This window comes from Rhabdaerophilum sp. SD176, from assembly GCF_030143245.1.
Taxonomy (GTDB): Bacteria; Pseudomonadota; Alphaproteobacteria; order Rhizobiales; family Beijerinckiaceae; genus Rhabdaerophilum.
The window spans coordinates 341267-396319 of record NZ_JARJNS010000003.1 but is presented as its reverse complement, the minus strand read 5'-3'; the positions used below and the strand labels follow the sequence as shown (position 1 = coordinate 396319).

Here is a 55053-nt window from a genome sequence, read left to right as displayed (position 1 = left end):
ACGGGAGAGAATCGTGGCCTCGTCCAGGCTATCCACATGGCCGGGGGGTGTCTCGCTCATGGCCGGGCTTGAACCTCGCTGCTTCCGGTTTAGGACGTATACGCAGAAACCGGGCGCAAGGCATCATGGCCGACGAAATTCCCCAATGGTCCGCCTGGCGCAAGGCCGGGCTGACGCGGATTGCCGGCATAGACGAGGTCGGGCGTGGGCCGTTGGCAGGGCCGGTGGTGGCCGCCGCCGTGATCCTTCCTGCAGCGGGCATTCCGCCCGGGCTGGCCGATTCCAAGGCGCTTGCTTCCACGCGCCGGGACGCACTTGCCGAGGCGGTGTTTGCCTGCGCCGAGATCGGACTCGCCACCGTGCTGCCGGCGGAAATCGACCGGCTCAACATCCATGGCGCAACCTTGCTCGCCATGGCACGGGCGCTGGCCGCCCTGCCCCGCCCCGCTGAAGCCGCGTTGGTCGATGGCAAGTTCACGCCACCGGGGCTCGCCATTCCCGCTGCTGCGGTCATCGGCGGGGATGCGCGCGTGGCAGCGATCTCTGCGGCCTCGATCATCGCCAAGGTCACGCGGGATGCGATGATGCAGGAAGCGGAGAGGCGCTATCCCGGTTACGGGTTTGACCGCCATGCCGGATACCCTGCGCCGGCGCACAAGGCGGCACTTGCGCGGCTCGGCCTCTGCCCGTTGCACCGGCTTTCCTATGCACCCTGCCGCGCCCTGAACGGGGCAAGCTGAGGCGCTGCAGCCATCCCAAAAAGGGACAGGCAGCGTGAATCCCCCGTAAACCTCGTTTTCATCCCCCGTCGCCATAGTCGGCCGCGTCGAAGTTCTTACCGGTGCGGCTGTCATGCGTATCCTCCGCTCGGAAGCGACAAGTCATGGGCCCCGGGGTCAGGTATTGCGTACCCGGGGTCTCGCTTCCTCAGCCGGCTTGTCTTTCCAGGATCAAATTCTCAACGAGGATTGCCTCGAAGCCCTGGCGCGCCTGCCGGAAGCCTCGGTCGATCTCGTTTTCGCCGATCCGCCCTACAACCTGCAGCTCGCCGGCGCGCTGACGCGCCCCGACCAGAGCCTTGTCGATGCGGTGGATGACGAATGGGACCAGTTCTCGAGTTTCGGCGCCTATGATTCCTTCACCCGGGCGTGGCTGGAAGGCGCGCGCCGCGCAATGAAGCCGAATGCGACGTTGTTCGTGATCGGCTCCTATCACAATATCTTCCGCGTCGGCTCGATCCTGCAGGATCTCGGATTCTGGATTCTCAACGACATCATCTGGCGCAAGGCCAACCCGATGCCGAATTTCCGCGGCCGGCGCTTCACCAACGCGCATGAGACGCTGATCTGGGCTGCGCGCGATGCCGGCGCAAAAAAATACACGTTCCATTACGAGGCGCTGAAGGCCGGAAACGAGGATTGCCAGGCCCGCTCGGACTGGTTCCTGCCGCTCTGCACCGGCGCCGAACGCCTCAAGGACGGCCAGGGCGCCAAAGCCCATCCGACGCAGAAGCCCGAAGCCTTGCTGCAGCGTGTGCTGCTGTCGGCCACCAATCCCGGCGATCTCGTGCTCGACCCGTTCTTCGGCACCGGCACGACCGGCGCTGTTGCCAAGAAGCTCGGCCGGCATTTCATCGGCATCGAGCGCGATCCCGGCTATGCCAAGGCCGCCGCCGAACGGATCGCTGCCGTCGAGGCGCTGCCGGCGGAGCTGCTGACCCAGCCACTCGCCAAGCGCGAAGAGCCGCGCGTGGCCTTTGCCAGCCTTGTCGAGACCGGGCGGATCGCGGCCGGCACCGTGCTGACCGACGCAAAAGCCCGGCACGAGGCCATCGTGCGGCCGGATGGCCAGTTGAGCGCCAACGGCATTGTCGGCTCGATCCACAAGATCGGTGCGCTGGTCCAGGGTCTGCCGGCCTGCAATGGCTGGACCTACTGGCATGTCGAGATCGACGGCCGGCGCCAGCCGATCGATGTCCTGCGGGCCGAAATCCGGGCCGCCCAGAAGGCGGCCTGAGAGATCTAGACCGCCTCGATCACCTTGCGAAACAGGGTGGGCAGCGGCTCGCCTGCCAGGTCAGCCTGCGCCACCCAACGCAGGCCGGGCGGTGGCGGCATTTCGCCGGCCAATCGCGCCTCGGCCACGATCAACCGCAATTCAAAATGCGTGAAGACATGGATGACCGGCGCGTTGCGCCGCATCCAGTCAGCCGGGACAGGCGGGGAATCCGGGGGGGCGATCTCGGCCCAGCCGGTATTCGGCACCTCCGCCATGCCGGCCAGAAGACCCTTCGCGGGCCGTGTGCCGAGCAGGATCCGTCCCGCGCCATCGCGGACGAGGTAGGCCGTCCCATGCCGGACAGGCTTGCCCTTCCGGGCGGGTTTGACCGGAAAGGCGGTGGCGCGCCCGTTGGCGGCGGCCTTGCAGTTGCTGCGGAAGGGACAAAGCAGGCAATCCGGGTTGCGAGGCCGGCAGATGCCGGACCCGAGATCCATCAATGCCTGCGCGAAATCGCCGGGCCTGCCGGCGGGAACCATCGGGCGGAGCACGTCGGCGATCTCGGCCTTTGCCCGCGGCAGCGGGGTTTCGATTGCTTCCAGCCTCGTGATGACACGCTCGATGTTGCCGTCGATCACCACGGCCGGCTCATCGAAGGCAATGGCTGCGATGGCGGCTGCCGTGTAGGCGCCGATCCCCGGCAGGGCGCGCAGGCCTTCCTCGGTCTCCGGAAAGGCCGCGCCGGGGCGGGCAGCGACGGCGCGGGCACAGGCAATGAGGTTCCGCGCGCGGGCATAATAGCCGAGGCCGGCCCATGCCGAGAGCACCGCCTGGTCGTCAGCTGCTGCAAGCGCGCGGATATCCGGCCAGAGGGCGAGGAATTTCGCGAAATAGGGTTTTACGGTCTCGACCGTCGTCTGCTGCAGCATGATCTCCGACAGCCAGACATGGTACGGGTCTGGCCGCTGGCCCGGCAGCGCGCGCCAGGGCAGCACACGGCGATGCCGGTCATACCAGTCCAGCAAGGCGAGGCCCCGCGGGTCGGCGGGCTCGTCCGTTCGTGATCGGCGTGGTGCGGTCACGGAAATCTCCCAGACGGGGACCTGCCGGCCCCCTTGGTCTGCCGGAGGGAACCCGCTACGATCCTCCCGGTCTTGTGACGGCTAACGCAGCCGCCAACAAGCCGGCAGAACTGCGCAGCCTGCCGGAGCCCCCAACCGATTGTGGAGAAGATGAGCCAGGACAGCCCGCAGAGGACACCGCGCCGCAAAGGGCCGGCCCGGCTCTCCGACCTGGTGCCGGGCACGATCGAGCCCGCCTTGCGGCAGCGCGGCTTCGCGACTTCGGCGATCCTGACCGAATGGCGCGCGATTGTCGGGCCGCGCCTCGCCGAATGGACCCAGCCGCTGGAAATCCGCTGGCCGCGCCGGACCGAGATCGATGCACCAACGGGAAAGAGTGTCAGCGACAAGGCGGAAAGGGCCCGCCGGGCGACACTGGTCGTCGCCTGCCCCGGCGCCTTCGCGCTCGATGTCCAGATGGCCTCTGCCGGGCTGATCGAGGCCGTGAACCGCCGGCTCGGTTTCGGCTGCATCGGGACCATCGTGGTGCACCAGATGCCGAAGGCGCCGCCGCCCGCGCCGCCTCGCTCACGACAACTTGATCCGGCCCTTGTCGCCCGGGTGGAACAGGGGCTCGGCCGCATCGAGGCCGAGGACCTGCGCCATGCGCTGGCTGTTCTGGGCGCGGGAATCACCCGGAAAGCGGAAGAGATGGCCGGCCATTCGCCCGCAGCGGCCACAGTTCCGGCGCAAAAGCTGCGCTAGAACCGGGCGATCCTGCATGCCATGCGGAGAGGCGGGGCTTGCCTTGCGGCTCGGCTTGGAACAAATGGCGGGCAGGTTTGGAGTTCTCGCGCGGCCGGGTGCCGCGCCTTGCCACGGGATTTTTCATGATGAGCCAGCCCTTCCTTCGTGCCGACCGCCGGACCGTGATGCGCTCTGCCGCGCTGGCCCTTGGCCTTGCCGCCATGCCCGCCGCCGCCCTGGCGCAGGGCAAGACGCCGGAGGCCCTTCTCCAGGCCGGCCCGCTGGGCGACAAGGTGATCGGCCGTGACGATGCGCCGGTCACGATCATCGAATATGCCTCGCTGACCTGCGGGCATTGCGCGAATTTCCACAACCGGACCTTCCCGGCGCTCAAGGAAAAATACATCGATACCGGCAAGGTCCGGCTGATCTTCCGGGAATTCCCGCTCGATCCACTCTCGACCGCTGCCTCGATGATGGCGCGCTGTTCCAGCGAGCAGCGGTATTTCCCGCTGGTCTCGGTTCTGTTCCAGCAATTGCCGAACTGGGCCGGGTCAGACAAGCCACTGGATGCCCTGCTCGCCATTGCACGCCAGGCCGGTTTCACACAGGAAAGCTTCGAGGCCTGCTTGAAAAACCAGTCGGTTTATGACGGCCTGAATGCTGCGAAGAAGCGTGGCGCGGAAGTGCATGGTGTGAATTCCACGCCGACCTTCTTCATCAATGGCCAGATCCGCCGCGGTGACATGAGCATCGAGGAACTGGACAAGGTGCTTGAACCCTTGCTGAAACCATAAGCCGAAGCGGTTTTCCGCCGGCCGGAACGGAAACGGAGGCGGGACAGGGTGAAGTTCGAACGGCTCCGCCTTGCTGGCTTCAAAACCTTCGTCGATCCCACCGACGTGCTGATCGCGCCCGGCCTGACGGGCGTGGTTGGCCCCAATGGCTGCGGCAAGTCGAACCTTGTCGAAGCGTTGCGCTGGGTGATGGGCGAGACGTCCTCCAAATCGCTGCGCGGCGGCGGCATGGACGATGTCATTTTCGCCGGCTCGGGCAACCGGCCCGAACGGAACCATGCCGAGGTTTCGATCCGGCTCAGTGACCCGCCCTCCGACCTGCCGGGCTTCCTCGCCGGGGCCGACCATATCGAGATTTCCCGCAAGATCGTGCGCGAACAGGGTTCGACCTACCGCATGAATGGCCGCGAGGTCCGTGCGCGGGACGTGCAGATCCTCTTCGCGGACGCCGCCAGCGGGGCACGCTCGCCCTCCATGGTGCGGCAGGGCCAGATCGGGGAACTCATCGCCGCAAAGCCGCAGCACCGCCGCCGCATTCTCGAGGATGCCGCCGGCATTGCCGGCTTGCATGCCCGCCGGCACGAGGCCGAATTGCGGCTGCGGCAGGCGGAGGAGAACCTCACCCGTACCGAGGATGTGCTCGGCCAACTCGACCGGCAGATGGCCGATCTCCGCCGGCAGGCCAAGGGGGCGGAGCGCTACCGGCTGCTTTCGGCCGAGATCCGCGAGCTTGAACTGCTGCTGCTTGCGGAAGGCCTGGCGGATGCGGAAGGCGAGGTCAGCCGGCTCAGGCATGGCTATGATGTTTCCGTCCGGGCCATTGCCACGGCCATGACTGCACAGGGCGAGGCCGAGCGGGGCCGGGCCGTGGCGCAGCACGAACTGGAACAGGCCCGCCGCGCGGCCGGGCTCGCCCAGTCGGCGCTTCAACAGGATCTTGTCCAGCGCGAGACGCTGGACAGCGAGATCCGGCAGGTGGAAGCGCGGCTGGCGGAACTGGCGTCACGGCAGCGTGATTCCGAGAAGGATGTCGAGACGGCGCGGAACGTGCTGGCTGACGCTGACGGCGCGCTTGCGAAACTGGCCGCCGAGCAGGACAGCCTTGCCGGGGCCCTTGCCGGCGACGCGGCGATGACGGAGGGTGACCGGCTCCGGCTCGAACAGGCTGCCGCCGCGCGGCTTCAGGCCGAAGCCGATCTGGCGGCGCTGCAACTGGAGCTGGCGGAGGCGCAGGCCAGCCGCCGGGCCGCCGAGCAGCGGCTGCTGGAAGCGCGGCAGGATCTCGCGCGGCTGGACGCCGCCATGGAGCAAGCCCGAACGGCCCTTGCCCTGGCGGAACGGGATTCCGGCGCGCTGGCGGAAGTCGAGCGGCTGCAGGCGGCTTCCGAAGCGGCAGGCATGGCGTTTTCGGCGGCACAGGCCACGCTGGATGAAGCCGAGCGGCAGGCGCATCAGGCACGCGGCGAGGAGCAGGCGGTCCGCCCCCGTCTCGCGGAGGCGGAACGAAATGCCCAGAGGCTTGATACGGAAGCAAGGACGATCCGCAAGCTGGTCGACCAGACCGAGCCCGGCCTCTGGACGCCGGTGATCGATCTCGTGGCGGTGCAGGCGGGCTACGAGACCGCCCTCGCCGCCGCCCTCGGCGAGGATCTCGAGGCCGCGATCGAGACGGGCGCGACGCGCCATTGGGAAGGTGCCACGCGGGATGAAAGCCTCCCGCCACTGCCGGACGGCGTGACGCCGGCCCTGTCGGTGGTCGAGGCCCCGGCGGTGCTGCATCCGCGCCTGTCGCAGATCGGCATCGTCACCCGCGCGGACGGTCATCGCCTGCGTGCCCAGCTGAGGCAGGGTCAGCGCCTCGTCTCGCGCGAGGGTGATCTCTGGCGCTGGGACGGGTTCGTCGCCCGCGCCGAGGCGCCAAGCGCAGCCGCCCGCCGCCTCGCCGAACGCAACCGGCTGGCGGAAGTCGAGGCGCAGGCTGTCGAGGCCCGGACCAGGCGTGATGCGATCCGGGTGGAAATCGACCGCCTCTCGCTGGCGACCCGCAAGGCGCAGGATTCCGAGATGCAGGCCCGCGAGGCGCTGCGCCGCGCCGGGCAGGCGCGCGAACAGACCCAGGCCGAATGGCAGCGCGCCCTCCGGCGGACGGAAGAGGTGCGGATCCGGCTTGAAACAGCGCGGGCGCGGCTGGCCGCGCTCGAGCCGGACCGGCAGGCCGCCAGCGAAAGGCTGGCCGAACGGCAAGCCGCCCGTGAAGCTCTGGGCGACATGCCGGAGGGCGAAGCCCGGCTGGCGCCCGTGCGCGAACGGGTCGAGGCGCTTCGGAACGCCGAGCGTGAGGCAACGCAGGCTCAGGCCGCACGGCAGGCCCGTATCGCCGGTCAGAGGAGCCGGATCGAACAGCTGGAACGAGATCGCGCTGCCTGGGACGAGCGCATCCAGCGGGCGCGGCGGTCCGAGGTCGATCAGGCCGAACGCCTCTCCCGGCTCCGTGCGGAGGCCGAATCGCTGGAAGGCATGCCGGCGACGCTGGCCGCTCGGCGCCGGGGGATCGCGCTCCAGATCGAGGCCCGGGAGGCGGATCTCCGCGCGGCACAGGATGCCCTTGCCCTCGCCGAGACGCGGGACCGTTCCGCCGATGACGCGGCGCGTCAGGCCATGGCGGCTTTGGCCGATGCGCGCGAGGCCAGTGCCCGCCTTCAGGTCCAGCATGAATCCGCCGTCGCCCGCCACCGCCAGATGGTTCAGGCCGTGGAAGAGAAGCTCGATGCGCCGTTGGCCGAGCTTCCCGCCCGGCTGGCGGCGCTCACCGTGGCAAAGCGGGTGGAGCCCGCGCAGATGGAGGCCCGGCTCACCGACCTCCGGCAGGATCGCGACCGGCTCGGCGCGGTCAATCTCCGCGCCGATCTCGAATTGCAGGAAATCGAGGCCGAACGCAGCGGTCTGGCGCGGGAGCGCGAGGATGTGACGGAGGCGATCCGGAAGTTTCGCCGCGCCATCGATGCGCTCAACAGCGAGGGTCGCCAGCGCCTGAGGGCAGCCTTCGACAGTGTCAACGCGCAGTTCCAGAAGCTGTTCGGCCGGCTCTTCGGCGGCGGGACGGCGGAATTGCAGCTGATCGAGGCCGATGACCCGCTGGAAGCGGGGCTCGAGATCATCGCCAAGCCGCCGGGCAAGAAGCCGCAACTGCTCTCGCTCCTGTCGGGCGGCGAACAGGCACTCACCGCCACGGCGCTGATCTTCGCGGTTTTCCTGACCAATCCCGCCCCGATCTGCGTGCTCGACGAGGTCGATGCCCCGCTGGACGATTCGAATGTCGAGCGGCTCTGCGACCTGCTGCATGACATGGCGCGTGACACCGCGACCCGGTTCCTGGTGATTACCCACAATCCGATCTCGATGGCGCGGATGGACCGGCTCTATGGCGTGACCATGGTCGAGCGGGGCGTCAGCCAGCTGGTTTCGGTGGATCTGGCCGAAGCCGAACGTCTGGCCGAGGCGGTTTGACCTGCCGGGCAGGCGAATTTCTGCTGCATTGCGGCAACAGGCTGCCGGGCATGCCATGCTTCGGACAGTCCTGTGACTTTTCAGCCGATCTGGCGGCTTGACACTGGCTTTCGCGCCTGATTAACACCCGGCAACGTAGCGGAACGGGAGATCGTTTTGCTGCGCGGCTGCGTCTTGTCTTTCTCCGGAAAGTCCGGGCGTTTCCCTCAGAGGGTGATGTCGCACCATGGCGGATCCGGAACCTGACGTGCCCAAGCCGGGCTCCAAGGCTTCCTCGCCGGGTGGTGAGATGGAGTCGCTCCGGTCACGGTTGGATGCGCTGAAAGCGCAGCGCGAGGGCGAAAGCACTCGCGGTGGGCTGTTCGGCGGGTCATCGTCGAAGGGGACCGATAACGGCGCGTTCGCCAAGGCGATGCGTGCCACGTCGGAACTCGCGGCAGGCGTGATCGTCGGGGGCGGTATCGGGTATCTGCTCGACCGGCAATTCGGGACCCTGCCGATCTTTCTGATCATCTTCCTGATGGTCGGCATGGCAGCGGGGTTTCTCAATCTCTACAAGCTCGGCATGCGCCGCACCGACGGCACGGACGGGCCCAGGACGTGAATGGAACGCCGATCCCTCGGCAGATGACAAGGACGACGAGACGTGGCGCAACCGGGCACGATTGATCCGATCCATCAGTTCGAAATCCAGAAGCTCGTCCCGATCAACCTGTTCGGGTTCGACATGTCCTTCACCAACTCGGCCCTGTGGATGGTCATTGCCGTTGCCGTAACGACACTCGTCATGGTCTATGGCAGCGCGTCCCGCTCGATTGTTCCCGGGCGCCTGCAGAGCCTGGCCGAGATGGCTTATGAATTCGTCGCCAACACGCTCACCGGCGTGACTGGCCGCGAAGGGATGAAATTCTTCCCGTTCGTATTCTCCCTCTTCATGTTCGTTTTCGCCGCCAATATGCTCGGGATGCTCCCGGGTTCGTTCACAACGACCAGCCACATCATCGTCACCGCCGCCTTCGCGATGCTGGTGATCACCGTGGTTCTGGTTGCCGGCATTGTCGGTCACGGCTCCCATTTCTTTGGCCTGTTCGTGCCGTCTGGCGTGCCCGGCTGGCTGCTGCCCTTCATGGTGCTGATCGAGGTCGTCTCCTTCGTGTCGCGCCCGATCAGCCTTTCGCTCCGTCTGTTCGGCAACATGCTTGCGGGCCATATCGCGCTCAAGGTGTTCGGCGCCTTCGTGGCTGCCCTTCTCGGGGCTGGCGCTGCAGGCATACTTGCACCCCTGCCGCTGCTGCTGGCAGTTGCGCTGACGGCGCTGGAATTCCTCGTGGCCTTCCTGCAGGCCTATGTCTTCACGATCCTTACCTGCGTCTATCTCAACGATGCGCTGCATCCGGGGCACTGACCCGCACACGCATCTTGCTGAAGGCTTTCCGCTTTTACATCCATCCCAACCAGGAGAAATTCGATGGAACTCGCTGCTGCCTCCGCTCTCGCCAAGTTTATCGGCGCCGGCCTCGCCTGCCTTGGCATGGGCCTCGCTGCCATCGGCGTCGGCAACATTTTCGGCAACTTCCTCTCAGGTGCCCTGCGCAACCCGTCGGCCGCTGATGGCCAGTTCGGCCGCGCCTTCATCGGCGCCGCGCTTGCGGAAGGCCTCGGCATCTTCTGCTTCGTCGTCGCGCTGGTTCTGCTCTTCGTCGTCTGAGGGCGTCGGCCGGCCTGCCGGCCACCACGAAACGGGATGGCGAACCCGCCATCCCCGGCCCGGATTGTTCCGGGTCCGCCGTTCCCACCAAAGGAGCGTTCGATGCGCCGATTTCTAGCCTCTGCCCTCTTCCTGTCGTCGGCGCTTCCCGTGCTTGCGGCAGAGTCCAAGGGCGGGTTTCCGCCTTTCAACGCGTCTACCTTTGCCGGCCAGCTGTTCTGGCTCGCGTTGACCTTCGGCACGCTCTATCTGCTGATGAGCCGCGTCGCGCTTCCGCGTGTCGGTGCCATTCTGGCGGAGCGCGAAGCCACGATCGAAACCTCGCTTGCCCAGGCCTCCAAGGCCCAGGCGGCGGCAGAAGCCGAGGCGCAGGGCCTTGAGCAGGCGCTTGCCAAGGCCAAGGCGAATGCCCAGGCCATCGCGCAGGAAGCTCGCTCGAAAAGCGCTCGCGAGATCGATGCCAAGCGCAGCACGGTCGAGAAAGATCTTGCCGCGAAGATGGTCGCCGCCGAGGCGAGCATCAACGAGACCAAGACGAAGGCCATGGGCAATGTCGAGGACATCGCCCGGGAAGCCGTCTCGGCGATCATCGAGCAGCTCAGCGGCAAGGCCCCCACGGCAGCAGCCGTGACCAAGGCCATCAACGCCGCGCGCGGCGAATGAGGAGACGGAGCCATGACCGCTGAATTCTGGGTTGCCGCTTCCTTCTTCATCTTCCTGGGGATCCTCGGCTATTTCGGGGTCCATACCAAGATCCTCGGCGCGCTCGATGCCCGCGGCGCCCGGATCAAGGCGCAGCTCGACGAGGCCGAGAAGCTTCGTAACGAGGCCGCTGCCCTGCTGAAGAGCTATGAAGCCAAGCGCGTGGCGGCCGAACAGGAAGCTGCCGGGATCGTCTCCGCCGCGCAGGACGAGGCGAAGCGCCTCGAGGCCGAAGCGAAGGCCAAGCTCAAGGACTTCGTCAAGCGCCGCACCGAGCAGGCCGAGATGAAGATCCAGCAGGCCGAAAGCCAGGCCATGGCCGAAGTCCGTTCGGCTGCGGTGGATCTCGCCACCAAGGCCGCTGCGCAGATCCTGAGCGCGGCCAAGGGGGATGACGCCTTTGCTGCCGGCCTCGAGGATGTGAAGAAGCGCCTGAACTGAGGCGCCGTCCCCTTCCGAGATATGACAAGGCCGCCCGAAAGGCGGCCTTTTTCTTGTGTTCCGCGCCTCCTTGCGGCACTCTTCCGGACGGGATTGGCGGATTCCAGGAGAACGACCATGCGATCATCCTCGATCGTTGCAACAGCCCTGACCGCAATGACCCTGTCCGCCATGCCGGCCCGCGCAGAGGAATGGGTGTCCATTCCCGGTCGCGGCGGGGTGGCCCTGAAGGCCCTGATGCTCAAGCCGGCGGGTGCGGGCCCTTTCCCCGCCATTGTCGCCCTGCATGGCTGCGGCGGCCTTGGCAGCCCGCGCGAGCCGGTCAGCGCCCGCCATCGCGACTGGGGCGCCCGGTTGCAGGCGGCAGGCTTCCTGGTGGTTTTCCCGGAGAGCTTCGCTTCGCGGGGGCTCGGCTCGCAATGCAACGTCCGCGACCGCGACGTACGCTCGAAAGACCGCGCCTATGACGCCTTTGCGACAGCGGAATGGCTGGCGACGCGGCCTGATGTGCACCGGAACCGGATCGGGCTGCTCGGCTGGTCGAATGGCGGAACAACCGTGCTCAGCGCCGCGCGCGATATCCGCCGGCCCAGGGGCGTGGATTTCCGTACGGCCGTGGCCTTCTACCCCGGCTGCCGGACCATGGCGAAGCAGGATTTCCGGCCGCGCATTCCGGTCACGATCCTGCATGGCCTCGCGGATAACTGGACTCCGGCTGCCCCTTGCCAGTCCCTGCCGGGCGTGACCTTCGTTGGTTATCCCGACGCGCATCACGATTTCGATTATCCGAACATGCCCCTCCGGACGCGGAAGGCAGCCTTCTCGGCTGATGGCAGCGGCGTGGTGACGATCGGCACCAATCCGGCCGCACGTGACGCTGCGATCAGCCGCGCCATGGGAATTTTCCGCGGCATGTGACCGTGGCGGAAGGGAAGGAGCCGGGCTGGCCCGGCTCCTTGTTGCTTATTCCGCCGCCTGCTGGATCGGCTGAGGCGGCGTCCAGCGCAGGATCGGGTTGCGGGCAGCGCGCGTTTCGTCGAGGCGACGCCGCGGCGCATGGAACGGCGCGGCCGAGAAGCGCTCGGTCTCGCCGCGCTTCGCCCGCAGCGCGAGATCCCGCAGGGTCATGATGAACAGGTCGAGCGAGGCGCGGCTTTCGCTTTCGGTCGGCTCGATCAGCATGGCACCATGGACGACGAGCGGGAAATACATCGTCATCGGATGATAGCCCTCGTCGATCATCGCCTTGGCGAAATCGAGCGTGCTGATTCCGGTATCCTTCAGCCAGGTATCGTCGAACAACGCCTCATGCATCGAGGGATGATCCGGGAAGGGCAAGGACATCAGGTCCTCGAGGCCGGCGCGGATGTAGTTGGCGTTGAGCACGGCATCCTCGGAGGCCTGCTTCATGCCATCCGAGCCATGGCTGAGCATGTAGGAGAGCGCCCGCACATACATGCCCATCTGGCCATGGAAAGCGGTGACGCGGCCAAAGGCCTGCACATCGCCAGCCTGATCCGCCGTCTCGACCAGCGCGAAATGGCTGCCATCCCTCCGGATGAAGGGCAGCGGCGCAAAACGGGCAAGGCGATCCGACAGGACAACCGGGCCAGCCCCCGGACCGCCGCCGCCATGCGGGGTGGAAAAGGTCTTGTGGAGGTTGATATGCATCGCATCGATGCCGAGATCGCCCGGCCGGGCCTTGCCGACGATGGCGTTGAAATTCGCACCGTCGCAGTAGAAATAGGCGCCGGCATCGTGCATCGCCTTCGCGATCTCGACGATCTGCGGTTCGAAAATGCCGCAGGTATTCGGGTTGGTCAGCATGATCGCGGCGACATCCGGGCCCAGAAGGGCCTTCACATCCTCGACATGCACCGTGCCGTCATCCTGCGCGGGAACCGGCTTGACCACGAAGCCGATCAGCGCGGCGGTGGCCGGGTTGGTGCCATGGGCCGATTCCGGCACGAGCACGACATTGCGGATCGCGCCCTCGCCCTTGGCATCGATGGCAGCCTTGATCGCCATCATTCCGGCGAGTTCGCCATGGGCGCCCGCCTTGGGCGACATGGCGACCGCCGAAGTGCCGGTCAGGACCATCAGCCAATGGGCCAGCTGGTCGATCAGCTCGAGTGCGCCCTGCACGGTCGATTGCGGCTGGAGCGGGTGGATATCCGAGAAGCCCGGCAGGCGCGCCATCTTCTCGTTGAGGCGCGGATTGTGCTTCATCGTGCAGGAGCCGAGCGGGAAGAGCCCGGTATCGATGCCGTAATTCTTCTGGCTGAGCCGCACGAAGTGCCGCATCGTCTCGGGTTCCGAAAGCCCGACCAGACCGATATCGCCCTTGCGCTCGAGCCCGCCGAGGCGGGGGCTGAAGGAGGCGGGCTCATCAAGATCGACGCCGGTGCAATCGGCCCGGCCGATTTCGAACAGCAGGGCTTCCTCGACCTGCAGGGCCCGGTTGCCGGTGAAGGTGGGATGGGCGGAGCCGGTCGCCTCGCCGGCAGCCGTGGGACGTCCCTGGTTGTTGAGCATCAAAGCACCTCCTTCAGGGCAGCCACAAAGGCCGCGCGGTCATCATCGGAATTCACCTCGGTCGAGGCGACAAGGATCAGGTCATCGAGGCCGGCTTCCGGCGCGAGGCGCGAATAGGGCACACCGCCGAGCACGCCCTTTCCGGCGAGCTTCTCCACTACATCCGCGGCCTTGCCGGGCACGCGGAGGGTGAATTCGTTGAAGAAGGCCTTGTTGAGCACGCTCACGCCCTTCACGCCCGCGAGGGCATCGGCCAGCTTCACGGCATTGGCGTGGTTGATCCGGGCCAGACGCTTCAGGCCGGCCTCGCCCAGCAGCGTCATGTGGATGGTGAAGGCGAGGCAGCACAGGCCGGAATTGGTGCAGATATTCGACGTCGCCTTGTCGCGGCGGATATGCTGCTCGCGGGTGGAAAGGGTGAGCACGAAGCCGCGCTGGCCCTCGGCATCCACCGTCTCGCCGCAGAGGCGGCCCGGCATCTGCCGGACATATTTCTGCTTGGCGGCGAAGAGGCCGACATAGGGCCCGCCGAAATTCAGCGCGTTGCCGATGGACTGGCCCTCGCCCACGACGATATCGGCACCCATGGCGCCGGGGGATTCCACGAGGCCGAGCGAGACGGCCTCGGTGAAGACCGCGATCAGCAGCGCGCCCTTCGCTTGGGCGGCAGCGGCAATCGGGCGGAGATCGCGGATATTGCCAAAGACATCCGGGTTCTGGACGACGACGCAGGAGGTCTCGCCATCGATCAAGCTGATCAGGTCCTCGTCGGCCAACGGGCTGGCCGGCGCCGAAACCACGGAATCGCTCGCCATATGAGAGAGCGTGCGCACGACTTCGGCATAATGCGGATGCAGCCCGCCCGAAAGCACTGCCTTGCGGCGCTTGGTGATGCGATGCGCCATGAGCACGGCCTCGCCTGTGCCGGTCGAGCCGTCATACATCGAGGCATTGGCGACTTCCATGCCGGTCAGCAGCGCGACCTGGGTCTGGAACTCGAACAGATATTGCAGCGTGCCCTGCGCGATTTCCGGCTGGTAGGGCGTATAGCTGGTGAGGAATTCCGAGCGCTGGATCAGGTGATCGACCGTTGCGGGCACATGGTGCTTGTAGGCGCCGGCGCCGACGAAGAATGGCACCGAGGAGGCGGGCACATTCTTCGCCGCGAGGCGGCCGAGCTGACGCTCGACCTCCAGTTCCCCCTTCCGGCGCGGCAGGTCGACCGGCGCTTTCAGCAGCTTGTCGGCGGGAATATCGGCAAAGAGGGCGTCGATATCCGTGACGCCGATCCGGGCCAGCATGGCCGTCCGGTCAGCATCGGAAAGGGGGAGATAGCGCATGATCGGGACTTTCCTGCTCTTTGTTCCTGTTTTCGCAGATTCTTCACGCGGTCCGGATGGCGGTTCGCGTGAAAATGCTCAGGCGTAAATCGGGTCCGTTGGGATCAGTTCGACATCGGCGCGCAGGGAATTGGCGATGTAGCATTCCTCATGCGCACGATGGTGGAGCTTGGCGATGGTTTCCGCATCGGGCTTCTTCTCGCCGGAGAAGGTGATGACGGGCTTCAGCGCGACCTGGCTGATATAGAGCTTGCCGCGCTCGTTCTTCGTCATGGTGCCGATGGCATCATCGATATAGGAATCGACGCGGAAGCCCTTCAGCGCGCAGAAGGCGAGGAAGAACAGCATGTGGCAGCTCGAGACCGAAGCCACGAGCGCCTCTTCCGGATCCACCGCATCCGCCTTCGAATAGAGCGGCACCGACGAGGGCGCCGAGGAACCCGGCACCGAGATGCCGCCGTCGAAGGTCCAGAGATGGCCGCGCGAATATTTGTTGTCGATGAAGGGCTCGTCGCCCCGCGACCAGCTGACTTTGGCAATGTATTCGTGGGCCATTCTGAAAATTCCTTTTTGCAAACAGACCGGAAAAAATCAGGCGCCGATCATCGCCTTGTAAGCCGCCTCATCCATGAGGCCGGCAAGCTCGCCCTTGTCGGCAAGGCGGATCTTCATGAACCAGCCCTGGCCTTCGGGATCCTCGTTGATGGTAGCCGGGCTGTCCGGCAGGCCGTCATTCACGGCGACAACCTCGCCCGAAACCGGGGCATAGACATCCGATGCCGCCTTGACGCTTTCGACGACGGCCGCCTCGCCGCCGGCCTTCACGGCCTTGCCGACTTCCGGCAGCTCCACGAAAACCACGTCGCCGAGCTGGCTCTGCGCATAATCGGTGATGCCGACAATGCCGGTATCGCCTTCGACGCGGACGTATTCGTGATCCTTGGTGTAGTAGGTCGTCATGTTTGTCTCCCCCGGATGCGGTTAGCGGAAATAGCGATGCGGGACGAACGGCATCGGCGCGATGCGGGCCGGCAGTTCCTTGCCCCGGACGATGAGCGTGACCGGCGTGCCGGGCGTGGCAAACGCCGTCTCGACATAGCCCATCGCCACCGGGCCGTTGACGCTGGGGCCGAAGCCGCCGGACGTCACCACGCCGATGCGGCGGCCATTTGCCATGATTTCAGTGCCCTCGCGCGCCGGCTGGCGGCCTTCCGGCAGCAGGCCAACCCGCAGCCGCGACGGCCCCTCGGCCAGTTCGCGCCGGATGCGATCCGCGCCCGGGAAGCCGCCCTGCTCGCGCCGGCGCTTCTGGATCGACCATTTGAGGTCAGCCTCGATCGGCGAGGTGGTGGTGTCGATATCATGGCCATAGAGGCAGAGCCCGGCCTCGAGCCGCAGCGAATCGCGCGCGCCCAGCCCGATCGGGCGGACACGCGGATCCGCCAGCAGGCGATCGCAGAAGGCCAAGACATCCTTCGAGGGGATGGAAATCTCGACGCCATCCTCGCCGGTATAGCCCGAGCGCGAGATATGCAGCCAGATGCCATCCAGCTGGGCGGCGTGATAGGTCATGAAGGGAACGGTGCGGATGGCTGGAACCAGGGTGGCGATGACCTCCACCGCCTCCGGCCCCTGCAGGGCGATCAGGGCGAGATCCGCCTCGACACGCAGCGACACGCCTGCCGGGAGATGCGCGGCGATATGGGCGTAATCCGCATCCTTGCAGCCGGCATTGACGACCAGATAGGCCCAGCCCTCATGCCCTTCATAGGCGGAGCGGGTGATCATCAGGTCATCCAGGATGCCGCCATCGGCGCCGAGCAGTTGGGAATAGCGCTGCTGGCCGGGCTTCAGGTTCAGGATATCGGCCGGGACCAGCGCCTCGAGGGCGGCAGCCGTCTTCTCCCAGTTGTCGGAATGGACGAAGCATTGGCCCATATGGGAAACGTCGAACAGACCGGCATGGGCGCGCGTCCAGAGATGCTCGGTCAGAATGCCATCCCTGTACTGGACGGGCATGGAATACCCCGCGAAGGGGACCATGCGTGCCCCCTGGGCAACATGCCAGGCATCGAGCGGGGTGTGTTTCAGATCGCCAGCAGCGGGTTCAGCCATTTCTCTCGCCGGCTCGCGCCGCCTCCGTGACAAGGATGCATGCCGTTCCGGGTGGAACGGTGCTGCCCCCTCTGTCACGGAACCTGAGAGATTTCGCCGCGACGCGGCTTACTCCGTCGGTGGAGGGATGCGCCCTCGCTTTCCAGAGCGGCTTTTCTCGCGCGGTCCTTCTGCCTGAGCGTTTCCGGGGCGGTTGCGCCTTCGGCGGCGGGCGAACCCGCTCTCTCCCGCGCGGGAGATGGCCATAAGCGCTGACGTAGCGCTTTTGCGGCCCAAGTCAATTGCGGCGTTGACGACGCGGCCCCGTTTGGCGAGCACCCTGTGGATCAAGCCCGATGAGCACGGAATATTGCTCGGCCGGATCGGCAGCCGTGATCGGCACGGCGATCGAATCATCCACCGTGACGAAGGGCGCCTGACTGTCACTGGCCGGGATCGTCACCGCAACCGGCACCAGGCGGGTCGACAGGGTCTGGCCGTTGCCGCGCACGGCGATCCGCACCGGGATGGTATAAGTCCCAGGTTTGCCGGCCTCGCCCAGCAGGACGCGGCCCTGAATGCCGACCTTGATCCGCATCATGTTGCCTTCCTGGCGGCATTCCCGGGCGAGATCGTTGATCGCAGCCTGATAGGCGACGCCCCGGGCCTGCGTGGTATCGCCGGTGCGGTAGGCCGCCGTGCCATCGAGGATGTTGGCGGCAGGGCAGCCGAGATCGCGCACCTCTTCCTTCTGCTCCGGCAGCTTGGTGCCTCCGAAGAAAATCCGCTCCGTCACCCGGCGTTCGGTCGGGCTGGGTTCGCTGCCGGACGAGGCGCTCTGGCAGGCGGCCAGAGCCGCGCCGAGACCAGCAAGAAAGACAAGACGGACAGACACGGCACCAACGCTCACGGGACGATCCTCACTGAAGCTGCGCGAAACCCTGCTCGAACCCCGAAAGCGTCACGGGAAGGCCGCGGCCTTCTTCCGGCGTCAGGAACACGGCGAAGAGCGCGACCTTGCCCTTCTTGAACCCGTCGATCAAGGCATTGTCCATGTCGACCTCGGCGACACAGCCGCTTTCGAGGCAGCGGACGAAGCCGGTCGATCCAATATCACGCTCGTCGATTTTCAGGCCGAGGCCACGCGGCAGCAGGATGCCCAGCGGCGCGATGACACGGAGGACGGGGCGGCGGACGGCTGCGGCGGCGGGGTCCCGACGGCGGGCCTCGGCCGTGGCCGCGCTGTCCTCGACGCGCAGGATGACGACCGCCAGGTTGAGATCCGATTGGTCCAGCACGTTCTGGATCAGGATGCATTGCTCCGGCCCGGCCGGGTTCGGTCGGTCACAGCGATACTGCCAGTCGCCGAACTTCTGCTTCAGCGTGCCCTGGGCCGCAGCCGGCACGACGAGCCCGGCCGCGAGGAGCAGCCAGGAGACGACAGGAACCAGCGCCATCTTCGCCGAAATATGCACGTCGGATCGCTCCCGGACTCTTTTCTAAAGCTTGCGATTGGCCTAACAGAGAGGCTGTTCCTGTCAAGGAAGGTGATGGCCTTCCGGCAGGTTCACCCGCCCGCACTCCCCATCCGCCCGGCCGAAATGGCAGCGGATCGGCAGAAGCCGGGCAGGATCGAGGACAGAACAAGGCAACGATGCGGCAAGCTAACGCTTGCATGGAGCGGCGCTTTGTGAAAAGTGAAATGCATCTCATATGCTCTTTTTCGCATGTGAATTGCGATGTTAAGGCCGGGCGACCGAACTTCGGGCAGATGCAGCCCGGAACCAGGTCCGGTGGCACACAGGGGGAGTGGCACTCGCCATGACAATGACTTCGATTCGCCGGTCCGTCGGAGCGGCAGCCGGATGGATGGCTGCAGCGATGGGCACCGCCTCGTCGGCCTTTGCCCAGGACGGATACGGCCAGGCCGTGCCGTGGCAGCTCGATCTCCAGAAGGCTGCGACGCCGGTGGCCGAGTTCATCCACAGCTTCCATACCGGCCTACTCGTCACGATCACGGTGATCACGCTGTTCGTGCTCGCGCTGCTGATCTATGTCGCGGTCAAATTCAACGAGAAGGCCAATCCCAACCCTTCCAAGACCACGCATCATGTGGGTCTCGAAGTGGCCTGGACGCTGATCCCTGTGCTGATCCTCGTGGTCATCGCCATTCCGTCCTTCCGGCTGCTGAAGCAGCAGATCGTGCCGCCGCAGGCTGACCTGACGATCAAGGCGACGGGCCATGCCTGGTACTGGCGCTTCGAATACCCGAAGGATGCCGGCGGCTTCGAGTTCGAAGCCCGCATGATGACCGACGACGACATCAAGGATGCCGTCGCCAAGGGCAAGGGCAAGAAGGAAGACTTTCCGCGTCTTCTGGCGGTCGACAACGAGGTTGTCGTGCCCGTCAACAAGAATGTCGTTGTCCAGGTCACGGCCGCCGACGTTCTGCACGCGCTGGCCATGCCTTCCTTCGGCATCAAGGTCGACGCCGTGCCGGGCCGCCTGAACCAGACCTGGTTCCGGGCGACGCGCGAAGGCATCTATTACGGCCAGTGTTCCGAGCTTTGCGGCAAGGACCATGCCTTCATGCCGCTGGCGATCCGTGTTGTCTCGGAAGAGAAATACGCGGCCTGGCTCGCGGATGCGAAGAAGAAATTCGCCGTTGTCGGCGATGCGCCGCGCCAGACGGCGCAGAATGAAGTTCCCGCGCGCTGATCCTTCCGCGCGAACCGTCCCTTCGACAGGAGTTTATGGCAATGGCTCACGCTCACGCTGCCGATGACCATTCACACGACATGCCGACCGGCTGGGTCCGCTATGTCTATTCGACCAATCACAAGGACATCGGCACGCTCTACCTGATCTTCGCGATCATGGCGGGGCTGATCGGCGGCTTCCTTTCGGTTGCCATGCGCATGGAGCTGCAGGAGCCTGGCCTCCAGTATTTCTCCAATCCGCACACATTCAACGTGTTCGTGACCGGCCACGGCCTGATCATGATCTTCTTCATGGTCATGCCGGCCCTGATCGGCGGGTTCGCCAACTGGTTCGTGCCGATCATGATCGGCGCACCGGACATGGCCTTCCCGCGCATGAACAACATCTCGTTCTGGCTGCTGCCGGCTGCATTCGGCCTGCTGCTGATCTCGATGTTCGTCGAGGGGCCGCCCGGTGCCAACGGCGTCGGCGGGGGCTGGACGATCTACCCGCCGCTCTCGACCTCGGGCCAGCCCGGCCCGGCGATGGATTTCGCGATCCTCTCGCTGCACATTGCCGGTGCCTCGTCGATCTTGGGCGCGATCAACTTCATCACGACGATCTTCAACATGCGTGCGCCGGGCATGACGCTGCACAAGATGCCGCTCTTCGCCTGGGCCGTGCTGGTGACGGCCTTCCTGCTCGTGCTGTCGCTGCCGGTTCTCGCCGGGGGCATCACCATGCTGCTCACGGACCGCAATTTCGGCACGACCTTCTTCGCGCCGGAAGGCGGCGGTGACCCGATCCTGTTCCAGCATCTGTTCTGGTTCTTCGGGCATCCGGAAGTCTACATCCTGATCCTGCCGGCCTTCGGCATCGTCAGCCATATCGTCTCGACCTTTTCGAAGAAGCCGGTCTTTGGCTATCTCGGCATGGCCTATGCGATGGTGGCGATCGGCTTTGTCGGCTTCATCGTGTGGGCGCACCACATGTACACGACCGGCATCAGCCTCGCGGCCCAGCAGTATTTCGTGGCCGCCACGATGGTGATCGCCGTTCCGACAGGGGTGAAGATCTTCTCGTGGATCGCGACGATGTGGGGTGGCTCGATCCAGTTCCGCGCACCCATGGTCTGGGCGATCGGCTTCATCTTCCTCTTCACCGTCGGTGGCGTGACCGGCGTGGTGCTCGCCAATGCCGGTGTCGACCGTGTCCTGCATGACACCTACTATGTGGTGGCGCATTTCCACTACGTGCTGTCGCTGGGTGCGGTCTTCGCGATCTTCGCGGGCTGGTATTACTGGTTCCCGAAGATGTTCGGCTATGTCATCCCGGACTGGATCGGCAACCTGCACTTCGCGATCGCCTTCATCGGCGCGAATGTGCTGTTCTTCCCGCAGCACTTCCTCGGCCTGGCCGGCATGCCGCGTCGCTATGTCGACTATCCGGATGCCTATGCCGGCTGGAACTACATCTCGTCGATGGGCTCCTATATCTTCGCCGTCGGCTTGCTCGTGTTCTTCTATGGCATCTGGTACGCCTTCTCGAAGAAGATCAAGGCGGGCGACAATCCCTGGGGCGAAGGCGCGACAACGCTGGAATGGACCCTGTCCTCCCCGCCGCCCTTCCACCAGTTCGAGACGCTGCCGCGCATCACGGGCAGCAACCACTGATCCGCATTCCGGAGGCCGGGCAACCGGCCTCCGGAACGCTATCGGCAAGGGGCCCGCGGGCCCATTCCCGATGGCGTCCGGCCCAAAAGCCGGCGGTATCGTCCCCGACGAACACAGGACGATTGCGTGAGTGACCTTGGTGCTGACATCCGGCGCGAGACGCTGATCTCGAATGCCGACCCGCTGGATTTCCTGTCGCTGCTGAAGCCACGGGTGATGTCGCTTGTGGTTTTTACCGCGCTTGTCGGCATGGTGCTGGCCCCGGGGGTGATCCACCCGGTTATCGGCCTAATCGCCGTCTTCGCGATCGCGGTGGGTGCCGGGGCGTCGGGCGCGCTCAACATGTGGTATGATGCCGATATCGATGCCGTGATGGGCCGTACGGCGAAGCGGCCGATCCCCTCTGGGCGCGTCCAGCCGGGCGAGGCGCTGAGCTTCGGGCTGATTCTCTCGGTGCTCTCGGTGATGGTGCTCGGCCTTGCGACCAACTGGGTTGCCGGTGGCCTGCTCGCCTTCACGATCTTTTTCTACGTCGTCATCTACACGATGGGCCTGAAGCGCCGCACGGCACAGAACATCGTGATCGGCGGCGCGGCAGGCGCGCTTCCCCCGGTGGTCGGCTGGGCGGCCGTGACCGGCGGCGTGGCGATCGAGCCGATGATCCTGTTCTCGATCATCTTCCTCTGGACGCCTCCGCATTTCTGGGCACTGGCGATTGTCCGGAAGGACGATTACGCCCGTGCCGGCGTTCCGATGCTGCCGAATGTTGCCAGCGACCGGAACACGCGGCTGCAGATCCTGCTCTATTCGCTGCTGCTGATTCCTTTCGGCATCGCGCCGTTCTTCATGGGTTTCGGCGGCTGGCTCTACGGCGCCACCGCCCTCGTCGGCGGCGTGATGATGGTCTGGTGGTCTGTGGGCATCCTGCGCGCGGATGACGAGGGCCGGCTGAAAAAGGCCTGCTGGTCGCTGTTCGGCGGCTCGATCATCTATCTCTTTGCGGTCTTCGCGGCCCTGTTGCTCGAATGGGCCGGCGGCTTTGCCTGGGCTCTTCTCCGCGGGAGCCTGGCATGAGCGCACCGCAGGAGACCGAAGGTTTGCGTCTGACCGACGAGGAAAAGGCCCGCCGGGCGCGGCGGAACAAGGCGATCGGCTTCGGCGTGGCCGGCCTGTGCCTCCTCTTCTACGTGATCACCGTCTTCAAGATGGGACCTGCCATCCTTTCCCGGCCAATGTGACATGACCGAACGTCCGCTTCCCGCCCCTGTCGTGATCGATCCCGCCCGCAACCGCCGGGTTGCGGCCTATGTCGTGACCGGTTTCTGCGTGATGCTCGGCGCCTCCTTCGCGGCGGTGCCGCTCTATGACCTGTTCTGCCGTGTCACCGGGTATGGCGGCACCACGATGGTCGCGAGCCGTGCGCCGGACCGCGTGACCGAACGCGTGTTCACGATCCGGTTCGATGCGAATGTCGCGTCCGGGCTGAACTGGCGCTTCGAGCCGGAAGTGCCGGAGATCACGATCCGGGCCGGCGAGGTCAAGACTGTCAGCTACACCCTGCGCAATCCCGGCACGCAGCCGACGACGGGCATTGCCAGCTACAATGTCACGCCGGACCAGACGGGCGCCTATTTCAACAAGATCGCCTGCTTCTGCTTCACCGAACAGACGCTGCAGCCGGGCGAGGCCCGGACCGAGGAAGTGGTGTTTTTCGTGGATCCCGACATCGCGAAGAACCGCGAACTCGACAATATCCGAACGATCACCTTGTCTTACACGTTTTTTCCGTCCAAGAACCCGGTCAAGCCTGTGGCCGATGCTGGACAGCTGACGGCACCACCCGCGCCCGCGGGCGGCACCGTGTCGAAATAGAAGGGGGGCCCGTTTCCATGGCCGACGCACACGCCAAGAACCACGATTACCACATTCTTCCGCCGAGCCCCTGGCCCTTCATCGGGTCGGTCTCGGCCTTCATCTGCGCGGTCGGTGCCGTGATGTGGATGAAGAAGATGCCGATCGGGGGCCTCCAGGCCGGCAGCCTGCTCTTCTTCGCCGGCTTTATCGGCGTTCTCTACACGATGTTCGGCTGGTGGCGCGATGTCGTGAACGAGGCCGAGACGGGTGATCATACCCGCGTCGTGCAGATGCATCACCGCTACGGCATGATCATGTTCATCGCCTCCGAGGTGATGTTCTTCGTGGCGTGGTTCTGGGCCTATTTCGACGTGGCTTTCTTCACCAATGAGGCCATCCAGTACCAGCGGACCGAGCTGACCGGCGGGCAATGGCCGCCGAAGGGCATCGCGGTCTTCAACCCGTGGGAATTGCCGCTCTTCAACACGCTGATCCTGCTGACCTCGGGCACGACCGTGACCTGGGCGCATCATGCGATCGTGCATGGCGACCGGCAGGGGCTGCGCCAGGGCCTGTGGCTTACGGTTCTGCTCGGCGCATTCTTCACGCTGGTCCAGGCCTATGAGTACAGCCATGCCGCCTTCAAGTTCTCGGGCCATATCTATGGCGCGACCTTCTTCATGGCGACCGGGTTCCACGGCTTCCATGTTCTCGTCGGCACCATCTTCCTCGCGGTCTGCCTGATCCGTGTCTACAAGGGGCATTTCACGCCGAAGCAGCATCTCGGTTTCGAATTCGCGGCCTGGTACTGGCATTTCGTGGACGTGGTCTGGCTGTTCCTCTTCGCGGCCATCTATGTCTGGGGGTCGAACTGGGGCGCAGCGGCAGCCGCCGCCCATTGAGGACCTGCGAAGGGCGGCCCCGGGCCGCCCTTTCCGATTCGAGGGGAAGCCCATGCAGTATCACGGCCCGGAAGCCGACCCGGTTTCAGCCGGTCTGGCCGGACGTTGCCCCCGCTGCGGCGAGGGGCGCCTGTTCGACGGGTTCCTCCGTGTCGCCCCGTCCTGCCGCTCCTGCGGGCTCGATTACCGCTTCGCGGATTCGGGCGATGGGCCCGCCGTCTTCGTGATCCTGATTTCCGGTTTCCTTGTGGTCGGACTGCTGCTCTGGACGGAGATCCGCTACGAACCGCCAATCTGGGTCCATCTCGTGATCTTCCTGCCCATGACCTTGATCCTGTGCCTCGGCATGTTGCGTCCGCTCAAGGGCGTGATGATCGCCCTGCAATATCGCAATCGTGCCGAAGAGGGGCGGCTCTCCGACAAGCCATGAGCCTGCGCGTCAAGGGGTTCCTGTTCTTCATCGCGGCGATCACCTTGTTCCAGGCCGGGCTCGGCTTCTGGCAATGGCAGCGCATGGGCGAGAAAGAGGCCTTCCTGGCCGGCATTGCGGCAGCAGCCAAGGCACCGCCACGGCCGCTCGGGGAAGCGCGCCTCTGGGACCGGGTGACGGTCACGGGGCGTTTCGTCCATGAACGGTCCAGCTATGTCCGCACGTCCCGGCCCGAGCCGAAGCCCGGCGTCCAGGCGGGCCGCACCCTGCTGGGCAGCGGCTTCGGCGTCTTCGTCATGACGCCCTTCATCACCCGGCTCTGCGGCGCGGACGGGAAGTGCGCGCTGATCAATATCTACGTCAATCGGGGGTTCCTGCCGACCCGCGCCGATGGTCGTCTGCCGCCCTTCGACCGGCCGACCGAGCCGGTGACTCTGACCGGCTTCCTGCGGCCGACCGAATCCGCCGGGTTCTTTCCGCCGCATAATGACCCGCAGCGGCAGGTCTGGTTCTTCCGGAGCACGGACGAGATGGCCCGGCTGACCGGCCTGCCGGGCGCCGAAACTCTTGAGCAGGCCCGCGTACAATACAGCCGCTTCATTGACCTGCAGGCCGCGCCGGATGCCGTCGATCCGCCCTATGGCGTCGAGGTCGAGGCCTTTCTCGCGGCGATCCCCAACAACCATTTCCAGTATGCGCTGACCTGGTGGGGTCTCGCGCTGACCAATGTCGTCGTCCTGACATTTTTCCTTGCATCGCGCCGCCGGCGCGGCACAAGTGCGGTCTGAGTTTCTTCCCCTGCGGACAGCCTGCCATGCGCTACATCTCCACCCGGGGCGAGGCCCCTGCCCTCACCTTCGCTGATTGCCTGCTGGCGGGGCTTGCGCGCGATGGCGGCCTCTACCTGCCGGAAACCTGGCCGAGCCTCACCGCTGACGAGATTGCCGCCTATGCCGGCCAGACCTTCGATGCCGTCGCCTATGACGTGATCCGCCGGTTCACGGGCGGCACCATCCCCGATCCGGTGCTGCGGCAGGCCACGCGCGAGGCCTATGCCACCTTCGCCCATCCGGCCGTGACACCGCTGGCGCAGATCGGGCCGAACCGTTTCGTGCTCGAGCTGTTCCACGGGCCAACCCTCGCCTTCAAGGATGTGGCGATGCAGCTGCTGGCGCGGCTGATGGACCATGCGCTGACCGGAACCGGCAAGCGGGCGACGATTGTCGGCGCCACATCGGGCGATACCGGAGGGGCCGCCATCGAAGCCTTCCGGAGCTCAAAGCGCGCGGATGTCTTCGTGCTCTTTCCGGAGGGCCGGGTCTCGGATGTACAACGGCGGATGATGACGACGCCGACCGAACCGCATCTCCACGCGATCACCATTCCCGGCACGTTCGATGATTGCCAAGACCTTGTGAAGGCGTTGTTCAACCATCACGCCTTCCGGGATTCGGTGCAGCTCTCGGGCGTGAATTCGATCAACTGGGCGCGCGTGGTGGCGCAGGTCACCTATTATTTCGTCGCGGCGGTTGCGCTGGGCGCGCCGCACCGCAAGGTCGCCTTCACCGTGCCGACGGGAAATTTCGGTGATATCTTTGCCGGGTTCGTTGCGCGGAAGATGGGCTTGCCGATCGAGCAACTGGTCATCGCCACCAACATCAACGACATCCTCGCCCGGACGCTCGAAACGGGCCGCTACGAGATGGCCGGCGTGGCAGCGACCTCTTCGCCGTCAATGGACATCCAGATCTCCTCGAATTTCGAGCGCCTGCTTTTCGAGGCGTCGGGGCGGGATGCCGCTGCGGTGCGGCTGATGATGGCCGGCCTGAAGCAGAGCGGTTCCTTCACCCTGCCCCCGGACGTGCTGGCCGCGATCCGGGCGGATTTCTCGGCTTTCCGGGCCGACGAGGCCGAAGTGTCAGCGGCGATCCGGACCACGCGGGACAAGGCGGGCTATGTCGTCGATCCGCATACGGCAACGGGCGTTGTCGCGGCGGACAAGGCCGGGCTTGACCCGGCCGTGCCGATGGTGGTCCTGGCGACGGCCGCCCCGGCAAAATTCCCCGATACCATGCGCAGCGTCGCAGCGATCGAGGCGCCGCTGCCGGCGCGGCTTGGCCGGCTGATGACCGATCCGGAGCGGATTTCGCCGGTGGCCAATGACAGCGCGGCGCTTGAAGCCTTCATCCGGAGCCATCGACGGGATTCCTGACCGTGATCGGATTTCTTGCCAGCCTGACTGGCGGCGTACCGCACGAGACCCTGACGCTGGAATTCGGCGCGCTGCGCCTGCGCCCGCCGCAGATTGCGGATTACGCCCCCTGGGCCGAATTGCGGCAGGCGTCGCGGCCGTTCCTTCAGCCCTGGGAGCCGGCCTGGCCGGCCGATGACCTCAGCCAGGCCGCCTTCCGCCGTCGCCTTGCCCGCTATCGGCAGGAGATCCGCTCGGACAGCGCCTACCCGTTCTTCCTCGTGGACCGGCACAGCGAGGCCATTCTCGGCGGGATTACCCTCGCCAATGTCCGCAGGCGGGCCGCACAATCCGCGACGCTCGGCTACTGGATGGGGGCTCCGCATGCCGGAAAAGGCCATATGACCGAAGCCGTGAAAGCGCTCAGCCGGCATGCTTTCCTCCGGCTCGGGCTTGAACGGATCGAGGCGGCGTGCCTGCCGGACAATGCCGCCTCGGTACGTGTTCTTGAAAAAGCCGGATTTCGCCGCGAGGGCTACGCGCGTGGATACCTTTCCATCGCGGGGGCGCGGCGCGACCATGTGCTGTTCGCCCGGCTGAAATCAGATCCGATCCCAGAATAACCGGGGAATCCGCATATCCGTTTGCGCTCGTCGCTTGCCCCCCGGCAGGCGATGATGTTTGAACAGGGAAACGATTGAAGGGCTTGCCTCAGGTGATCCGCACCGTCATCCCAACCCTGCTGCCGTCCTCGCTCCGGCCTGGCCGGCAGGCCGTTTCCGCCTTTGCGGGATGCCGATGACCGCGCGGGTTCCTCCTGCGTCGCGCTTGGCACGAGGCTCTAGCCTCTGGCTTCGCCTCGTGCTGCTGGCCGGGCTGGTTCTGGCCTCAGCCAGCGGCGCCCGGGCGCTGGAGGCGATCCGTGTTGTGCCGCAGGCCGAGGCGATCGACCTGCTGCCGGCGGTGCAGGCGCAGGAATCGCGTGATGACCGGATCGAGATCCAGACCGCGCGGGACGCCAATGGCATCGTCCGGCGCATCGAGGTGCAGGCCCGCGAACCGGGCTCGCGCCCGCGCTGGATCGCCTTCGCGCTCGCCAACGAGACCAACGAACAGATCGAGCGCCTGCTGGTGGCGCCGCGCTTCAAGATGGCCGGTTCGGGCGTCTTCTGGCCCGATCTCGCCGCCTCGCGCATCGAGGCGATCACCGCCAGCCATGGCTACCGGCCCGAGCGCGAGGAGGCGACCGAGGCCGACCTCTTCCTGATCACGCTGGATCCCGGCTCGGTTGTCACCTTCGTGGCCGAGTTGCGCGGTAACCGCCTGCCGGAACTCACGCTGTGGGATCCGGATTCCTACAAGGACAAGCTCAATTCGCTGACTCTCTATCGCGGGATCGTCACCGGCATCGCGGCCCTGCTGGCGATCTTCCTGACGATCGTGCTGGCGCTGCGTGCCGCGCTGATCTTCCCGGCTGCCGCTGCCCTTGCCTGGTCAGTCCTCGTCTATCTCGGCATTGATTTCGGCTTTGTCGGCCGGTTCTTCGGCGTGCGGCCGGAAATCGAGAATATCTACCGCGCCGGCGCGGAAGCGGTGCTGGGCGGGACGCTGCTGGTCTTCCTGTTCGCGTATCTCAACCTCAACCGCTGGCATGCGCGCTACGCCCATATCACCGTCGTCTGGCTGGTGCTGATCGGGGCGCTGATCGCGCTGGCCAGCATTGATCCGGCGGTCGCAGCCGGTATCGCGCGCATTTCCATCGCGGCGATCGCGATCATCGGCTTCGTGCTGGTGCTTTTCCTCGCGCTCCAGCGCTATGACCGGGCCACGATGCTGGTGCCGACCTGGTTCCTGCTGCTCGTCTGGGTAATCGCGGCCGGCCTTGTCGTGAACGGCCAGATCGTCAACGACATCGCGACACCGGCCCTGCTGGGTGGCCTCGTCCTCATCGTGCTGCTGATCGGCTTTACCGTGATGCAGAATGTCTTCACCTCCAGCGCTGTCGCCACCGGCGCAGTGCCGGATGCCGAGCGCAAGGCGCTGGCCTTCGTGGGCGGCGGTGATCTCGTCTTTGACTGGGACGTGAGCGATGACCACCTCCATGTCAGTCCCGATCTCGAGGCGCATCTCGGCCTCGAACGCGGCGAGCTGGAGGGCCGGGCCTCCGCGATGCTGGATGTGATCCATCATGTCGACCGGGACCGCTACCGCACGATCCTCAATGCCCTCATCGAACAACGCCGTGGCCGGATTGCCCAGGATCTCCGCCTCGTTTCGCGCGATGGCTCGGTGCTCTGGTACCGGCTGAAGGCACGGCCGGTGGTCAACCGGGAGGGCGAAGTGGTGCGCGTCGTCGGCACCCTGACCGACGTGACCTCGATCCATCTCGCACAGGAGCGCCTGCTCCATGATGCGATCCACGATCACCTGACCGGCCTGCCCAATCGCCGGCTGCTGCTTGACCGGCTGGAATCCGCCCTCGTGGCGATGCGCTCCGCCGGGACCGCCATGATCAAGCCGAGCATGATCATCGTCGATGTCGACCGTTTCAAACAGATCAACGAGCAGATCGGCTTCAATGCGGGCGATATGGTGCTGCTGACCATTGCCCGACGCCTCGCCCGGGTGGTCAAGGCCGGCGATACGCTGGCCCGGCTCGCCGGCGACAGTTTTGGCCTCGTCGTCGTGTCCGAGCAGGATCCGCAACGGATCATGGCCCTGGCGGATCTGGTGCGGCGGGCCGTCTCCACCCCGATCACCCATGGCGAGCGGCAGATCTATCTCACCGGCTCGGTCGGCATCGCTTTTGTCGATGATGCCACGATGGTCGATCGCGAGGCCTTTGTCCGCAACGCGGAACTCGCGGCGATCCATGCCAAGCGGACCGGCCGGGACCGGATCGAGGTCTATCGCGCCTCGATGCGCTCGACCCCGCAGGACAAGCTGACCCTGGCGGCGGATCTCCGCCGCGCCATCGAGCGCAAGGAACTCGAGGTGCAATTCCAGCCGATCGTGCGGCTGGAGGACCGGGCCATTGCCGGTTTCGAGGCCCTCGTCCGCTGGAACCATCCGCGCCTCGGGCGGCTGCCCCCCTCGGAATTCATCGCGATTGCCGAGGAAACCGGCACGATCATCGAGTTGGGTCTGTTCGTGCTGGAGACCACTGCGCGCGAGTTGATGCTCTGGCAGCAGAACCTCGTCGTCGATCCGCCGATCTTCGCCAGCGTCAATGTGTCGAGCCGACAGCTCATCCGCAATGACCTGCTGCAGGATGTGCGCAACGTCCTGATCCGCTATCCGGTTCAGCCGGGTTCGCTGAAGCTAGAGATCACCGAGACGCTGGTGATGGAGAACCCCGAATACGCCTCGCAGATGCTGCAGAAGATCAAGGAGCTGGGGGCAGGCTTGGCGCTCGATGATTTCGGCACCGGCTTCTCCTCGCTGTCCTACCTGCAGCGATTCCCCTTCGACACGCTGAAGATCGACCAGAGCTTCGTGCGGCATGATGATACCGGCAAGCGCCCGCTGATCCTCCGCTCCATCGTCAGCCTCGCCCATGATCTCGGCATGACCATCGTCGCCGAGGGGGCAGAAACCGAAGCCGACACGGTGGAGCTGTTCCAGCTCGGCTGCGAATTCGCGCAGGGTTATGTGTTCGGCCCCGCGATCAATCTCGAGCAGACACGGCGGCTGATCGGCATCAATGCCTGAACGGGCCAAAGCCCGCGCTCAGGCATGGCCAGCATCGGCGGAGAGGAAGGCGGGGTCGATCCCGAGATGGCGCAGGGCGCGATCATACTTTGCCTCGTGATCCGCACCGAAGACGAGATCGAAATCGGTCGGTCCATGCAGCCAGGTGTTCTGCTGGATCTCGCGTTCGAGCTGGCCTGCCCCCCAGCTGGCATAGCCGAGGGCGAGAATCGCACTTTCCGGCCCCTCGCCGCGCGCGATCATGCGCAGCATGTCGACCGTGATGGTCAGGCCGATATTGTCGGCAATCGGCAGGGTGGAATCCTCGATCACACAATCAGTCGAATGCAGGACGAAGCCACGGGTCGTCTCGACCGGCCCGCCCGCCAGCACGGCGACGCGCTCGGCCCGACGCGGCAGGCGGATCGCCTGGTCCCGCGCGATGATGTCGAGCTGCACCAGAAGATCCGGAAAGCCGATATTGCGCGCCTGCCGGTTCACCACGATTCCCATCGCGCCCTCGCTCGAATGGGCGCAAAGATAGATGACCGAGCGGGCGAAACGCTCGTCCGGCATGCCCGGCATCGCGATCAGCATCTGGCCATCGAGAAAGCCGGGCGCGGGATTTCGGCGAAGCTTTTCCAGGTTCATGCCCCAAGATTTGCAAGCCTTGCCCGGATTGCCAAGGGGGATTTTCTGTCGCACCACCCAAGGCATCACGGGATTGTTCATGGGTCTTGAAGGCCTCATGAGGCATAAGGGCGGCATGACACGCCTGCTCGGTTTCTGTTTCGGCCTTGTTTTCCTGCTCGCCCTGCCCGTTCTGGTGCATGCGGCGGGCGGCAAGGCTTCGCCGTGGCTTGATTTCCGCGAAGCCCGGGTGCGGCTTGTCGTGCCGGCCAAGCCGCCGGCGCCGGGTGTTGTCGCGGCAATCGAGATCCGCCTCGCGCCGGATTACAAGACCTACTGGCGCAATGTCGGCGATTCGGGGGTGCCGCCACAGGCCGATTTTTCGGTGAGCCAGGGCTATTCCGGGCTCGCACTCGACTTCCCGTTTCCCAAGGCCTTCGATGACGGGGCCGGTGGCAAGGCCTGGGGCTATGTCCGCGAGGTGATGCTGCCGATCCGCGGCAACCTTTCCGGCAACCCGGCCCGGCTGGCCCTGAAACTGGATTTTGCGGTCTGCGGCACGATGTGCATCCCGCTTCAAGGCGAACTGGTGCTCGACGCGGGGAGTGCTCAGCCGCTCGAAGCGGCCGATCTCGACCGGATGGCGGCATTTCTTCGCATGGTTCCGGTACCGGCCACCGAGCCGGCGGCGCTGCTTTCGAAAGGCGGCACGGCGGAAACGCCGGTCTTTACCGTGAGTGTCGCACATCCCGGTGAACCGGGCGCGATTTCGGCCTTTGCCGAGGCTGACGGCTTCCTCGAGACGAAATCCGTCACCGCCCATACGCCCGGCCGCGTCGCCGTCACGCTGGCCGGACAGCCGGCGGCGGGCAAAGGCGGGAAGTTCGGACCGGTGCGGCTGACCTTCGGCACACGGGAAGTTCCACGCGAGATCACGCTGAACCTCGACGCCGGCCCGGTTCAGCCTTAAGTAGGCAGGGCTGCCCGGCGCCGGGCTGCATGCCCGTCACTCAGTTTCAGGATATCGCCATGCCTATCGCCGTCGGAGACCGCCTTCCGGATGTAACCCTGCGTACGATGACCGAGACCGGCCCGAAGCCGGTGACGACTGCCGATGTGTTCAGCGGCAAGACGATAGTGCTGTTCGGCGTTCCGGGTGCCTTCACGCCCACCTGCCACAAGACGCATCTGCCCGGCTTCCTCAAGGAAGCGGAAGCCTTCAAGGCCAAGGGCGTGGCGGGCATTGCCGTTGTCTCGGTCAATGATCCGTTCGTCATGGCCATGTGGGCCAAGGAAACCGGTGGGGAAGGCGTGATCACCTTCCTGGCCGACGGCAATGCCGAATTCGCCAAGTCGACCGGGCTGGATGTCGATCTTTCGGTAGCCGGCCTCGGCGTGCGCTGCCGCCGTTTCTCGATGCTGGTCGAGGATGGCGTCGTCTCGAAAATCAATATCGAGGAATCGCCCGGCAAGGCCGAGCTGAGCTCGGCCGAAACGCTGATCTGCCAGCTCTGAACGCCGGAAGGGCGCGGGTCAGGAGGCCTGCGCCCGCATCGCGGCAATGGCGGCACGGGCGAGTTCATCCGCCCGTTCGTTCATTTCGTGGCCGGCATGGCCCTTGACCCAGCGCCATTCGACCTTGTGGCGTTGGATGGCAGAATCCAGCTGCTGCCAGAGATCGACATTCTTGACCGGCTTCTTGTCCGCCGTCTTCCAGCCATTGCGCTTCCAGCCGAAGATCCAGCCGGTGATGCCGCCCTTCACATACTGGCTGTCCGTTGTCAGGACGACGCGGCACGGGCGCTTGAGCGCCTCCAGAGCCGAAATAGCGGCCTGAAGCTCCATCCGGTTGTTGGTGGTGTCCGGCGCAGCGCCGGATAACTCACGCAAGGTGTCGCCATAGCGCAGGATTGCGCCCCAGCCGCCCGGGCCGGGATTGCCGGAACAGGCGCCGTCGGTCCAGATCTCGACGAGCGCGCCGCCTTCCCCGTCTGTGCTCATTCCATCAACCCATAGGCGGAGGCGGCATGCACGCCCTGATGGAATCGCAGCTTCTTCCAGTATTCCATCGGATCCAGCGGGCGGACCAGCGCGCCGGGTGGCACGTTCAGCCAGTCGACAAGGCGCGTCAGCAGGAAGCGCAGGGCGGAGCCACGGCAAAGGATCGGCAGGGCATCGATCTCGACCCGGTTCAGCGCGCGCCGGCTGCGATAGCCGGCGATCATCGCCCTGCCCTTGGTGAGATTGAACGAGAAATCCGGCTCGAAACACCAGGAGTTCAGGCAGATGGCGAGGTCATAAGCCAGCGCGTCCCGCGCGGCGAAATAGAAGTCGATCACGCCGGAGAGCTGGTCCCCCACGAAGAGCACGTTGTTGGGGAAGAGATCGGCATGGATGATGCCGGTTTCGAGCGTGCGCGGCCAATGCGTCTCGAGAAAATCCAGCTCGTTCCGGATGGCGACCGCCAGCCCGCTGGCCACCTCGTCGGCTCGGGCGCCGGCCTGTTCCAGCAGCGGGCGCCAGCCGGAGACCGAGAGGGCATTCTCGCGGTACGGCGTGAAGCCCCGCGCCGCCTCGTGCAAGGCAGCCAGCGTCGTTCCCAGCGCCTGGCAATGGGCGACGCTTGGCCGCCGGTAGGACACGCCCTCGAGGAAGGTGACGATGGCAGCCGGCTTGCCCGCCAGCACGCGCAGGGCCTTGCCGTCATGCGCCTTGACCGGGAGCGGGCAATTGATGCCGCGATCCGCGAGATGCCCCATCAGGCCCAGGAAGAAGGGCAGGTCTTCCTCCTTCACACGCTTCTCGTACAGCGTCAGGATGAAGCGACCGCGGCCGGTCTCGATCAGGAAGTTCGAATTCTCGACACCTTCGGCAATCCCCTTGAAGCTGAGCAAGGGACCAAGATCATAGGCAGCAAGGAACTCCGTGAGTTCCTCCGCGCTGACATCGGTGTAGACGGCCATGGCCCCGCGCCTCCCCTGCCGGCCCGCCGCTGCTTTTGCGCGTGACGAAGCCACGGGCCGGTGATACGCCTCCCCCTCCGCCGCCGTCAAATCCATCCCGACAGCAACAAGGGCCTGACCACCACCATGCTGTGGGCAATCTTCACGGTGCTTGCCGCCGCCTCCCAGACGCTTCGCAATGCCCTGCAGCGTGATCTGACGCAGGCGCTCGGCGTTGTCGGTGCGACGCATGTGCGGTTCCTGTTCGGCGCGCCTTTCGCGCTGGTGTTCCTCGCCCTGATGACATGGGGGACCGGCGATGCCGTTCCTGCAGTTCCGGTAACCGCGCTGCCGGCCGTGGCCATCGCCGCGCTGGCCCAGATCGGCGCAACGGGGCTGATGCTGGCGGCGATGACCTCGAAATCCTTTGTCGTCACCACCGCCTATACAAAGACCGAGCCGGTGCTGGTGGCGATTTTCGGGCTGGTCTTCCTCGGCGAAAGGCTCTCGCCCGGCATCGCGATCGCCATCGGGGTGGCCACGGCCGGCGTCGTTCTTACGGCCTGGCCAAAGGATGGCCGGGTGCAGGGCTCCTGGGGTGCGCTGGCGCTCGGGCTGTTCTCGGCGGCGATGTTCGCGATTTCGGCCATTGCCTTCCGGGCGGCGATCCATGCCCTGCCCTCCGGCGGGTTCGGCATCCGCGCTTCGACCATCCTCGCGCTGGGGCTGGTCTTCCAGGCGCTGGTGCTCTCGGCCTGGCTGGCCATCACCAACCGGGCCGCCCTTGTGGCAATCCTCCGGCTCTGGCGCCCCTCGCTGCTTGCCGGCTTCATGGGCGCTTTCGCCTCGCAATTCTGGTTTCTCGGCTTCGCGCTGGCCAGCGCGGCACAGGTGCGCACCCTCGCGCTCGTCGAGGTTTTCTTCGCGCGGCTGGTTTCCGGCAAGATGTTCTCGGAAGTCCCCTCGCGGCGGGAAGGGCTTGGCCTGGTGCTGATCGTGGCCGGCGTGGCCTTGCTGCTCAGCCTGTCGCGCTAGCGTGAATCGCGGTCAGGCGGCATCCGGCCGAAGCACCTTCGGCAGCGGGAAGAACACGCTCTCGTCGGCGGTCGAGACGGTTTCCACCTCGATCGCATAGCGCTCGGCAAAGGCGTCGATGATTTCCTCGACCAGCACTTCCGGCGCCGAGGCACCCGCCGTGATGCCCAGCGTGCGGAGCTGGCCGAAAAGCGACCAGTCGATATCCTCCGCCCTCAGAACCAGCCGGGCGAGCGGGCAGCCGGCCCGCTCCGCCACTTCGCGCAGCCGCTGGGAATTCGAGGAATTGGGCGAGCCGACGACGATCATCGCATCCACCTCAGGCGCGACGCGCTTGACCGCTTCCTGCCGGTTGGTGGTGGCGTAGCAGATATCTTCCTTGTGCGGCGCGGCAATGCCGGGGAAGCGCGCCTTGAGCGCGGCCACAACGGCTGCGGTATCATCGACAGACAGGGTGGTCTGCGTCACGAAGGCCAGCGGCTGGTCATCCAGCAGGACAAGGCGCGCCACATCATCAACGGTCTCGACCAGCACGACAGCGCCGTCCGGCAACTGGCCCATCGTGCCGACGACTTCGGGATGGCCGGCATGGCCTACGAGGATGACGCGACGGCCGCGCTTGAAATGGATCTCCGCCTCGCGATGAACTTTCGTCACCAGCGGGCATGTTGCGTCAATCGCGAAGAACTTGCGGCTTTCGGCCTCGGCGGGCACGGCTTTCGGGACGCCATGGGCGGAGAAGATCACCGGCGCCTCGGTATCGGGGATCTCGGACAATTCGTCGACGAAGATCGCGCCCTTGCGCTTCAGGCCCTCGACGACATACCGATTATGGACGATCTCGTGCCGCACATAGACCGGCGCCCCGAATTTCCGCAGAGCTTCCTCGACCGCATCGATCGCGCGGACGACACCGGCGCAGAAGCCACGCGGCGCGCAGAGGCGGATCAGGAGGGCGGGCTTCTCGGCAGGGGCCATGCGGCAGGTTTCCCGGAACGGCAACATCTCCGGTTCTGGCGCGCAAGCCCGACAAGGTCAAGCTTCCGAAGTTACCTTTCATGAAGGACGATTCGGCAAAGCGCCCTGATTTCCGATGGTTATCGCGGTTTAACCACCCTTTTTAGGGGTTTTGCGCAGCCCCTCGCTTAGTCTGCATTCATGATCGGAGGCACAAGAATTCTCCGACAGGGACCGCGTCAACCATGAGAACGAGCCATCACGTCGATGGACCGGGCAGCCTTGTGCTGTCCGGTCCCGACGCCCGCCCCACTTTCGTGGCCAATGACAACCTGGCTCCGGCAGCGCCGGCGCCAGGCGAGGCCATCGGCCTCGTGCTGGCCCTGCTGCACGGCCCGGGCAACGAGCCCCATGCGGCCCTGCAGATGCTGGACCGGCACGGGGAACGCACCAATTCGCTGCTGCTGGCCCATGACGATCCGGACCTGATCGCGCTCTGGCGCGGGCTGGGCCGCGACCTGGGACTGCCGCTCTACCTGTTCGACGGAGAGCACGGTCTGTACCAGGTTACCCAGAGGCCGGGCGAGATCAGCTATGCCAGGCGCGCCGGATCGCCGCTTTCCGGCCGCCGGACCCGCACCGCGCAGAGGCGGCAGATGCCGTTGGCCCGCTTGCCGGAAACGGGCGGATCGGGTTCGCGCCAGACCGACGGGAAGTGCTGAATTCAGAGCACGCGACCGAGGACGGCATCCAGCAGGAGGCCACCCGACAGCAGCAGGCCGGCATCGCGGTTGGCGCGGAACAGGCGTAGCGCCTGAACCGGGTCATCCCGTTTCAGGATGGCGACCTGCCAGCCCAAATGACCGGCAAAAGCGGCTAGCCCGAGCCAACCCAGCGGGCCGGACCCGATCTCCAGCATCGCGATACCGACCAGCAGCAACGTCAATACGAACATCGCCGCAATGAAAAGCCGAACCCGGGCGCCATAGGCCCGGGCGGTCGAGCCGATCCCGACGATCGCGTCATCCTCGATATCCTGCAGCGCATAGATCGTGTCGTAGCCGACAACCCAGGCAATCGCCCCGGCATAGAGCCAGAGGGCTGCCATCGGCAATGTGCCGAGATGGGCGGAAAACCCCATCAGCGCACCCCAGGCGAAGGCGAGGCCAAGCACCAGCTGCGGGTGGTTGGTGAAGCGCTTCATGAAGGGGTAAACCACGACCGGTGCCAGCGAGAGGATTCCCATCGCGATGGCGAAGGCATTGAACTGCAGCAGGACAGCGAGGCCGACCAGCGCCTGCAGGACGAGGAAGGCAAAGGCCTCTCGCACCGTGACCTGGCCGGATGGCAGCGGGCGATCCCGGGTGCGGGCGACGCGGGCATCAAGATCGCGGTCGGTGATGTCATTCCATGTGGAGCCGGCACCGCGCATCGCGACAGCCCCGATCAGGAAGAGGAGCAGGGTCAGGAGATTGGGCCAGCCACCGGAAAGGCGCGCCGCCAGGGCTTCGCTCCACCAGCAGGGCAGCAGCAGGAGCCACCAGCCAATCGGTCGGTCCAGCCGCGCCATGCGCGCGAAAGGGCGCGCCCGTCCGGGCAGTCGCTCGACAAGGCTCCGGGGAACCGCGTCCGGCGTTGCACCGGGCGCAGGGCCGCTCACAGCGCGCCCTTTGGCAACTGGACGCCGCTACCGGGGGCCGGACCGCGCGGTGCGCCGCCCTGCGCGCGGGCCTGAGCTTCCTTCTTCGCTGCCGTGCAGACCTGCCCGCGCGCCTTTACGCCCTGCTGGATGTTCTTGCGGAAATCCTCGACGAAAGGCTCCGGCAGCTGACACCATTGCTGGTTGTCTTCCATCCATTTCATCATGTCAGCTTCCGCCTTGACGAGCTGGCCAAAGACAGCACAGGCCTGCTGCGCGGTGGGGCGCTTCTTCTGGAAACCGTTGATCTTGTTGATTACCTCAAGACGGACCAAGCCGTGCTTGTCCATTTCAGCCTGGCAGCTCGGCGTCAGGGCCGCCGCCGGGGCCGAGAGAACCGCAAGCGCGGAGGCCAAGGCGATACCTTGCAGAAAATGCTTCATTTCAGACTACCCCTCGCCCCCGGCAAAGAACCAAAGGCCTGTTTTTGGCGGATGATCGATGGTCATCTTGGGCAAAAAATCAAGGCGATTTTTGGAACTCTTACGCTTAGGACTTGATTTCAGACCTATTTTTGCCTGCAAGAGTCCCGAATGGCCCGTTACGATTTCGCGACTCATCGCCTTTATGTCCCAGCAGATCTCTCCCCTGATGCCGTGGTGCCGCTGGAGCCGGGTGCGCTCAACTACCTGTTGAATGTCCTGCGCATGGATGAGGGATCAAGGCTGCTCGTTTTCAACGGGCGCGACGGCGAGTGGGAAGCCACCTTGCGCAAGCCGACCCGCAAGACCGCCGTTCTGGTGCTGCAACGGCAGACGCGGCCGCAGGAAGCCACCGGGCGAATCCGCTATGCATTCGCGCCGCTCAAATCGGCACGTCTCGATTATCTCGTCCAGAAAGCGGTGGAAATGGGTGTTGCGCGACTCACGCCTGTTCTGACGCAGCGGACGCAGGTGCATCGCCTCAAGGACGAGCGCCTGCAGGCGAACATTGTCGAAGCGGCCGAGCAATGCGGTGTCCTCGCCCTGCCCGCCCTCGAGCCGGAGATCCGGCTGGAGCGGTTCCTTGCAGTGCTGCCACCGGAGGAGATGCTGGTCTTTTGCGACGAGGATGCCGACATCACCGATCCGGTGATCGCCCTGCGCCAGCGGCAGCCTTTGGCAGGAATCACCGTGCTGGTCGGGCCGGAAGGCGGGTTCACCGATGAGGAACGCGCGCGCGCCCTCGCCCATCCGGGGCTGTTGCGGCTTTCGCTCGGGCCGCGGATCCTCCGCGCCGACACGGCAGCGGTGGCGGTTCTGGCGCTGGTCCAGAGCGTGTATGGCGACTGGACCGGTTCGACCGTCAATGAAATGTGACGGTCCCGTCATCGCGCCGCCATTGTCGGACCGTCCGGCGATGCCTATACAGAGCGCAACATGGGCGTCATGGCGCTCCGACTTGAACGGCTTCCGAGGTTTGTATGGCGCGCGATACCGTGGACTTGACCCCTGTCGAAGGGCGCGATGCGCTTGTCGCCTGGTTCGAACAGGGCAACAAGCCTGAATCGGCCTTCCGGATCGGTACGGAACACGAGAAATTCCCCTTCTATGCCAAAGACCTGTCTCCTGTTCCCTATGAGGGCGGGAAGGGCATCCGTGCCCTGCTGGAGGGCATGCAGGGCCTGCTCGGCTGGGAGCCGATTCTGGAGGGCGACCATCCGATCGGCCTGTTCGACGTCACCGGCGGCGGGGCGATCAGCCTCGAACCGGGCGGGCAGTTCGAACTGTCCGGCGCGCCGCTTGAAACCTTGCACCAGACTGCCAGCGAGACCGCCGCCCATCTGGCTCAGTTGAAGGAAATCGCCGATCCATTCGGCATCCGCTTCCTCGCGCTCGGCATGTCGCCGCTCTGGAGCCGGGCGGAAACGCCCGTCATGCCCAAGGCGCGCTATACGATCATGCGGAACTACATGCCGAAGGTCGGTTCGCTCGGCCTCGACATGATGTTCCGGACCTCGACCGTGCAGGTCAATCTCGATTTCGCCTCGGAAGCGGACATGGTCCGCAAGCTGCGGGTCAGCCTTGCGCTGCAGCCCGTTGCCACTGCCCTGTTCGCCAATTCCCCCTTTACGGAGGGACGCCCCAACGGCTTCCAGTCGATGCGATCGGAGATCTGGCGTGATACCGACAATGCCCGTGCCGGCATGCTGCCCTTCGCCTTCGAAGACGGGTTCGGCTTCGAGCGCTATGTCGATTACGCGCTCGACGTGCCGATGTATTTCGTCAAGCGCGGCGATACCTATCACGATGTGACCGGCCAGTCCTTCCGCGATCTGCTGGAAGGCCGGCTGCCGGGCCTGCCGGGCGTACGTGCCACGACCTCGGACTGGGCAAACCATCTCTCGACGATCTTCCCTGAAGTCCGGCTCAAGCGCTATCTCGAAATGCGGGGCGCCGATGTGGGCGGCCTGCCGGTCATCACGGCCCTTTCCGCTTTCTGGGTCGGCCTGTTCTATGACCGGGCGAGCCTTGATGCTGCATGGGATCTCGTTCGGGTCTGGAATGCCGCAGAACGTCAGGCCCTGCGGGATGCTGTTCCGAAGGCGGGGCTCGGCGCATCGATTGGTGGCCGGACAGTGCTCGACATTGCCCGCGAGGTCGTCGCCCTGTCACGGGCCGGGCTGGCACGGCGCGCGCGCCTTGACCGCGAGGGCCGCGACGAGACGATCCATCTCGCGCCGCTGGAAGAGCTTCTCGCCCGCGGGAAGAATCAGGCCGAGATCCTGCTGGAACGCTTCCATGGCGAGTGGAATGGCTCGGTCCTGCCGGTCTTCTCCTCGAATGCCTACTGAACCCGGCTGACGCGGATCTCGACTTCCCGCTCGACAAAGCCCCATTCCGCCGTCTCCCGGAGGCGGGAGAGCATGGTATCGAAGGCCTCTTCCTCCTCGGGGGCGAATTCGAACCACGTGAGGAAATCAAAGGGTTCGCCGAGATCCCGGCTGTGATGCAGCCGGCGGGCGATGCCCGGCAAGTAGTCCATCCCAATCCGGATATGGCGCGATTGTTCCTCGAAGATCGCGCGGCGCTCATCCTGCGCCAGCGCCCACCAGGCCGCTGATTTGCGGATGGGAATCAGCACAGCCTGGCGCGAGGCGGACCGGCCCAGTCCTTCCTGGCGGATGGCGAGTTCGGCCAGTTCACTGCGATGGGAATAACGCGCATTCGACACGGTGCCCTTGAGCCGCCACGCGACCGCCTCGGATGCTGTTTGGCCGGCGGGCACGATCGACAGGGAGGCGGCGGGCGGCAGGGTCTCACCAAGGACTGGGACGACCCGGTCTATGGCCCAGACGCCCTGCCCGCCGGCGATGAATTCAACGGTCAGCGGTGCGGTCATGACAGTCCCTCCCCGGCAGGAAGGCGAGCAAGAGCGATGCCAGCCTTACTCGGCCGCGAGCATCGCGTTCTTGCCCTCGATGGAGAGGTTGTCGAGGCTCTGCATGATATGGTCAGCCAGCGCATTCGAGACGTGATCGCGCGAGGCAGCATTGCGGACGAGCGCGATCTGCACGCTCGGCAGATCGGGGAAACCGTCGGCCTCCGTCAGCACGCGCATGCCGGCACGGACGGCGCTTTCCGGCAGGACACTGACCGAGAGGCCCGCCAGCACGACCGCGCCGACCGCCGCCGAATTCCAGCTTGTATAGAGGATGCGGTGCGGCACGTTGCGGCGCTTGAGCCGGGTGACTGCCGCCTCGCGCCAGTTGCAGGTGTCGCGGCCAAGCGCCAGTGGCACCGGCCGCGCTTCATGCGTGCAGTGCCGCTGCGATGTGACCCAGAGGAGACGCTCCTCGCGGATGATCTCGCCGACGGCGCGCTTGTCGGAATGAGTGATGATGGCCATGTCCAGCTCCATCGACTGGAGATTGGCGATCAGGCAGGGCGTGGGTTCGCAGACGACGAGCACCTCGATGCCGGGATTGGAGGCGGTGAAGCGTGCCAGAATCTGCGGCAGATAGCGTTCCGCATAATCATCCGGCACGCCGAGCTTCACGCGGCCGGTGAGGCGCTCGCCGCGGAACGAGGCCACGGCCTCGTCGTTGAGGCGGATCATCCGGTAGGCATAATCGAGCAGGCGCTCGCCATCTTCGGTCAGCCGGGCGGCCCGCCCCTCCTTCTCGAAAAGGTCGCGGCCGATGCGCTCCTCGAGCCGGCGGATCTGCATCGATACCGCACTCTGCGTCTTGTGGACGATATCCGCCGCGCGGGTGAAGGAGCCCGTCTCGGCGATGGCGATCAGGGTGCGGAGATGGTCATTGTCAAGCACGGGCAGCATCGGGATCTCCCTTCGGCATTATCCGGTCGGCGATCCCTCGCCGGGGGCGGCTGTCTCCGGAGGTCGGGGAGCCAGCCGGCTGGCCCGCGCCCCTTCCTCGGTTATCATTCGAATTCTTGATGATTAGATAAAAAACATTCGCTTCTGAAATACAAGGGAGTCTTGTATAAAATTCCTGTCAATCGGAGAGACGGTTTCCGGCCCCTCGGAAACCCGGCCAACTCTCCTGCATCGAGAAGATGCCAAACGCGAAAGGAACATGTCATGGCCATCGTCCCGGGTTTTATCACGGCTCTGCTGCTCGCTGCGGTCAAGGGTGTGGTTCAACTCCACACGGCCATGGCCAACCGTCGCGCGGCCAAGGAACTTCTCAACTGGGATGCGCGGGCGCTGAAAGACATCGGCCTGACACGAGGCGATGTTCGAGGAGCGCTTGCCGAATCGCTTGCCGCGGATCCCACCGTTTCCCTTTCCCTGATCGCAGCCGGGCGTGATGTCACAACCCGGCGGGATGGCGCGGTCCGCCCTTCGCCTGCCAAGGCGACGGCGGTCAGCAAAGACCGGCTCGGCAATCTCCCCTCCGCCGAGCCGGCGCTTTGCGCCTGACGCCCTGAAGCGATCGACTGGGCCTGCCGGCGTTCTCCCCCGTTCCTTGGCAGGCCCCCTCTCTTTCCCTTCGCCTCCGGCCGTTTCTCCCCTCCACAGGCCGGAACGAAAAAACCGCCCGGTTGCAGCGCAACCGGGCGGTTTCATTTTGTTGTCAGCCTCGCCGAACGGGCAAAGGCCTGATCAGACGATCTTGTCCTGGACCGTAACGACCGTCGGCTTCACGCCGGCAAGATAGGCACCGACCTTGGCTTCGGCAGCCACGTCACGACCACGCTCGCCAGGCCCGAATGCGGTGTCGCTGTCCGGCATGGACTTGCCGAACACCCCGACCTTCCGGTCATCGGACGCGTTTTCAACGCGCTCACCTTCTTCCTTGCGGCGCTCCGCTGCCTTGTCCAGGTACTCGGAGACACGGTCAATCACCCGCCGATCGGAGTCCGCCATGGCCTTGGTCATGAACTCCGCGAAGCGGTCGCGGATCTCGCCATACGAGCTGGCGGCGCGCTTCAGGGCTTCCTGGGCACCGGCTGAAAGCAGGGACTCATCGCCCTTCGTCGCAGCCGGCGTTGCGGAGGCCTCGGCTTCATCCGTTTCCGGGGCGGCCGTGTCGGTGTTGCCCGTCGCCGGCGGCGCCTCGTTCGGGATCACCGGCGGGGCCACGGGCGCTTCCGGGGCCGGGTCTACCGCCACGACAGCCGGGGCAGCCGGCTCGACCGGCGCCGGACCGGCCGGCGGCGTCACCGGATCGGTGACGGGCGGCAGGACCGGCGGCACCGTGATGCGCGGCGTCACGCCGTCATAGCGGTCGCTGTTCGACTGGAGATCGGCAGCGACGAGCGAGTAATCGTTCATCTCGTTCTGCAGGCGCAGGAATTCCGAACGGGTCAGCCCATCGCGGACCAGCTTGTTCTCCGAACGCTGGATATCCTGCTGCAGGTCGAGCAGGCTGATCGCCTCCTCGTTGGTCAGGGCGCCGTTATCGATCCCGCGGGTCAGGCCCTCGAGCTGCTGGGCCTGACGCTTGTCGACGTGGACGACATCGACATAGCTGTCGGCCAGCCGCTTGCCGTCATCATTGCGCTGGAGATCGTAGATCAGGATCTCGGCATCGTTCATGCTGGTCGAAAGGTTGACCCATTCGCGCCAGTCGACCTTGCCGTTCTTCAGCGCAGCGGCTTCTTCCTCGTTCACGACAGCGAACTGGTTGCGCACCGTTTCCGCTTCGGTCTCGGTCAGGCTGCCGGCCTTGAGGCCATCAGCCAGCATCTTGTCGAGCTGGGCCTGACGGTCATTGACAGCATCGGCATAGGAATAGGTCCCGAGATTGACGCCGACACCGTTGTTCCGGGCCTGATTCAGCGCATCGGCCGATTTGCGCAGCTGATCCATCACCTGCTTCATCTCGCCGGCCGTCAGCTTCCCATCCGATTCGCGAAACTTCGTCTCGAGCTCGGCGAGCTGGTCCTGCTGGGCAACAAGAACCTTGGCCTCGTCCTCGGTCAGCGAACCATCCTTCAAGCCATGACGGATGCGATCGGCCAGGTTGGCCTGGACGACATCGATATCGCGCCCGTCGATCCCTTCGAGGCTCGACAGGTTGATCCCGCGGTCGTTGGTTGACAGGCGGTCCAGCAGCTTGTCGGCGTTGTTGAGCTTGTTCGCGAGACGGCGGAGATCACGGTCGGTCGGACCACCTTCCTTCGCGAAGATCTCGTTGGCATAGGCCTCGATGGCTTCCATGCGCTTGAGTGCCCGCTCGCCCTCGCGAAGGGTGAAGGACCGGTCATACAAGGCGGCGCCGACCTGCTGACGCAGCATCCAGGCCTTGGCGTCCAGTTCCGAAAGGGCGGGAACAGCCTTCTTGGTAACGGTTTTTTCCTGCTTCGCCGCGGCATTGCCGCCGGCGTTGTTCTGCTGCCCCGAGGCAGCCAGAGCCGCAGCCGGATTCACGGCCGCATTTGACGAGATATTCTGGATCATCAGTTTCCCCTGTCCAAGCGTCCTGCTTGCGGGAACCTGATTAGTTTAGAACATAAGCATCAATGCAAAATGCGAAGCGCACAATTTTAGCGAAAGGCGGAATTTTGCAGGATGCAAAAAACACCACGATTTCGAGGCCAACAGCGCGTGAAGATGGCCCGTCGGATTTATTGAAAATGCGATGGATCAGCCAGACTGACCATCCCTTGGGCGGGAGAACTGGCTGAACATCTCCTGCCACGCATCCATCTGCGTTGACTGCACGTGCTTGCCCGTCTCGAACATGCCCTTGAGCATGTCCAGCCCGGCTCCGAGCGGATCGGCCTGGGGCGGCGGTTCAGGCGGGCGTCCGCCCGTCATCATCGTGTTGAGGATATTGCCGAACATGTCGCCAAGGCCGCCCGGCTGCTGGGGCTGCTGGCCGCCGAACATTCCACCCATCATGTTGCCGAAGACATTGCCCGGATTGTTCTGGTTCATGCCCTGGCCGAACATACCGCCGAGCATGCCACCCAGCCCGCCTTGTGCGGCGCCGCCCTGCATCATCTGGCCGAGGATGCCGCCGAGGCCCGAATTTGCCGCGCCCTTGAACAGGCCACCCATGACCATCGCGGTGATGACGGGCAGCATCTGCTGCATGATCGTGGCGGGAAGACCGGCGAATTGCGCCGCCTGCTGCGCGATGGCCTGCGTCATTTCCGGGCCGCCGAACATCGAGCCCAGCGCGTTCGTGCCCTCCTTTTCCAGATGATCGGGAATACCGTCGCCATCCGAATCGTAGAACTGGGCGCTGTTCTGCGACTGGCCGAGGGTGGAGAGGATGTTCTGCCAGCCCTCGATGGTCTGGGCCTGCTGCTGCAGCCCGAGCGAAATGGCCGGCAGCACGGCCTCGACCGCCTGCTGGGCCTGCTGCGGGCCGATTCCGAACTGGCTGGCCAGATTCTGGTAGGCGTTGCCGCCCTGCGCACCCTGCATGATATCAAACAGATTGATCATGGCTCTTCCCCTTGCCCGGCCTGACCCAAGCCTAACCTGTCAGGCGCGGCCCCGCAATGCGGCAGGGCTGTCAGGCGGAATTTGTCCCGGTTGCCCGTCGCTCGATTCCGGCGACCGCCCGGAAGACGACCCAGACTGCGGCAATCCCGAAGACAAGAGAACCGGCGACGAGACCGACCATCGCCCCCTCGACCCCGCCCCATTGCGCACCGAGCCAGGCCAGTGGCACCGTGCCGAGCGTGGCACGGCCCCAGTTGAAGGCCGTGGAATAGAGCGGGAAGCCGAGATTGTTGAACGCAGCATTGGCGACGAGGACCAGCCCGATAAACACCCATGCGAGCCCGCCGACCAGGCAGAAATAGGCGACATACCGAGCCGTCGCGCCGTCGACGCCGAAGAAGAGGGGAATCTGGTTGCGCAGCAGGATCAGCAGGAACCACGCGCAGAGCGTGTAGAGCCCGCAGAAGAGAAATGCATCCCGCATGGCCATGCGCAGCCGGTCGAACCGGCTGGCGCCGAGATTCTGGCCGAGGATCGGCCCGACGGAGCCCGACAACGCGAAGACCGCGCCGAACGCGACCGGAACCAGCCGGTCGAGGATCGCGTTGGCGGCAACCGCCTCGGCACCGAACGGAGCGAGGATGCGGAGATAGAGCAGGCCGCCGATCGGGGTGGCGACATTCGTCAGGATGGCTGGAACGGCAATGCCGAAAAAGCCGTCCCAGTCCCGCCGGAGGCCGGACCAAGTTGGCCGGTCGAGCATCCGGTGCACGCGCACAACTCCCTGCAGGCCGACAAGGGTAAAGACCACGCGGGAAATGACGGTGGCCCAGGCGGCGCCATCGGTGCCCAGCCCCGCCACGAAGATCAGCAGCGGATCGGTGACAGCCGTCACGAGGCCACCGAACAAGGTCACCTGCATCGCCCGCCGGGCATCGCCGACAGCACGGAGCAGGCCCGACAGCATCATGCCCGTCGCCATCAGGATATTCGCCGGCAGGGTGATCACGAGGTAGCGATGCGCAACATCACGCGGAACGCCCTTCGCGCCCAGCAGATCGAGCACCTGCGGCAGGATGGCCAGCAGGAGCAGCGATATGGCAATGCCGACGAGGTTCGCCAGAACGAGCGCATTGGTCGCCACTCGCCGCGAGACGGCCGGATCGCCGGCACCGATGGCGCGGGAAACAAGCGCGGTGCCGGCGATCATCGAGCCGATATTGACGGAAATGGCGACAAAGAGGACGGTCGTCGCATAGCCGACACCGGCAGTCAGTTCGTCGTTATCCAGCCGTGACACGTAAAAGAGCGACAGGAAATCGACGAGGAAAATGGCCATCAGCCCGATCGCGCCGGTCACCGTCATCTCGATGACGTGGCGCATGGTCGAGCCTTGCGTGAACCGCGCCTGCGGGGCGCCTCCAGCCGGTGCGTTCACGAGGATTCTCCAGTCACGCCCTCGCCGAGGGCTGCCGGCGTGGCCGGCTTGGGCCGGGCCGTCAGGTCGCGGCCCTTGCGCTTCGGTTCGGAAAGCGGTTCGGGCGCGAGTGTCGCGCCGATCAGCAGGTCGGTGCCGCCGAGAATGCCTTCGTCACGCTGGCGCAGCAGGCGCTGGACATCCCGCCGGCGGATATCCTCGCGGATCGCCTCGGATTCATCCTCGGACAGGCCGAGCGCCATCAGCGCGGTGCGCCCGAAGCTCAGCGCGCCCTCGAAGGTCTCGCGGATCGGGTTGCGGACGCCCCGCTCCATCAGGTCGAGAGCGTGGACACGGTCATAGGCGCGGACAACCAGCTTCGCCTGCGGGAAGGCCCGGACTGCCATTTCCGCGATGGTGGAGGCGGCCTCGCGGTCGTCGATGCAGATCGCGATCACAGCAGCCTTCTCGGCTCCGGCGGCACGGAGCACATCGAGCCGCCGGCCATCTCCATAATAGACCTTGAATCCGAACCGGCCCGCCGCGCGGATCCGGTCAATATTCCGGTCAATGACCGTGACATTGCGCTCGGCCGCCAGCAGCATCTGGTTGGCGACCTGCCCGAACCGGCCGAAGCCGATAACAAGAACCTCGCCGCCGGCTCCGTCGAAATCCTCGGTCAAGGTCTCGTCCGGCTTCTGCCTTTCGGCAAACCGCGCCAGAGCCGGTTCGGCCAGCTTCACAAGGACAGGCCCGAGGAACATCGTGATCGCGGCGATTGCAGCATAAAGTGTCGCCTCGCGCGGAGCGATGAAGCCCAGCGTTCCCGCCAGCGGGATGATGACGAAGGAAAACTCCCCGATCGTCGAGAGCAGGACCGAGGCGCGGACAGCATCGGCGACCGGCTGGCGATAGATGCGCAAAAGGGCATAGGTCAGCGCGGCCTTGAGGCTCATGACCAGCACCGCCGTTCCGAGGACGAAGGCGAGGCTGCCCATCACGACCTTGCCGTCGATGCTCATGCCCACGCTCATGAAGAAGAGCCCGAGCAGCAGGCCCCGGAAGGGCTCGATATCCGCCTCCAGCTGGTGGCGGAAGTTGCTCTCGGCCAGCATCAGCCCGGCAACGAAAGCGCCGAGCGCTGCCGAAAGGCCCACCGCATGCATCGCCTCTGCCGCGCCCAGCACGACGAGCAGGGCGGCCGCGGTCATGACTTCGCGCGCATCGGCGCGGGCAAGCAGCCGGAAAAACGGATTGAGCAGGTAGCGCCCGGCGAGGATCAGGGCTGTGAGCGCACCGAAGGCAAGCGCGATATCCGGAAGGTGCTGGCTCATCCCGCCGCCACCGGGCAGGCCAGCCAGCAGCGGCATCAACGCGATGAAAGGTACGATCGCCATATCCTGGAAGAGCAGGACCGCGAAGGATTTCTGGCCATAGGCCGTGGCAAGGGCACCGCGCTCGTTGAGCACCTGCAAGGCGATGGCCGTGGCCGAGAGTGCAAAAGCGAAGGCCATGGCCAGCAGGCCGGCGTCCCGCAGGCCCAGCAGGTAGAGGCACACAGCCAGCACGATGCCAGTCACCAGCACCTGCATCAGCCCGAGGCCGAGAATGTCGCGCCGCATCGAGACGAGCTTCGAGGGCTTCAGTTCCAGCCCGATCACGAACAGGAACATCACGATGCCCAGTTCGGCGACCGTGCGCAGCGCATCAGGCGAGCGGAACAGCCCGAGACCGGACGGGCCGATGACAATTCCGGCCAGCAGATAGCCGAGCACGGCGGAAAGACCGGCAAACCGCAGCAGCGGCACGGCCGCCACGGCCGCACCGAGAAAGACAAGCGTCGAGGTCGTGGCGCTGGCTGCGCTGGGATCGGCCATGGGCGCGGGACTCCGGGAGAATCATCGGCCTTGGCCGATCTGGATGGTTTCCCCAATGTAAGGGTGCGTTCCGGAATTGCGATACACCGAGGAAGGCTCTATCCCAAGCATCAATCAAGTTTCCTTGATGAGATCGATGCGAAACCAAAGAAGGTCCAGCGCACCATGGAATCCCTGATGAAAATTGGCGAAGGCCGGGAAATCGGCGTCGCCGCGACTTACGTCGCCCTGCTGATCCTGCTCGGCTTCGTGCTGGCGGTCCGCGTCATCCTTGTCAGGCGCTCGCAGAAGATCGGCATTGGCGACGGCAACGACCGGCAATTGATGAAGCGCATTCGCTGCCACGGGAATTTCAGCGAGTACGCGCCGCTGCTGATCGCGATCCTGATCCTGCTGCCGCTGCTGGGCGCGAAGGACTGGATGATCCATGTGGCCGGGGTTGCCTCGGTGACCGGCCGAACGCTGCATGCCATCGGGCTGAGCCAGAGCTCCGGCGTCAGTTTCGGCCGCATGGCCGGGATGATCATCACCTTCACCACACTCATTCTCGGGGCGCTGGCCCTGCTCTGGCTCGCCTGGGCCTGACGCGGATGGCTGGCCCCGCTTCGACCGACCTCGCCGCCCTGCATCGGCACCTCCTGGCGGTGATCGCGGAAGCGTCCGCGATCGCAATGGCCGATTACAGGCCAGGCCGGCGCACTTCCGCCGAGATCAGCTGGAAGGAGGGCGGTTCACCGGTGACCGGCGCAGATCTGGCCGTGGATGCCTTCCTCGCCGAAAGGCTGCCGCGCGGCGTGCCGCTGGCCTACCATTCCGAGGAGCAGCCGGAGAGCTGGCAGGGCACCCGGGAGGCGGCCTATGTGGTCGATCCGATCGATGGCACGCGGGATTTCCTGGAAGGCGGCGAGGCCTGGTGCGTCGTCATCGGGGTGGTTGCCGGCGGTGTTCCTGTGGCGGGGGTTCTGGCCGTGCCGGCGCGGCAGCAGGTTTTCTCGGCCTGGCGCGGTGGCGGGGCCTGGCTCAACGGCGAGCCTCTGGGTGCGATTCCTTCGCCCGCGGGGCCCCTGCGGGCAACCGGGCCGCGCGGCGCGCTGGATTTCCTCGCCGGCCGCATCGGCCAGCCGCTCGAACAGGCAGCCGCCGTGCCGGCACTGGCCCATCGCCTGCTTGCGCCGGTCAAGGGGCAGGCCGATCTCGCGCTGGCGCGGGCCGGCGGGCATGACTGGGACATCGCCGCCGCCCACGCGATCCTCGCCGAATGCGGCGGCAGCCTTGAACGGATCGACGGGCAACCCCTCACCTATGAACTGGCAGGGCGCACATTGCCGCCACTGATGGCGGGCGAAACCGGACTGATCGACAAAATCCGGTCGACACTCTTGACTGACTCCGCCTGATTGAGGATCGAAGGCGGCAGGATTCTTCGCTGCCGCGCCGGCCCTTCATGTGCCCGCTGGCAGCTTCAGGCAGGAACACATCATGGCCCATGACAATGGCGGCAAGCAGCTCCTTCACCTCGTCTTTGGCGGGGAGCTGGAAGCCATCGACAGCACGACATTCCGCGATCTCACCAAACTCGATATTGTCGGGATCTTTCCCGACTACAAGAGCGCGCATGTTGCCTGGAAGGCCAAGGCCCAGGCAACGGTCGACAATGCGCAGATGCGCTATTTCATCGTCCATATGCACCGCCTGCTCGACCCCGATTCCGCTGCCTGATGTTCCGGGCAATCGGGCGTTCCCGCGCCTTCCAGGTGACCATCGGCTCGCTGATGGCCGCCTACCTGACCTTCGTGAAGCGGACCAACCGGCTGATCTTCCTGCCGGACGAGGCCGTGCGCACAGTGGATGCGCACAGCCCGACCATCATCACGTTCTGGCATGGCCAGCACCTGATGCAGACCTTCTTCCGGCGCCCGCATGACCGTTGCTACGTGATGATCTCGCGCCATGGCGATGGCGAGATCAATGCGGTGGCCGTGGAAAAGCTTGGCATGCTGGTTGTCCGGGGGTCCGGGGCACAGCGCAAGGACCAGGTGCGCAAGCGCGGCGGCATCCAGGCGCTCCGGCAGATGCTTTCCCTCCTCGCGGCGGGAGACCATGTCTCGATGACGGCCGACGTGCCGAAGGTCTCGCGCGTGGCTGGCGAAGGCATCATCACGCTGGCGCAGCTTTCCGCCCGGCCGATCGTGCCGATCGCTGTTGTCTGCTCGCGCCGCATCGATTTCCGGTCATGGGATTCAGCCTCGCTGGGCCTTCCGTTCGGTCGGACCGCCATCGTCACCGGCGAGCGGATCGAGGTTCCGAAGGACGCCGATGCGAAGACCCGTGAACAACGCCGCCAGGCGCTGGAGGAGGAACTCGACCGTATCTATGCGCTCGGTTACGCTACGCTCGGCTCGCGTGATCCGGGAGCGGACCGCGCGGATATCCTTGCTGCGCGGGCCGAACGGCGCAGGCTGGCCGCGAGTAACCCTGTCGAGCGCGGTTGAGGCAGAACATGTCCCGAGTGGTCTCTCCGGCTTCCGGCGCTTGGCGCAGGCCGTTCTCGCTGCTGGCGTACCGGGCGGTCTCTGCCCTCGCCTCCCCCGCCCTGCCCTTGTTGCTGCGCCGCCGGCTCGCTCAGGGCAAGGAAGATCCCGCCCGCCTCAACGAGCGGCTCGGCCGGCCCGTAACGCCACGCCCGCCGGGTCGCCTGGTCTGGATCCATGCGGCCAGCGTCGGCGAGACGATGGCGATCCTGCCGCTCGTTGCCCGCCTCGAAGCCGAGGGAGTCACGGCTCTGGTGACGACCGGCACGCTGACCTCGGCGCAACTGGCGGCGGAACGCCTGCCTCAGGGCAGCATCCATCAGTTTGTGCCGATGGATGGACCCGGTGCGGCGCGGCGCTTCCTCGACCACTGGAAGCCGGATCTGGCCGTGATCTGCGAGAGCGAAATCTGGCCCAACCTCATCATGGAAACCCGTTCCCGCGGCATTCCGATGGGCTGGGTGAATGCCCGGATGTCGGCACGCTCCTTCGCGCGCTGGCAGCGCATGCCCGGCGCCGTGCGGGCCCTGCTGGGCGGGCTGGCCTTCTGCTTCGCGCAGAGCGCCGCCGATGCAGAACGCTTTGCCGCCCTCGGTGCGCCGGCAGAGATGGGTGGCAACCTGAAATTCGACGTGCCTCCGCTGCCGCTCGATCAAGATGATCTCGAGACCCTGCGCCAGCGCATCGACAACCGGCCGGTGCTGCTGGCCGCTTCCACCCATCCGGACGAGGAGATGACGGTTCTCGAGGCCTCGGCCGTCATCCGCGATCAGGTACCCGAGCTTCTGACCATTCTCGTGCCGCGCCATCCCGAGCGCGGTGCGGAAATCGCCGAGATGGCAGCGCGGGGCGGTATGCGCTCGCTCCTGCGCAGCGCCGGACAACAGCCTGACGACATGACGACCGTCTATATCGCCGATACCCTCGGCGAACTCGGGCTGTTCTATGCGCTGGCGCGGGTGGTTTTCGTCGGCGGAACCTTTGTGCCGGTCGGCGGCCACAATCCGATCGAGCCGGCCAAGTTCGGTGTGCCGATCCTGCACGGACCGCTCTTCTCCAATTTCATCGAGATCTATTCGGAACTGGACGAGAAGGGTGCCGCCATTGCGGTGGAGGATGCGCGTGCTCTGGGCCGGGCTGCCTCGCGGCTGATGCGCGATGCCGAGGCGCGCGAGGCGCTGGGGCGGCAGGCCCGCGCTTTTGTCGCCGCGCATGAGGGCGCGCTGGATCGCTGCTGGGCGGCGATCATGCCGCTGATTGCCGCGAAGGACCGCGCCCCATGATGCGCCAGCCGCGTTTCTGGTCGCGAGACGGAAACCGGCTGTGGCGGGTGATGCTGGCGCCTCTCGGCTGGCTTTATGGGCGGCTGACGCTCCACCGCCTCCGCCGACCAGGCTGGCGGGCGCCGGTGCCGGTTGTTTCGATCGGCAATTTCACCGTCGGTGGTGGCGGCAAGACGCCGACGACACTCGCGCTTGCGGAAGCGCTGACCAACAGGGGGGAGCGCCCGTTCCTTCTGACACGCGGCTATGGCGGGCAGATGGCGGGGCCGGCCCTCGTCGAGCCGGGGCAGCATGCCGCGCGGGATGTGGGCGACGAGCCTTTGCTTCTGGCGCGGGCTGCGCCGACCATCGTCGCCCGGGACCGGCGCGCCGGCGCGGAGGCTGCGCTCGGCGCCGGGGCGGGTTGCCTGCTGCTGGACGATGCCTTGCAGAACCCGGCGCTGGTGAAGGATATCTCGCTCGCGGTGATCGATGCCGGCTTCGGGTTCGGCAATGGCGCCTGCCTGCCGGCCGGCCCGCTGCGGGCTCCCGTTGCGGCCATGGCGAAGTCGGTCCATGCGGCGCTGCTGGTCGGCGAAGGGCCGATCCCTGATGCGGTGCCGCCGGGCCTTCCGCTCTTCCGGGCGCAGATCGTTCCTGCCGACGACCTGACCGCTTTGGTCGGCCGAAAAGTGCTGGCCTATTGCGGGCTGGCGCGCCCCGGCAAATTCCATGCGACACTCGAAGCTGCCGGGATCATGGTGGCCGCGGTGGCCGATTTCCCGGACCATCATGCCTTCACGCCTGCCGAGGCCGGGCGGCTGATCGCCGAGGCGGCGGAAGCCGGCCTCGTTCTCGTCACGACAGAGAAGGATGCGGCGCGCCTGACGGGCGACCCGGCCCTGCGGGCGCTGGCTGCGGCAAGCCATGTGGTGGCGGTGCGGCTTGAACCCGAACCGGCCTTTTTCGACTGGTTTTACCGGGCCTTCGATTCGGCCCGCAGCCGGGTGAGCACCGCTTCCGGCCCGGCATAGGCCTCCTGCCGTTCGGCGCTCCAGTAGCGCAAATCCTCCAGCGGGATCGGCGCGCCGGTGACCCCGCACCGCACGAAGGTGCCCTGCCGCAGGATGCGGTAGTCACTGTCGGAATATTCCAGAAGGGCTTCCGTGCCGAGGGCCGGGCCAGCAGATCCGGATGCAAGTTTGACCATCAGGCACTCTCCGTTGATGCGGAGGTCATAATGTCTGGCGGCATCCCCTTCAACCTCCGCGATCCGTCAAAACAGCGAGCCCTGCCCGCCGCCGGGCGCTGGCTTCCGGGCGGGCCGGGGCGCTGGGGCACCGCCGGCGCCTGTGACGGCCTCGATCCGGCCATCGGCGAACTCGATCGAGACAGCCTGCCCGGCTTCCAGCCCCTCGCGGCGGCTGAGAATGCGGTCCTCCTGCCGGATCACGGCATAGCCGCGCGCGAGGACATTCTTGTAGGCCAACGAGTCCAGCAGCTTGGCCTGCGCCTCAAGGGCGGCTTTCCGCACCTTCCCCCGGGCCTCCATGGCATGGGGAAGGCGCCGGGCCAGCGAAGCCAGGATCTCCTTCCGCCGGACGATTTCACGCGTTTCGCGCTGATGCGTCGTCAGCATGGCCTGACGGAGCCGCTTTTCCAGCTGGTCGAGCCGCTGCAGCCGTTCCGCCGGCTGGCGCTGCCCGATGCCGCGCAGCCGCTCGCCGAGGCCGGCGATCCGTTCGCGGAAGCGGGCAAGCCGCGCCTCGGGTTTCTGGGCGCCGAGCCTGCGGGCGAGATTGGCCAGCAGGACAGAACGGCGGTCCCGCGCGGCGCGGAGCGCATTGTCGAGCCGGAGGATCGCGCGGTCGAGCCGCTGCGCCGGGTTTTCGAGCAGGCGTTCGGCGGAGCCCATGGCCCGGGCGAGGTTGGCGAGGTCACGTCGGCGGCGGTCCTGCCCCCGCGCCATCGAGCCGGCCAGCCGGGCGGCGCGATCCCGCAGATCGGCCAGTAGGTCAGCCCGGACGGGGACAACCATCTCGGCCGCCGCTGTCGGCGTCGGGGCGCGGATATCTGCAACGAGATCGAGCAGGGTCCAGTCCGTCTCATGGCCGATGGCGGAAACCAGCGGGATGGTGCTTTCGGCTCCGGCGCGGACGACGATTTCCTCGTTGAAGCTCCAGAGATCTTCCAGCGAGCCGCCGCCGCGTGCAACAACCAGCACATCGGGGCGAGGCAGTTCATCCTCCTCGCCGATGGCGTTGAAGCCGCGAATGCCAGCGGCCACCTCGGCCGCACTGCCCTCGCCCTGAACGCGCACCGGCCAGACCAGCACCGTGCAAGGGAAACGGTCCGACAGGCGGTGGATCATGTCGCGGATCACGGCGCCGGTTGGCGAGGTGACGATGCCGATCACCTGCGGCAGATAGGGCAAGGCCCGTTTCCGGGCAGAATCGAACAGCCCCTCGCCCTGCAGCTTGCGGCGGCG

General features: G+C 65.8%; 58 protein-coding genes and 2 riboswitches (2 of these 60 only partly in view). Of the genes, 35 read left to right on the top strand and 23 right to left on the bottom strand.

Annotated elements, in window-relative coordinates:
- Positions 1-60 carry the beginning of a hypothetical protein gene (locus tag P0652_RS08590; RefSeq protein ID WP_284178370.1) on the bottom strand. The gene continues 399 nt to the left of window position 1, outside the view, so 60 of the gene's 459 nt are visible here — the first part of the coding sequence; its start codon is at positions 58-60; its stop codon lies off the left edge, out of view.
- Between the two features lie 65 nt (positions 61-125).
- Here P0652_RS08590 and rnhB point away from each other — a divergent pair, with 65 nt between their 5' ends.
- Both rnhB and P0652_RS08580 read left to right on the top strand, forming a co-directional pair.
- Positions 126-740, top strand: a complete 615-nt coding sequence (gene rnhB / locus P0652_RS08585; RefSeq protein WP_284178369.1) for a ribonuclease HII — start codon at positions 126-128, stop codon at positions 738-740.
- A gap of 112 nt (positions 741-852) precedes the next feature.
- Positions 853-2016, top strand: a complete 1164-nt coding sequence (locus P0652_RS08580) for a site-specific DNA-methyltransferase (protein ID WP_349774973.1) — start codon at positions 853-855, stop codon at positions 2014-2016.
- A gap of 5 nt (positions 2017-2021) precedes the next feature.
- On the opposite strand, the gene P0652_RS08575 is transcribed toward P0652_RS08580, so the two are convergent.
- Positions 2022-3080, bottom strand: a complete 1059-nt coding sequence (locus tag P0652_RS08575; RefSeq protein ID WP_284178367.1) for an A/G-specific adenine glycosylase — start codon at positions 3078-3080, stop codon at positions 2022-2024.
- A gap of 150 nt (positions 3081-3230) precedes the next feature.
- Between P0652_RS08575 and P0652_RS08570 the strand changes: the two genes are divergently transcribed.
- From P0652_RS08570 to P0652_RS08530, 9 genes are all read left to right on the top strand, one after another.
- The gene (locus tag P0652_RS08570; protein WP_284178365.1) at positions 3231-3824 is read left to right on the top strand and encodes a DUF721 domain-containing protein; all 594 of its coding nucleotides are present in this window, start codon (positions 3231-3233) and stop codon (positions 3822-3824) included.
- A 125-nt stretch (positions 3825-3949) separates the two neighbouring features.
- Complete coding sequence (locus P0652_RS08565) at positions 3950-4603, top strand: DsbA family protein (RefSeq protein ID WP_349774972.1); 654 nt, start codon at positions 3950-3952, stop codon at positions 4601-4603.
- Between the two features lie 48 nt (positions 4604-4651).
- Positions 4652-8110, top strand: coding sequence for a chromosome segregation protein SMC (smc, locus tag P0652_RS08560; protein WP_284178364.1), 3459 nt, complete (start codon positions 4652-4654; stop codon positions 8108-8110).
- A gap of 226 nt (positions 8111-8336) precedes the next feature.
- On the top strand, positions 8337-8714 hold the full coding sequence (locus P0652_RS08555) for an AtpZ/AtpI family protein (RefSeq protein ID WP_284178363.1): 378 nt from the start codon (positions 8337-8339) through the stop codon (positions 8712-8714).
- A gap of 42 nt (positions 8715-8756) precedes the next feature.
- Positions 8757-9515 (top strand): F0F1 ATP synthase subunit A, encoded by a 759-nt coding sequence (locus P0652_RS08550; protein WP_284178362.1) that lies wholly within the window; start codon positions 8757-8759, stop codon positions 9513-9515.
- A 63-nt stretch (positions 9516-9578) separates the two neighbouring features.
- Positions 9579-9818: a F0F1 ATP synthase subunit C gene (locus P0652_RS08545; RefSeq protein ID WP_284178361.1), complete on the top strand. Its 240-nt coding sequence runs from the start codon at positions 9579-9581 to the stop codon at positions 9816-9818.
- Positions 9819-9920: 102 nt separating this feature from the next.
- Complete coding sequence (locus P0652_RS08540) at positions 9921-10481, top strand: F0F1 ATP synthase subunit B family protein (RefSeq protein ID WP_284178360.1); 561 nt, start codon at positions 9921-9923, stop codon at positions 10479-10481.
- 12 nt (positions 10482-10493) lie between these two features.
- A complete protein-coding gene (locus tag P0652_RS08535) occupies positions 10494-10961 on the top strand; it encodes a F0F1 ATP synthase subunit B family protein (RefSeq protein WP_284178359.1) in 468 nt (155 codons plus the stop codon).
- Positions 10962-11078: 117 nt separating this feature from the next.
- Positions 11079-11879, top strand: a complete 801-nt coding sequence (locus P0652_RS08530; RefSeq protein ID WP_284178358.1) for a dienelactone hydrolase family protein — start codon at positions 11079-11081, stop codon at positions 11877-11879.
- 45 nt (positions 11880-11924) lie between these two features.
- Here the strand turns inward: P0652_RS08530 and gcvPB are convergent, their stop codons facing one another.
- From gcvPB to P0652_RS08495, 7 genes are all read right to left on the bottom strand, one after another.
- Complete coding sequence (gene gcvPB / locus P0652_RS08525; protein WP_284178357.1) at positions 11925-13496, bottom strand: aminomethyl-transferring glycine dehydrogenase subunit GcvPB; 1572 nt, start codon at positions 13494-13496, stop codon at positions 11925-11927.
- On the bottom strand, positions 13496-14836 hold the full coding sequence (gene gcvPA / locus P0652_RS08520) for an aminomethyl-transferring glycine dehydrogenase subunit GcvPA (RefSeq protein WP_284178356.1): 1341 nt from the start codon (positions 14834-14836) through the stop codon (positions 13496-13498). Before gcvPA ends, gcvPB begins: the two co-directional genes overlap by 1 nt.
- A 78-nt stretch (positions 14837-14914) precedes the next feature.
- The gene (locus tag P0652_RS08515; RefSeq protein ID WP_284178355.1) at positions 14915-15391 is read right to left on the bottom strand and encodes an OsmC family protein; all 477 of its coding nucleotides are present in this window, start codon (positions 15389-15391) and stop codon (positions 14915-14917) included.
- Positions 15392-15427: 36 nt separating this feature from the next.
- Entirely contained in the window at positions 15428-15796 is a 369-nt protein-coding gene (gene gcvH / locus P0652_RS08510) for a glycine cleavage system protein GcvH (protein ID WP_284178354.1), read from the bottom strand.
- A gap of 21 nt (positions 15797-15817) precedes the next feature.
- Positions 15818-16951 (bottom strand): glycine cleavage system aminomethyltransferase GcvT, encoded by a 1134-nt coding sequence (gcvT, locus tag P0652_RS08505; protein ID WP_284178353.1) that lies wholly within the window; start codon positions 16949-16951, stop codon positions 15818-15820.
- 61 nt (positions 16952-17012) lie between these two features.
- Positions 17013-17103: riboswitch (glycine riboswitch) on the bottom strand.
- A riboswitch (glycine riboswitch) is annotated at positions 17104-17191 on the bottom strand.
- A 37-nt stretch (positions 17192-17228) separates the two neighbouring features.
- Positions 17229-17840: a hypothetical protein gene (locus tag P0652_RS08500; RefSeq protein WP_284178352.1), complete on the bottom strand. Its 612-nt coding sequence runs from the start codon at positions 17838-17840 to the stop codon at positions 17229-17231.
- A gap of 10 nt (positions 17841-17850) precedes the next feature.
- Entirely contained in the window at positions 17851-18405 is a 555-nt protein-coding gene (locus P0652_RS08495) for an invasion associated locus B family protein (protein WP_284178351.1), read from the bottom strand.
- A gap of 352 nt (positions 18406-18757) precedes the next feature.
- Here P0652_RS08495 and coxB point away from each other — a divergent pair, with 352 nt between their 5' ends.
- The 11 genes from coxB to P0652_RS08440 all read left to right on the top strand — a co-directional run bounded on the left by coxB (position 18758) and on the right by P0652_RS08440 (position 30391).
- Complete coding sequence (gene coxB / locus P0652_RS08490) at positions 18758-19648, top strand: cytochrome c oxidase subunit II (protein ID WP_284178578.1); 891 nt, start codon at positions 18758-18760, stop codon at positions 19646-19648.
- Between the two features lie 35 nt (positions 19649-19683).
- On the top strand, positions 19684-21303 hold the full coding sequence (ctaD, locus tag P0652_RS08485; protein WP_502947499.1) for a cytochrome c oxidase subunit I: 1620 nt from the start codon (positions 19684-19686) through the stop codon (positions 21301-21303).
- A gap of 126 nt (positions 21304-21429) precedes the next feature.
- Positions 21430-22377 (top strand): heme o synthase, encoded by a 948-nt coding sequence (locus P0652_RS08480; protein WP_284178349.1) that lies wholly within the window; start codon positions 21430-21432, stop codon positions 22375-22377.
- On the top strand, positions 22374-22541 hold the full coding sequence (locus P0652_RS08475) for a cytochrome c oxidase system small membrane protein (RefSeq protein WP_284178348.1): 168 nt from the start codon (positions 22374-22376) through the stop codon (positions 22539-22541). Before P0652_RS08480 ends, P0652_RS08475 begins: the two co-directional genes overlap by 4 nt.
- Position 22542: 1 nt before the next feature.
- Positions 22543-23175 carry a cytochrome c oxidase assembly protein gene (locus P0652_RS08470; protein ID WP_284178347.1) on the top strand — a complete coding sequence of 211 codons (633 nt, stop codon included), beginning with the start codon at positions 22543-22545 and terminating at the stop codon, positions 23173-23175.
- Positions 23176-23192: 17 nt separating this feature from the next.
- Complete coding sequence (locus P0652_RS08465; RefSeq protein ID WP_284178346.1) at positions 23193-24059, top strand: cytochrome c oxidase subunit 3; 867 nt, start codon at positions 23193-23195, stop codon at positions 24057-24059.
- A gap of 52 nt (positions 24060-24111) precedes the next feature.
- Complete coding sequence (locus P0652_RS08460; RefSeq protein ID WP_284178345.1) at positions 24112-24489, top strand: DUF983 domain-containing protein; 378 nt, start codon at positions 24112-24114, stop codon at positions 24487-24489.
- Positions 24486-25277: an SURF1 family protein gene (locus tag P0652_RS08455; RefSeq protein ID WP_284178344.1), complete on the top strand. Its 792-nt coding sequence runs from the start codon at positions 24486-24488 to the stop codon at positions 25275-25277. Before P0652_RS08460 ends, P0652_RS08455 begins: the two co-directional genes overlap by 4 nt.
- Before the next feature lie 26 nt (positions 25278-25303).
- Positions 25304-26701: a threonine synthase gene (gene thrC, locus P0652_RS08450; protein ID WP_284178343.1), complete on the top strand. Its 1398-nt coding sequence runs from the start codon at positions 25304-25306 to the stop codon at positions 26699-26701.
- 2 nt (positions 26702-26703) lie between these two features.
- Positions 26704-27303 carry a GNAT family N-acetyltransferase gene (locus tag P0652_RS08445; RefSeq protein ID WP_349774971.1) on the top strand — a complete coding sequence of 200 codons (600 nt, stop codon included), beginning with the start codon at positions 26704-26706 and terminating at the stop codon, positions 27301-27303.
- Positions 27304-27478: 175 nt separating this feature from the next.
- Positions 27479-30391, top strand: a complete 2913-nt coding sequence (locus P0652_RS08440) for an EAL domain-containing protein (RefSeq protein ID WP_284178342.1) — start codon at positions 27479-27481, stop codon at positions 30389-30391.
- A gap of 18 nt (positions 30392-30409) precedes the next feature.
- Here the strand turns inward: P0652_RS08440 and P0652_RS08435 are convergent, their stop codons facing one another.
- On the bottom strand, positions 30410-31021 hold the full coding sequence (locus P0652_RS08435) for a YqgE/AlgH family protein (protein WP_284178341.1): 612 nt from the start codon (positions 31019-31021) through the stop codon (positions 30410-30412).
- 115 nt (positions 31022-31136) lie between these two features.
- On the opposite strand from P0652_RS08435, the gene P0652_RS08430 reads away from it, so the two are divergent.
- Both P0652_RS08430 and P0652_RS08425 read left to right on the top strand, forming a co-directional pair.
- A complete protein-coding gene (locus P0652_RS08430) occupies positions 31137-31970 on the top strand; it encodes a protein-disulfide reductase DsbD domain-containing protein (protein ID WP_284178340.1) in 834 nt (277 codons plus the stop codon).
- 59 nt (positions 31971-32029) lie between these two features.
- Entirely contained in the window at positions 32030-32515 is a 486-nt protein-coding gene (locus P0652_RS08425) for a peroxiredoxin (RefSeq protein WP_284178339.1), read from the top strand.
- Between the two features lie 18 nt (positions 32516-32533).
- Here P0652_RS08425 and rnhA read toward each other — a convergent pair whose 3' ends face one another.
- Both rnhA and thrB read right to left on the bottom strand, forming a co-directional pair.
- On the bottom strand, positions 32534-33001 hold the full coding sequence (gene rnhA, locus P0652_RS08420) for a ribonuclease HI (protein WP_284178338.1): 468 nt from the start codon (positions 32999-33001) through the stop codon (positions 32534-32536).
- Entirely contained in the window at positions 32998-33963 is a 966-nt protein-coding gene (thrB, locus tag P0652_RS08415; RefSeq protein ID WP_284178337.1) for a homoserine kinase, read from the bottom strand. The genes rnhA and thrB overlap by 4 nt, the downstream gene beginning before the upstream one ends.
- 126 nt (positions 33964-34089) lie before the next feature.
- Between thrB and P0652_RS08410 the strand changes: the two genes are divergently transcribed.
- Complete coding sequence (locus tag P0652_RS08410) at positions 34090-34977, top strand: DMT family transporter (RefSeq protein WP_284178576.1); 888 nt, start codon at positions 34090-34092, stop codon at positions 34975-34977.
- A 12-nt stretch (positions 34978-34989) separates the two neighbouring features.
- Here the strand turns inward: P0652_RS08410 and ispH are convergent, their stop codons facing one another.
- Positions 34990-35955 carry a 4-hydroxy-3-methylbut-2-enyl diphosphate reductase gene (gene ispH, locus P0652_RS08405; RefSeq protein ID WP_284178336.1) on the bottom strand — a complete coding sequence of 322 codons (966 nt, stop codon included), beginning with the start codon at positions 35953-35955 and terminating at the stop codon, positions 34990-34992.
- Between the two features lie 224 nt (positions 35956-36179).
- Between ispH and P0652_RS08400 the strand changes: the two genes are divergently transcribed.
- Positions 36180-36656: a hypothetical protein gene (locus tag P0652_RS08400; protein WP_284178335.1), complete on the top strand. Its 477-nt coding sequence runs from the start codon at positions 36180-36182 to the stop codon at positions 36654-36656.
- A gap of 2 nt (positions 36657-36658) precedes the next feature.
- Here the strand turns inward: P0652_RS08400 and ubiA are convergent, their stop codons facing one another.
- Complete coding sequence (ubiA, locus tag P0652_RS08395; RefSeq protein ID WP_284178334.1) at positions 36659-37594, bottom strand: 4-hydroxybenzoate octaprenyltransferase; 936 nt, start codon at positions 37592-37594, stop codon at positions 36659-36661.
- Complete coding sequence (locus P0652_RS08390) at positions 37591-38016, bottom strand: hypothetical protein (protein WP_284178333.1); 426 nt, start codon at positions 38014-38016, stop codon at positions 37591-37593. Before P0652_RS08390 ends, ubiA begins: the two co-directional genes overlap by 4 nt.
- Positions 38017-38166: 150 nt before the next feature.
- Between P0652_RS08390 and P0652_RS08385 the strand changes: the two genes are divergently transcribed.
- Together P0652_RS08385 and P0652_RS08380 are read left to right on the top strand one after the other, a co-directional pair.
- On the top strand, positions 38167-38931 hold the full coding sequence (locus P0652_RS08385) for a 16S rRNA (uracil(1498)-N(3))-methyltransferase (RefSeq protein ID WP_284178332.1): 765 nt from the start codon (positions 38167-38169) through the stop codon (positions 38929-38931).
- Between the two features lie 104 nt (positions 38932-39035).
- Complete coding sequence (locus P0652_RS08380; protein WP_284178331.1) at positions 39036-40406, top strand: glutamate--cysteine ligase; 1371 nt, start codon at positions 39036-39038, stop codon at positions 40404-40406.
- On the opposite strand, the gene P0652_RS08375 is transcribed toward P0652_RS08380, so the two are convergent.
- Complete coding sequence (locus tag P0652_RS08375) at positions 40400-40954, bottom strand: chlorite dismutase family protein (RefSeq protein WP_284178330.1); 555 nt, start codon at positions 40952-40954, stop codon at positions 40400-40402. The genes P0652_RS08380 and P0652_RS08375 overlap by 7 nt on opposite strands.
- 45 nt (positions 40955-40999) lie before the next feature.
- Positions 41000-41893, bottom strand: coding sequence for a LysR substrate-binding domain-containing protein (locus tag P0652_RS08370; RefSeq protein WP_284178329.1), 894 nt, complete (start codon positions 41891-41893; stop codon positions 41000-41002).
- Between the two features lie 264 nt (positions 41894-42157).
- Here P0652_RS08370 and P0652_RS08365 point away from each other — a divergent pair, with 264 nt between their 5' ends.
- The gene (locus P0652_RS08365) at positions 42158-42499 is read left to right on the top strand and encodes a DUF1127 domain-containing protein (protein ID WP_284178328.1); all 342 of its coding nucleotides are present in this window, start codon (positions 42158-42160) and stop codon (positions 42497-42499) included.
- A 183-nt stretch (positions 42500-42682) separates the two neighbouring features.
- Here P0652_RS08365 and P0652_RS08360 read toward each other — a convergent pair whose 3' ends face one another.
- The 4 genes from P0652_RS08360 to P0652_RS08345 form a co-directional block, all read right to left on the bottom strand.
- The gene (locus P0652_RS08360; protein WP_284178327.1) at positions 42683-44482 is read right to left on the bottom strand and encodes a hypothetical protein; all 1800 of its coding nucleotides are present in this window, start codon (positions 44480-44482) and stop codon (positions 42683-42685) included.
- 186 nt (positions 44483-44668) lie between these two features.
- The gene (locus tag P0652_RS08355; RefSeq protein WP_284178326.1) at positions 44669-45478 is read right to left on the bottom strand and encodes a DUF937 domain-containing protein; all 810 of its coding nucleotides are present in this window, start codon (positions 45476-45478) and stop codon (positions 44669-44671) included.
- A gap of 70 nt (positions 45479-45548) precedes the next feature.
- A complete protein-coding gene (locus P0652_RS08350) occupies positions 45549-46916 on the bottom strand; it encodes an MATE family efflux transporter (RefSeq protein ID WP_284178325.1) in 1368 nt (455 codons plus the stop codon).
- Positions 46913-48772, bottom strand: coding sequence for a monovalent cation:proton antiporter-2 (CPA2) family protein (locus tag P0652_RS08345; RefSeq protein ID WP_284178324.1), 1860 nt, complete (start codon positions 48770-48772; stop codon positions 46913-46915). Before P0652_RS08345 ends, P0652_RS08350 begins: the two co-directional genes overlap by 4 nt.
- 177 nt (positions 48773-48949) lie before the next feature.
- Here P0652_RS08345 and P0652_RS08340 point away from each other — a divergent pair, with 177 nt between their 5' ends.
- The 6 genes from P0652_RS08340 to lpxK all read left to right on the top strand — a co-directional run bounded on the left by P0652_RS08340 (position 48950) and on the right by lpxK (position 53599).
- Positions 48950-49357, top strand: a complete 408-nt coding sequence (locus P0652_RS08340; RefSeq protein ID WP_284178323.1) for an MAPEG family protein — start codon at positions 48950-48952, stop codon at positions 49355-49357.
- 5 nt (positions 49358-49362) lie between these two features.
- Positions 49363-50169 (top strand): inositol monophosphatase family protein, encoded by an 807-nt coding sequence (locus tag P0652_RS08335; RefSeq protein ID WP_284178322.1) that lies wholly within the window; start codon positions 49363-49365, stop codon positions 50167-50169.
- 82 nt (positions 50170-50251) lie between these two features.
- Complete coding sequence (locus tag P0652_RS08330) at positions 50252-50491, top strand: DUF4170 domain-containing protein (protein ID WP_284178321.1); 240 nt, start codon at positions 50252-50254, stop codon at positions 50489-50491.
- Positions 50491-51264, top strand: coding sequence for a lysophospholipid acyltransferase family protein (locus P0652_RS08325; protein WP_284178320.1), 774 nt, complete (start codon positions 50491-50493; stop codon positions 51262-51264). Before P0652_RS08330 ends, P0652_RS08325 begins: the two co-directional genes overlap by 1 nt.
- 8 nt (positions 51265-51272) lie before the next feature.
- Positions 51273-52586, top strand: coding sequence for a 3-deoxy-D-manno-octulosonic acid transferase (locus P0652_RS08320; protein ID WP_284178319.1), 1314 nt, complete (start codon positions 51273-51275; stop codon positions 52584-52586).
- Entirely contained in the window at positions 52583-53599 is a 1017-nt protein-coding gene (gene lpxK, locus P0652_RS08315) for a tetraacyldisaccharide 4'-kinase (RefSeq protein WP_284178318.1), read from the top strand. The genes P0652_RS08320 and lpxK overlap by 4 nt, the downstream gene beginning before the upstream one ends.
- On the opposite strand, the gene P0652_RS08310 is transcribed toward lpxK, so the two are convergent.
- Together P0652_RS08310 and xseA are read right to left on the bottom strand one after the other, a co-directional pair.
- On the bottom strand, positions 53542-53775 hold the full coding sequence (locus P0652_RS08310; protein ID WP_284178317.1) for a DUF2093 domain-containing protein: 234 nt from the start codon (positions 53773-53775) through the stop codon (positions 53542-53544). The genes lpxK and P0652_RS08310 overlap by 58 nt on opposite strands.
- Positions 53776-53841: 66 nt before the next feature.
- Positions 53842-55053: the 3' portion of an exodeoxyribonuclease VII large subunit gene (xseA, locus tag P0652_RS08305; protein ID WP_284178316.1), read on the bottom strand. Its footprint extends 354 nt past the window's final position; 1212 of the gene's 1566 nt are visible here — the last part of the coding sequence; its start codon lies off the right edge, out of view; the stop codon is at positions 53842-53844.

Bases quoted from the DNA above. Each gene is read 5' to 3' on its own strand.
- rnhB (WP_284178369.1), top strand. From the start codon at position 126: ATGGCCGACGAAATTCCCCAATGGTCCGCCTGGCGCAAGGCCGGGCTG.
- P0652_RS08580 (WP_349774973.1), top strand. From the start codon at position 853: ATGCGTATCCTCCGCTCGGAAGCGACAAGTCATGGGCCCCGGGGTCAG.
- P0652_RS08570 (WP_284178365.1), top strand. From the start codon at position 3,231: ATGAGCCAGGACAGCCCGCAGAGGACACCGCGCCGCAAAGGGCCGGCC.
- P0652_RS08565 (WP_349774972.1), top strand. From the start codon at position 3,950: ATGATGAGCCAGCCCTTCCTTCGTGCCGACCGCCGGACCGTGATGCGC.
- P0652_RS08555 (WP_284178363.1), top strand. From the start codon at position 8,337: ATGGCGGATCCGGAACCTGACGTGCCCAAGCCGGGCTCCAAGGCTTCC.
- P0652_RS08545 (WP_284178361.1), top strand. From the start codon at position 9,579: ATGGAACTCGCTGCTGCCTCCGCTCTCGCCAAGTTTATCGGCGCCGGC.
- P0652_RS08540 (WP_284178360.1), top strand. From the start codon at position 9,921: ATGCGCCGATTTCTAGCCTCTGCCCTCTTCCTGTCGTCGGCGCTTCCC.
- P0652_RS08535 (WP_284178359.1), top strand. From the start codon at position 10,494: ATGACCGCTGAATTCTGGGTTGCCGCTTCCTTCTTCATCTTCCTGGGG.
- P0652_RS08530 (WP_284178358.1), top strand. From the start codon at position 11,079: ATGCGATCATCCTCGATCGTTGCAACAGCCCTGACCGCAATGACCCTG.
- gcvPB (WP_284178357.1), bottom strand. From the start codon at position 13,496: ATGCTCAACAACCAGGGACGTCCCACGGCTGCCGGCGAGGCGACCGGC.
- gcvPA (WP_284178356.1), bottom strand. From the start codon at position 14,836: ATGCGCTATCTCCCCCTTTCCGATGCTGACCGGACGGCCATGCTGGCC.
- P0652_RS08515 (WP_284178355.1), bottom strand. From the start codon at position 15,391: ATGGCCCACGAATACATTGCCAAAGTCAGCTGGTCGCGGGGCGACGAG.
- gcvH (WP_284178354.1), bottom strand. From the start codon at position 15,796: ATGACGACCTACTACACCAAGGATCACGAATACGTCCGCGTCGAAGGC.
- gcvT (WP_284178353.1), bottom strand. From the start codon at position 16,951: ATGGCTGAACCCGCTGCTGGCGATCTGAAACACACCCCGCTCGATGCC.
- coxB (WP_284178578.1), top strand. From the start codon at position 18,758: ATGACTTCGATTCGCCGGTCCGTCGGAGCGGCAGCCGGATGGATGGCT.
- ctaD (WP_502947499.1), top strand. From the start codon at position 19,684: ATGGCAATGGCTCACGCTCACGCTGCCGATGACCATTCACACGACATG.
- P0652_RS08475 (WP_284178348.1), top strand. From the start codon at position 22,374: ATGAGCGCACCGCAGGAGACCGAAGGTTTGCGTCTGACCGACGAGGAA.
- P0652_RS08470 (WP_284178347.1), top strand. From the start codon at position 22,543: ATGACCGAACGTCCGCTTCCCGCCCCTGTCGTGATCGATCCCGCCCGC.
- P0652_RS08465 (WP_284178346.1), top strand. From the start codon at position 23,193: ATGGCCGACGCACACGCCAAGAACCACGATTACCACATTCTTCCGCCG.
- P0652_RS08460 (WP_284178345.1), top strand. From the start codon at position 24,112: ATGCAGTATCACGGCCCGGAAGCCGACCCGGTTTCAGCCGGTCTGGCC.
- P0652_RS08455 (WP_284178344.1), top strand. From the start codon at position 24,486: ATGAGCCTGCGCGTCAAGGGGTTCCTGTTCTTCATCGCGGCGATCACC.
- thrC (WP_284178343.1), top strand. From the start codon at position 25,304: ATGCGCTACATCTCCACCCGGGGCGAGGCCCCTGCCCTCACCTTCGCT.
- P0652_RS08440 (WP_284178342.1), top strand. From the start codon at position 27,479: ATGACCGCGCGGGTTCCTCCTGCGTCGCGCTTGGCACGAGGCTCTAGC.
- P0652_RS08435 (WP_284178341.1), bottom strand. From the start codon at position 31,021: ATGAACCTGGAAAAGCTTCGCCGAAATCCCGCGCCCGGCTTTCTCGAT.
- P0652_RS08430 (WP_284178340.1), top strand. From the start codon at position 31,137: ATGACACGCCTGCTCGGTTTCTGTTTCGGCCTTGTTTTCCTGCTCGCC.
- P0652_RS08425 (WP_284178339.1), top strand. From the start codon at position 32,030: ATGCCTATCGCCGTCGGAGACCGCCTTCCGGATGTAACCCTGCGTACG.
- rnhA (WP_284178338.1), bottom strand. From the start codon at position 33,001: ATGAGCACAGACGGGGAAGGCGGCGCGCTCGTCGAGATCTGGACCGAC.
- thrB (WP_284178337.1), bottom strand. From the start codon at position 33,963: ATGGCCGTCTACACCGATGTCAGCGCGGAGGAACTCACGGAGTTCCTT.
- P0652_RS08410 (WP_284178576.1), top strand. From the start codon at position 34,090: ATGCTGTGGGCAATCTTCACGGTGCTTGCCGCCGCCTCCCAGACGCTT.
- ispH (WP_284178336.1), bottom strand. From the start codon at position 35,955: ATGGCCCCTGCCGAGAAGCCCGCCCTCCTGATCCGCCTCTGCGCGCCG.
- P0652_RS08400 (WP_284178335.1), top strand. From the start codon at position 36,180: ATGAGAACGAGCCATCACGTCGATGGACCGGGCAGCCTTGTGCTGTCC.
- P0652_RS08390 (WP_284178333.1), bottom strand. From the start codon at position 38,016: ATGAAGCATTTTCTGCAAGGTATCGCCTTGGCCTCCGCGCTTGCGGTT.
- P0652_RS08385 (WP_284178332.1), top strand. From the start codon at position 38,167: ATGGCCCGTTACGATTTCGCGACTCATCGCCTTTATGTCCCAGCAGAT.
- P0652_RS08380 (WP_284178331.1), top strand. From the start codon at position 39,036: ATGGCGCGCGATACCGTGGACTTGACCCCTGTCGAAGGGCGCGATGCG.
- P0652_RS08375 (WP_284178330.1), bottom strand. From the start codon at position 40,954: ATGACCGCACCGCTGACCGTTGAATTCATCGCCGGCGGGCAGGGCGTC.
- P0652_RS08370 (WP_284178329.1), bottom strand. From the start codon at position 41,893: ATGCTGCCCGTGCTTGACAATGACCATCTCCGCACCCTGATCGCCATC.
- P0652_RS08365 (WP_284178328.1), top strand. From the start codon at position 42,158: ATGGCCATCGTCCCGGGTTTTATCACGGCTCTGCTGCTCGCTGCGGTC.
- P0652_RS08360 (WP_284178327.1), bottom strand. From the start codon at position 44,482: ATGATCCAGAATATCTCGTCAAATGCGGCCGTGAATCCGGCTGCGGCT.
- P0652_RS08355 (WP_284178326.1), bottom strand. From the start codon at position 45,478: ATGATCAATCTGTTTGATATCATGCAGGGTGCGCAGGGCGGCAACGCC.
- P0652_RS08345 (WP_284178324.1), bottom strand. From the start codon at position 48,772: ATGGCCGATCCCAGCGCAGCCAGCGCCACGACCTCGACGCTTGTCTTT.
- P0652_RS08340 (WP_284178323.1), top strand. From the start codon at position 48,950: ATGAAAATTGGCGAAGGCCGGGAAATCGGCGTCGCCGCGACTTACGTC.
- P0652_RS08335 (WP_284178322.1), top strand. From the start codon at position 49,363: ATGGCTGGCCCCGCTTCGACCGACCTCGCCGCCCTGCATCGGCACCTC.
- P0652_RS08330 (WP_284178321.1), top strand. From the start codon at position 50,252: ATGGCCCATGACAATGGCGGCAAGCAGCTCCTTCACCTCGTCTTTGGC.
- P0652_RS08325 (WP_284178320.1), top strand. From the start codon at position 50,491: ATGTTCCGGGCAATCGGGCGTTCCCGCGCCTTCCAGGTGACCATCGGC.
- P0652_RS08320 (WP_284178319.1), top strand. From the start codon at position 51,273: ATGTCCCGAGTGGTCTCTCCGGCTTCCGGCGCTTGGCGCAGGCCGTTC.
- lpxK (WP_284178318.1), top strand. From the start codon at position 52,583: ATGATGCGCCAGCCGCGTTTCTGGTCGCGAGACGGAAACCGGCTGTGG.
- P0652_RS08310 (WP_284178317.1), bottom strand. From the start codon at position 53,775: ATGGTCAAACTTGCATCCGGATCTGCTGGCCCGGCCCTCGGCACGGAA.